54 protein-coding genes and 6 pseudogenes (1 of these 60 cut by a window edge) are annotated in these 53,041 nt (G+C 71.3%); 29 read left to right on the top strand and 31 right to left on the bottom strand.

Annotation, left to right across the window (positions count from 1 at the left end; translation table 11 throughout):
- From ACFV3E_RS39355 to ACFV3E_RS39325, 7 genes and pseudogenes are all read right to left on the bottom strand, one after another.
- Nucleotides 1-77: the start of a cysteine hydrolase family protein gene (locus tag ACFV3E_RS39355; RefSeq protein WP_500540221.1), read on the bottom strand. It extends 571 nt beyond the left edge of the window; the window shows 77 of its 648 coding nt (coding positions 1-77); its start codon is at nt 75-77; the stop codon falls past the left edge of the window.
- A 260-nt stretch (nt 78-337) separates the two neighbouring features.
- A complete protein-coding gene (gene fabG / locus ACFV3E_RS39350; RefSeq protein ID WP_500540219.1) occupies nt 338-1,078 on the bottom strand; it encodes a 3-oxoacyl-ACP reductase FabG in 741 nt (246 codons plus the stop codon).
- Entirely contained in the window at nt 1,066-1,761 is a 696-nt protein-coding gene (gene cofC / locus ACFV3E_RS39345; protein WP_500540217.1) for a 2-phospho-L-lactate guanylyltransferase, read from the bottom strand. The genes fabG and cofC overlap by 13 nt, the downstream gene beginning before the upstream one ends.
- Nucleotides 1,758-2,318 (bottom strand): annotated as a pseudogene (gene fbiC / locus ACFV3E_RS39340) (7,8-didemethyl-8-hydroxy-5-deazariboflavin synthase); the annotation flags it as partial. The gene cofC and the pseudogene fbiC, both read right to left, overlap by 4 nt.
- Before the next feature lie 371 nt (nt 2,319-2,689).
- On the bottom strand, nt 2,690-2,911 hold the full coding sequence (locus ACFV3E_RS39335) for a helix-turn-helix domain-containing protein (protein ID WP_499509914.1): 222 nt from the start codon (nt 2,909-2,911) through the stop codon (nt 2,690-2,692).
- A complete protein-coding gene (locus tag ACFV3E_RS39330; RefSeq protein WP_500540215.1) occupies nt 2,911-3,402 on the bottom strand; it encodes a DUF2975 domain-containing protein in 492 nt (163 codons plus the stop codon). Before ACFV3E_RS39330 ends, ACFV3E_RS39335 begins: the two co-directional genes overlap by 1 nt.
- Before the next feature lie 144 nt (nt 3,403-3,546).
- Complete coding sequence (locus ACFV3E_RS39325) at nt 3,547-3,993, bottom strand: GNAT family N-acetyltransferase (protein WP_500540213.1); 447 nt, start codon at nt 3,991-3,993, stop codon at nt 3,547-3,549.
- A gap of 163 nt (nt 3,994-4,156) precedes the next feature.
- Here ACFV3E_RS39325 and ACFV3E_RS39320 point away from each other — a divergent pair, with 163 nt between their 5' ends.
- On the top strand, nt 4,157-5,131 hold the full coding sequence (locus tag ACFV3E_RS39320) for a GNAT family N-acetyltransferase (RefSeq protein WP_500540211.1): 975 nt from the start codon (nt 4,157-4,159) through the stop codon (nt 5,129-5,131).
- A gap of 233 nt (nt 5,132-5,364) precedes the next feature.
- A complete protein-coding gene (locus ACFV3E_RS39315) occupies nt 5,365-5,832 on the top strand; it encodes a GNAT family N-acetyltransferase (protein WP_500540209.1) in 468 nt (155 codons plus the stop codon).
- Nucleotides 5,833-5,902: 70 nt separating this feature from the next.
- On the opposite strand, the gene ACFV3E_RS39310 is transcribed toward ACFV3E_RS39315, so the two are convergent.
- Nucleotides 5,903-6,334 carry a cytidine deaminase family protein gene (locus ACFV3E_RS39310; protein WP_500540207.1) on the bottom strand — a complete coding sequence of 144 codons (432 nt, stop codon included), beginning with the start codon at nt 6,332-6,334 and terminating at the stop codon, nt 5,903-5,905.
- A gap of 56 nt (nt 6,335-6,390) precedes the next feature.
- Nucleotides 6,391-6,918, bottom strand: coding sequence for a GNAT family N-acetyltransferase (locus ACFV3E_RS39305; protein WP_500540205.1), 528 nt, complete (start codon nt 6,916-6,918; stop codon nt 6,391-6,393).
- A gap of 201 nt (nt 6,919-7,119) precedes the next feature.
- On the opposite strand from ACFV3E_RS39305, the gene ACFV3E_RS39300 reads away from it, so the two are divergent.
- A complete protein-coding gene (locus tag ACFV3E_RS39300; RefSeq protein ID WP_500540203.1) occupies nt 7,120-7,992 on the top strand; it encodes an NAD-dependent epimerase/dehydratase family protein in 873 nt (290 codons plus the stop codon).
- Nucleotides 7,993-8,121: 129 nt separating this feature from the next.
- Nucleotides 8,122-8,676 carry an LOG family protein gene (locus ACFV3E_RS39295; protein ID WP_500540241.1) on the top strand — a complete coding sequence of 185 codons (555 nt, stop codon included), beginning with the start codon at nt 8,122-8,124 and terminating at the stop codon, nt 8,674-8,676.
- On the opposite strand, the gene pdxR is transcribed toward ACFV3E_RS39295, so the two are convergent.
- A complete protein-coding gene (pdxR, locus tag ACFV3E_RS39290) occupies nt 8,669-10,129 on the bottom strand; it encodes a MocR-like pyridoxine biosynthesis transcription factor PdxR (protein WP_500540201.1) in 1,461 nt (486 codons plus the stop codon). The two genes, ACFV3E_RS39295 and pdxR, sit on opposite strands and share 8 nt — an antisense overlap.
- Nucleotides 10,130-10,176: 47 nt before the next feature.
- Between pdxR and ACFV3E_RS39285 the strand changes: the two genes are divergently transcribed.
- The 5 genes and pseudogenes from ACFV3E_RS39285 to ACFV3E_RS39265 all read left to right on the top strand — a co-directional run bounded on the left by ACFV3E_RS39285 (nt 10,177) and on the right by ACFV3E_RS39265 (nt 14,987).
- Entirely contained in the window at nt 10,177-10,677 is a 501-nt protein-coding gene (locus ACFV3E_RS39285) for a carboxymuconolactone decarboxylase family protein (RefSeq protein ID WP_500540199.1), read from the top strand.
- A 175-nt stretch (nt 10,678-10,852) separates the two neighbouring features.
- Nucleotides 10,853-11,491, top strand: a pseudogene (locus ACFV3E_RS39280) (MIP/aquaporin family protein); the annotation flags it as partial.
- A 63-nt stretch (nt 11,492-11,554) separates the two neighbouring features.
- Nucleotides 11,555-12,895: a CynX/NimT family MFS transporter gene (locus tag ACFV3E_RS39275; RefSeq protein ID WP_500540239.1), complete on the top strand. Its 1,341-nt coding sequence runs from the start codon at nt 11,555-11,557 to the stop codon at nt 12,893-12,895.
- A gap of 72 nt (nt 12,896-12,967) precedes the next feature.
- Nucleotides 12,968-13,989, top strand: a pseudogene (locus ACFV3E_RS39270) (nucleoside hydrolase).
- Between the two features lie 11 nt (nt 13,990-14,000).
- A complete protein-coding gene (locus ACFV3E_RS39265; RefSeq protein ID WP_500540197.1) occupies nt 14,001-14,987 on the top strand; it encodes an SLAC1 family transporter in 987 nt (328 codons plus the stop codon).
- Nucleotides 14,988-15,039: 52 nt separating this feature from the next.
- On the opposite strand, the gene ACFV3E_RS39260 is transcribed toward ACFV3E_RS39265, so the two are convergent.
- The 4 genes from ACFV3E_RS39260 to ACFV3E_RS39245 all read right to left on the bottom strand — a co-directional run bounded on the left by ACFV3E_RS39260 (nt 15,040) and on the right by ACFV3E_RS39245 (nt 20,161).
- Nucleotides 15,040-16,068, bottom strand: coding sequence for an alpha/beta fold hydrolase (locus ACFV3E_RS39260; protein WP_500540195.1), 1,029 nt, complete (start codon nt 16,066-16,068; stop codon nt 15,040-15,042).
- 332 nt (nt 16,069-16,400) lie between these two features.
- Nucleotides 16,401-17,486, bottom strand: a complete 1,086-nt coding sequence (locus ACFV3E_RS39255; protein WP_500540193.1) for a metal-dependent hydrolase family protein — start codon at nt 17,484-17,486, stop codon at nt 16,401-16,403.
- A 210-nt stretch (nt 17,487-17,696) separates the two neighbouring features.
- Nucleotides 17,697-18,887 (bottom strand): MalY/PatB family protein, encoded by a 1,191-nt coding sequence (locus ACFV3E_RS39250; RefSeq protein WP_500540191.1) that lies wholly within the window; start codon nt 18,885-18,887, stop codon nt 17,697-17,699.
- A gap of 215 nt (nt 18,888-19,102) precedes the next feature.
- Nucleotides 19,103-20,161: a TDT family transporter gene (locus ACFV3E_RS39245; RefSeq protein ID WP_500540189.1), complete on the bottom strand. Its 1,059-nt coding sequence runs from the start codon at nt 20,159-20,161 to the stop codon at nt 19,103-19,105.
- A gap of 554 nt (nt 20,162-20,715) precedes the next feature.
- Here ACFV3E_RS39245 and ACFV3E_RS39240 point away from each other — a divergent pair.
- Nucleotides 20,716-23,454 (top strand): annotated as a pseudogene (locus tag ACFV3E_RS39240) (multifunctional oxoglutarate decarboxylase/oxoglutarate dehydrogenase thiamine pyrophosphate-binding subunit/dihydrolipoyllysine-residue succinyltransferase subunit); the annotation flags it as partial.
- 108 nt (nt 23,455-23,562) lie between these two features.
- Complete coding sequence (locus ACFV3E_RS39235) at nt 23,563-23,835, top strand: hypothetical protein (RefSeq protein ID WP_500540187.1); 273 nt, start codon at nt 23,563-23,565, stop codon at nt 23,833-23,835.
- Nucleotides 23,836-24,479: 644 nt separating this feature from the next.
- Here the strand turns inward: ACFV3E_RS39235 and ACFV3E_RS39230 are convergent.
- Nucleotides 24,480-24,722, bottom strand: a complete 243-nt coding sequence (locus tag ACFV3E_RS39230; RefSeq protein WP_500540185.1) for a GntR family transcriptional regulator — start codon at nt 24,720-24,722, stop codon at nt 24,480-24,482.
- Nucleotides 24,723-24,988: 266 nt separating this feature from the next.
- Here ACFV3E_RS39230 and ACFV3E_RS39225 point away from each other — a divergent pair, with 266 nt between their 5' ends.
- Both ACFV3E_RS39225 and ACFV3E_RS39220 read left to right on the top strand, forming a co-directional pair.
- Complete coding sequence (locus tag ACFV3E_RS39225) at nt 24,989-25,138, top strand: hypothetical protein (protein WP_500540183.1); 150 nt, start codon at nt 24,989-24,991, stop codon at nt 25,136-25,138.
- On the top strand, nt 25,135-25,440 hold the full coding sequence (locus ACFV3E_RS39220) for a hypothetical protein (RefSeq protein WP_500540181.1): 306 nt from the start codon (nt 25,135-25,137) through the stop codon (nt 25,438-25,440). The genes ACFV3E_RS39225 and ACFV3E_RS39220 overlap by 4 nt, the downstream gene beginning before the upstream one ends.
- Before the next feature lie 460 nt (nt 25,441-25,900).
- On the opposite strand, the gene ACFV3E_RS39215 is transcribed toward ACFV3E_RS39220, so the two are convergent.
- The 3 genes from ACFV3E_RS39215 to ACFV3E_RS39205 all read right to left on the bottom strand — a co-directional run bounded on the left by ACFV3E_RS39215 (nt 25,901) and on the right by ACFV3E_RS39205 (nt 28,489).
- A complete protein-coding gene (locus tag ACFV3E_RS39215; protein ID WP_500540179.1) occupies nt 25,901-26,431 on the bottom strand; it encodes an ATP-binding protein in 531 nt (176 codons plus the stop codon).
- A 168-nt stretch (nt 26,432-26,599) separates the two neighbouring features.
- Nucleotides 26,600-27,616 carry a GlxA family transcriptional regulator gene (locus ACFV3E_RS39210; RefSeq protein WP_500540177.1) on the bottom strand — a complete coding sequence of 339 codons (1,017 nt, stop codon included), beginning with the start codon at nt 27,614-27,616 and terminating at the stop codon, nt 26,600-26,602.
- A 258-nt stretch (nt 27,617-27,874) separates the two neighbouring features.
- A complete protein-coding gene (locus ACFV3E_RS39205; RefSeq protein WP_500540175.1) occupies nt 27,875-28,489 on the bottom strand; it encodes a TetR/AcrR family transcriptional regulator in 615 nt (204 codons plus the stop codon).
- Between the two features lie 199 nt (nt 28,490-28,688).
- On the opposite strand from ACFV3E_RS39205, the gene ACFV3E_RS39200 reads away from it, so the two are divergent.
- Complete coding sequence (locus ACFV3E_RS39200) at nt 28,689-29,201, top strand: DUF6884 domain-containing protein (protein WP_500540173.1); 513 nt, start codon at nt 28,689-28,691, stop codon at nt 29,199-29,201.
- A gap of 75 nt (nt 29,202-29,276) precedes the next feature.
- Here ACFV3E_RS39200 and ACFV3E_RS39195 read toward each other — a convergent pair whose 3' ends face one another.
- Both ACFV3E_RS39195 and ACFV3E_RS39190 read right to left on the bottom strand, forming a co-directional pair.
- Complete coding sequence (locus ACFV3E_RS39195) at nt 29,277-30,584, bottom strand: UDP-glucose dehydrogenase family protein (protein WP_500540171.1); 1,308 nt, start codon at nt 30,582-30,584, stop codon at nt 29,277-29,279.
- A 232-nt stretch (nt 30,585-30,816) separates the two neighbouring features.
- The gene (locus ACFV3E_RS39190) at nt 30,817-30,990 is read right to left on the bottom strand and encodes a CsbD family protein (protein ID WP_499509936.1); all 174 of its coding nucleotides are present in this window, start codon (nt 30,988-30,990) and stop codon (nt 30,817-30,819) included.
- Nucleotides 30,991-31,170: 180 nt separating this feature from the next.
- Between ACFV3E_RS39190 and ACFV3E_RS39185 the strand changes: the two genes are divergently transcribed.
- Nucleotides 31,171-32,022, top strand: a complete 852-nt coding sequence (locus ACFV3E_RS39185) for an RNA polymerase sigma factor SigF (RefSeq protein WP_500540169.1) — start codon at nt 31,171-31,173, stop codon at nt 32,020-32,022.
- Nucleotides 32,023-32,067: 45 nt separating this feature from the next.
- On the opposite strand, the gene ACFV3E_RS39180 is transcribed toward ACFV3E_RS39185, so the two are convergent.
- Nucleotides 32,068-32,451, bottom strand: a complete 384-nt coding sequence (locus tag ACFV3E_RS39180; protein ID WP_500540167.1) for a VOC family protein — start codon at nt 32,449-32,451, stop codon at nt 32,068-32,070.
- Nucleotides 32,452-32,576: 125 nt separating this feature from the next.
- On the opposite strand from ACFV3E_RS39180, the gene ACFV3E_RS39175 reads away from it, so the two are divergent.
- Nucleotides 32,577-33,053 (top strand): MarR family winged helix-turn-helix transcriptional regulator, encoded by a 477-nt coding sequence (locus ACFV3E_RS39175; protein WP_500540165.1) that lies wholly within the window; start codon nt 32,577-32,579, stop codon nt 33,051-33,053.
- Nucleotides 33,054-33,070: 17 nt separating this feature from the next.
- On the opposite strand, the gene ACFV3E_RS39170 is transcribed toward ACFV3E_RS39175, so the two are convergent.
- The gene (locus ACFV3E_RS39170; protein ID WP_500540163.1) at nt 33,071-33,766 is read right to left on the bottom strand and encodes a TetR/AcrR family transcriptional regulator; all 696 of its coding nucleotides are present in this window, start codon (nt 33,764-33,766) and stop codon (nt 33,071-33,073) included.
- A 304-nt stretch (nt 33,767-34,070) separates the two neighbouring features.
- Between ACFV3E_RS39170 and ACFV3E_RS39165 the strand changes: the two genes are divergently transcribed.
- Both ACFV3E_RS39165 and ACFV3E_RS39160 read left to right on the top strand, forming a co-directional pair.
- Nucleotides 34,071-34,688: an ester cyclase gene (locus ACFV3E_RS39165; protein ID WP_500540161.1), complete on the top strand. Its 618-nt coding sequence runs from the start codon at nt 34,071-34,073 to the stop codon at nt 34,686-34,688.
- Nucleotides 34,689-34,845: 157 nt separating this feature from the next.
- Nucleotides 34,846-35,613: an SDR family NAD(P)-dependent oxidoreductase gene (locus ACFV3E_RS39160; RefSeq protein ID WP_500540159.1), complete on the top strand. Its 768-nt coding sequence runs from the start codon at nt 34,846-34,848 to the stop codon at nt 35,611-35,613.
- Between the two features lie 103 nt (nt 35,614-35,716).
- On the opposite strand, the gene ACFV3E_RS39155 is transcribed toward ACFV3E_RS39160, so the two are convergent.
- Entirely contained in the window at nt 35,717-36,643 is a 927-nt protein-coding gene (locus tag ACFV3E_RS39155) for an oxidoreductase (protein WP_500540157.1), read from the bottom strand.
- A 174-nt stretch (nt 36,644-36,817) separates the two neighbouring features.
- Here ACFV3E_RS39155 and ACFV3E_RS39150 point away from each other — a divergent pair, with 174 nt between their 5' ends.
- Entirely contained in the window at nt 36,818-37,240 is a 423-nt protein-coding gene (locus ACFV3E_RS39150; RefSeq protein WP_500540155.1) for a MerR family transcriptional regulator, read from the top strand.
- Between the two features lie 213 nt (nt 37,241-37,453).
- Nucleotides 37,454-38,440 (top strand): hypothetical protein, encoded by a 987-nt coding sequence (locus tag ACFV3E_RS39145; protein WP_500540153.1) that lies wholly within the window; start codon nt 37,454-37,456, stop codon nt 38,438-38,440.
- 146 nt (nt 38,441-38,586) lie between these two features.
- Here ACFV3E_RS39145 and ACFV3E_RS39140 read toward each other — a convergent pair whose 3' ends face one another.
- The 3 genes from ACFV3E_RS39140 to ACFV3E_RS39130 form a co-directional block, all read right to left on the bottom strand.
- Entirely contained in the window at nt 38,587-39,231 is a 645-nt protein-coding gene (locus ACFV3E_RS39140; RefSeq protein WP_500540151.1) for a dihydrofolate reductase family protein, read from the bottom strand.
- A 225-nt stretch (nt 39,232-39,456) separates the two neighbouring features.
- Nucleotides 39,457-40,545: a hypothetical protein gene (locus ACFV3E_RS39135; RefSeq protein ID WP_500540149.1), complete on the bottom strand. Its 1,089-nt coding sequence runs from the start codon at nt 40,543-40,545 to the stop codon at nt 39,457-39,459.
- Between the two features lie 237 nt (nt 40,546-40,782).
- Nucleotides 40,783-41,370 (bottom strand): PadR family transcriptional regulator, encoded by a 588-nt coding sequence (locus ACFV3E_RS39130; RefSeq protein ID WP_500540147.1) that lies wholly within the window; start codon nt 41,368-41,370, stop codon nt 40,783-40,785.
- 216 nt (nt 41,371-41,586) lie between these two features.
- Here ACFV3E_RS39130 and ACFV3E_RS39125 point away from each other — a divergent pair, with 216 nt between their 5' ends.
- Both ACFV3E_RS39125 and ACFV3E_RS39120 read left to right on the top strand, forming a co-directional pair.
- Nucleotides 41,587-42,579, top strand: coding sequence for an oxidoreductase (locus ACFV3E_RS39125; RefSeq protein ID WP_500540237.1), 993 nt, complete (start codon nt 41,587-41,589; stop codon nt 42,577-42,579).
- A 149-nt stretch (nt 42,580-42,728) separates the two neighbouring features.
- Nucleotides 42,729-43,961, top strand: a complete 1,233-nt coding sequence (locus ACFV3E_RS39120; protein ID WP_500540145.1) for an alkene reductase — start codon at nt 42,729-42,731, stop codon at nt 43,959-43,961.
- A gap of 83 nt (nt 43,962-44,044) precedes the next feature.
- On the opposite strand, the gene ACFV3E_RS39115 is transcribed toward ACFV3E_RS39120, so the two are convergent.
- Complete coding sequence (locus ACFV3E_RS39115; protein ID WP_500540143.1) at nt 44,045-44,584, bottom strand: hypothetical protein; 540 nt, start codon at nt 44,582-44,584, stop codon at nt 44,045-44,047.
- A 347-nt stretch (nt 44,585-44,931) separates the two neighbouring features.
- On the opposite strand from ACFV3E_RS39115, the gene ACFV3E_RS39110 reads away from it, so the two are divergent.
- Nucleotides 44,932-45,519: a TetR/AcrR family transcriptional regulator gene (locus tag ACFV3E_RS39110; protein WP_500540141.1), complete on the top strand. Its 588-nt coding sequence runs from the start codon at nt 44,932-44,934 to the stop codon at nt 45,517-45,519.
- A gap of 70 nt (nt 45,520-45,589) precedes the next feature.
- Here the strand turns inward: ACFV3E_RS39110 and ACFV3E_RS39105 are convergent, their stop codons facing one another.
- The gene (locus ACFV3E_RS39105) at nt 45,590-46,462 is read right to left on the bottom strand and encodes an alpha/beta fold hydrolase (protein WP_500540139.1); all 873 of its coding nucleotides are present in this window, start codon (nt 46,460-46,462) and stop codon (nt 45,590-45,592) included.
- 251 nt (nt 46,463-46,713) lie between these two features.
- Here ACFV3E_RS39105 and ACFV3E_RS39100 point away from each other — a divergent pair, with 251 nt between their 5' ends.
- The 4 genes and pseudogenes from ACFV3E_RS39100 to ACFV3E_RS39085 form a co-directional block, all read left to right on the top strand.
- Nucleotides 46,714-47,730, top strand: a complete 1,017-nt coding sequence (locus tag ACFV3E_RS39100; protein ID WP_500540137.1) for an aldo/keto reductase — start codon at nt 46,714-46,716, stop codon at nt 47,728-47,730.
- Between the two features lie 18 nt (nt 47,731-47,748).
- A pseudogene (locus tag ACFV3E_RS39095) lies at nt 47,749-47,844 on the top strand (GMC oxidoreductase); the annotation flags it as partial.
- A gap of 63 nt (nt 47,845-47,907) precedes the next feature.
- A complete protein-coding gene (locus ACFV3E_RS39090; protein WP_500540135.1) occupies nt 47,908-48,696 on the top strand; it encodes a class I SAM-dependent methyltransferase in 789 nt (262 codons plus the stop codon).
- Between the two features lie 102 nt (nt 48,697-48,798).
- A pseudogene (locus ACFV3E_RS39085) lies at nt 48,799-49,344 on the top strand (leucine zipper domain-containing protein); the annotation flags it as partial.
- Here the strand turns inward: ACFV3E_RS39085 and ACFV3E_RS39080 are convergent.
- Both ACFV3E_RS39080 and ACFV3E_RS39075 read right to left on the bottom strand, forming a co-directional pair.
- Complete coding sequence (locus tag ACFV3E_RS39080; protein ID WP_500540133.1) at nt 49,345-49,842, bottom strand: DUF1877 family protein; 498 nt, start codon at nt 49,840-49,842, stop codon at nt 49,345-49,347.
- A 205-nt stretch (nt 49,843-50,047) separates the two neighbouring features.
- Nucleotides 50,048-50,443 (bottom strand): VOC family protein, encoded by a 396-nt coding sequence (locus ACFV3E_RS39075; protein WP_500540131.1) that lies wholly within the window; start codon nt 50,441-50,443, stop codon nt 50,048-50,050.
- Nucleotides 50,444-50,604: 161 nt separating this feature from the next.
- On the opposite strand from ACFV3E_RS39075, the gene ACFV3E_RS39070 reads away from it, so the two are divergent.
- Nucleotides 50,605-51,039 carry a VOC family protein gene (locus ACFV3E_RS39070; protein WP_500540129.1) on the top strand — a complete coding sequence of 145 codons (435 nt, stop codon included), beginning with the start codon at nt 50,605-50,607 and terminating at the stop codon, nt 51,037-51,039.
- Between the two features lie 51 nt (nt 51,040-51,090).
- Here ACFV3E_RS39070 and ACFV3E_RS39065 read toward each other — a convergent pair whose 3' ends face one another.
- The gene (locus tag ACFV3E_RS39065) at nt 51,091-51,678 is read right to left on the bottom strand and encodes a TetR/AcrR family transcriptional regulator (protein WP_500540127.1); all 588 of its coding nucleotides are present in this window, start codon (nt 51,676-51,678) and stop codon (nt 51,091-51,093) included.
- 454 nt (nt 51,679-52,132) lie between these two features.
- Between ACFV3E_RS39065 and ACFV3E_RS39060 the strand changes: the two genes are divergently transcribed.
- A complete protein-coding gene (locus ACFV3E_RS39060) occupies nt 52,133-52,717 on the top strand; it encodes a 2'-5' RNA ligase family protein (protein ID WP_500540125.1) in 585 nt (194 codons plus the stop codon).
- Nucleotides 52,718-53,041 lie beyond the last annotated feature (324 nt).

Below are 53,041 nucleotides of genomic sequence, written 5' to 3'. Positions count from 1 at the left end.
TTCGCCCCGCTCTCGCTCAGCACGTCGTTCTGTGGGTCAATGAACACGACCGCCGTGTCGGTATTCTTGATTTCCACCTGGTGCTCCTCACGCGACAACAAACCACTGGCGTGATAAGTATCGGTACAGCGGAAGGCCTTCCGAAGCACATTCCGGTCCGGAGACGCGAGGTCCCTTCCTTCGGAGGCGCTGTCCCGGTCATTCGGCCCTCCGTTCCACTTTGCCCCATCGCGGGGCGTTCTGCATCGGTGTATTGCTGCACCTCGGCCGTCGTGCCTGCCCTCCCCGGCGAAGCGCGGGCGGCCGTGAATCCCGACATCACTTGATCAGCGGCTGGTCACATATGGCGGCCGCCGGTCACCTCGATGACCGTCCCCGTGAGGTACGACGCGAGGTCCGAGGCGAGGAAGACCGCCACCGAGGCCACCTCCGACGCCTCGCCGGCGCGTCGCATCGGGATCTCGGCCAGTTTCGCGTCCCAGATGTGGGCCGGCATCGCCTCGGTCATCGGCGAGCGGATCAGACCCGGGGCGATGGCGTTCACCCGCACGCCGTGGTGGGCCATCTCCTTGGCCGCGGCCTTGGTGAGCCCGACGATGCCGGCCTTGGCCGCCGAGTAGTTGGTCTGGCCGACGAAACCGACCTTGCCCGAGATGGAGGAGAGGTTCACGATCGCGCCGGAGCGCTGTTCTCGCATGACGGCGGCGGCCAGACGGGTGCCGTTCCAGCAGCCCTTGAGGTGTACGGCGACGACCTGCTCGAACTGCTCCTCGGTCATCGTCCGCATGGTCGCGTCACGGGTGATGCCCGCGTTGTTGACCATCACATCGAGCCTGCCGAACGTCGAGACGCACAGGTCCACCGCGCTCTGGACGTCCGCCGCGGCGGTGACGTCGCACGCCGCCGTCACGACCCGGTCGCCCGCGTCGAGGCGTTCGGCGGCACTGCGGGCGGCGTCCGCGTCGCGGTCGGCGATGACGACCCGCGCGCCTTCGCGCAGGAACGTCTCGACCGTCGAGAGCCCGATGCCCTGGGCGCCTCCGGTGACGATGGCGGCGCGGTCCCTCAGCAGACCCATCGATGTCCTCCAGGAATGGTGTGTGCGGTCGGCGTGCGCCCGTACGTGTCCGGGTCGAGCCGGCCGAGCGCGTCGGAAAGGTGGGAGTCGGAGTGGTTCACGAGTGGTGCGACGAGCAGCAGATGGGCGAGGTGGTCGACGTCGAACCGCAGTGACGCGAGGTCGGGTTCGGTCAGTTCGTGGGCGCCGGAGCGGCGGTGGGCGGCTCGCGATTCGGCGCCGTACGACGGCTGCAGGGCCTGTCCCGGGCTGGCCGTGAGCAGGGTGGTGCCGCGGCACTCCGCGTCGGCGACGAACGCCCTGTCGCGGGTCCGGGCGTACGCCAGAGCGCGCCCGAGGACGGCCGGTTCGAGGAAAGGAAGGTCCGCCGGGAGGGAGGCCACGGCGCATCGGGGGTGGATCGCCCGGGCCGTCTGCTCGCCCTGCCGGAGGGCCTCGTTGAGGCCGGGGCCGTCGGTCAGGACGGGGCGCACGCCGAGGTCGTCGACGGTGTCGAAGTCCTGGAGGCGGTCGAGCACGACGATGACCTCGCCGACGCCGGGTGCCGCCCGTGCGGCCGTCACGGTGTCGCGGAGCAGGGCGCGGGCGACGCTCCGCCGGTCCCGCGGGCCCAGTTCGAGGCGGCTCTTGGCCAGTCGGAGGTCCTTCTGGGGGATGACGACCACCCAGTCCCAGCGCCTCATCGGAGGAACCCGACGCTCAGCGGCAGGGCACGGTGCACCTCGGTGTCGAATCCGAGCGCGGCCCGCGCGCGCTCGGCGGTGACGTCGTCGTACGTGGTGGTGCGCTGCCGGGTGGTCCTGCCCGCCGCGGCCGCCAGTTCCTTGATGCCGGCGATCGTCCGCATCGACCCGTTGGTCGATCCGGCCATCCGGCTGATGGTCTCCTCCATCAGCGTGCCGCCGAGGTCGTTGGCTCCGCCGCGCAGCATGTCGACGCAACTCTCCGGAGCGAGCTTCACCCAGGAGCAGGCGATGTTGTCGATGTGGCCGTGCATGAGGAGCCGTGCCAGTGCGTGGACGGCACGGTTGTCGCGGCGCGACGGGCCCGGACGGGCGATGCCCGCCAGGTAGATGGGCGAGCTCTGGTGGACGAAGGGCAGCGGCACGAACTCGGTGAATCCGCCGGTCTCCTGCTGCAGCTGGACCAGCGTCCGCATGTGGTCGACCCAGTGGCGCGGCTCGTCGACATGGCCGTACATCATGGTCGCGGTGGTCCTGATGCCGAGTTCGTGCGCGGTCCGGGGCCGCTCACCGGCGTTCGTGAGCTGCGCGCCTTGCGGGAGGGGAGGTGATGGTGGGGTGGTACCGGATGGATGGGCACATGAGGCAGGACATCCGGCGGATGGGATGAACCGGCCTCAATGGCCTGCACGTTCGGGCTCTGATCGGCGGCCGTCGCAAGCGCGCGAGCCCGATGGAGGGCGCCCTCCTGGTCCGAGCCGACGGGGACGTCGGTACGTCGTTCCCGCCCAACGACGAACCCCCGCCCTTCCGGCTGGGAAGGACGGGGGTTCGTCATCGGGAGGTCATGTACGCGGGTCGCGCGTGCTCCACGTGCCGTGTCACGGGCCGGCGGTGTCACGCGTTCTCACGCCCGACCCCGGGCACGTCATGCGCCCGCGGCGTCCTCGGCCTCCCAGCGCAGCAGGTCGCCCGGCTGGCACTCCAGCACCTCGCAGAGCGCGGCGAGCGTCGCGAAGCGCACCGCCTTGGCGCGGCCGTTCTTGAGCACGGCAAGGTTGGCGGGCGTGATCCCGACGCGGTCCGCGAGCTCGCCCACGGACATCTTCCGCCGGGCCAGCATCACGTCGATGTCGACGGAGATCGGCATCAGATCACCTCGTCCAACTCGGCCCGCATCCGCGTCGCCTCGACGTCGCGCGCGACGGCTTGGGCGAGCAGCATCCGCAGCACGAGCACCATCAAAGCGACCCCCAGGATGGCCACGCCGACCCCGCCCATGATGACGGTGACGCCCGGGTCCTCCCGCTGGCCCGGCGCATTGATGGCCGTGACCGCGAACCACACGAGGGCAGCCGCCACAATCGCGCCGATCATGACGTCCACGTACCGGAAGGCGGCGTGGGAGAACACGGTTCCGCGTTGCACCATCCCCACCAGCCGCCATACGCAGACCAGGGCGACCTGGGCCGACACCATCCCCAGGATCGTGATCAGGCGCAGCGGGGTCAGCGGGAGCGACCCGTCCTCCGGGTCGTTGCCCGACACCAATGCCCACACCATCCCCGCCTGTACGAACACGGTGCCGGCGAACACCACCACCAGCACGGCGCGCAGCGCACGCACGGTCAGCTTTCCCATGACCCACCCTTCCATCGAGTTACGATGGAAACCTATCGAATCTCGATAGGTGAAGCAAGACCGAGGATGGAGGGTGGGCGGCACGTTCACGCTGCGGCGGAAGGCTGTGGCGGTTCCGCGAAACCGGAAGAAACGGATGATCGCCTATGAATGCGCGTCACGCCGGTAGGTGTAGAGGATGAAGCCCTCGTGGAACTTGCCCACCTTGTCGTACAGCGCGCGAGCCGGGGCGTCTTCCAGGGTGTTCCAGTAGAGGCCCGGGGCGCCGTGTTCCTCCGCGTCGCGAGCGACCCATTCGATCATCGCGGTCGCGACACCCTGCCGCCTGACTTCCGCGTCCACGAACAGGTCCGCCAGGTAGCACTTCCCCGCGTACCAGACACTGGCGTGGAACAGGTAGTGCGCGATGCCGACCATCCTGCCGTCCAGCCGGGCGGCGATCCCGCGTATCCGCTCGTCGTCGAGCAGGCGTCGCCAGGTCCGTTCGTAGCTGTCGTCGTGCCGTTCGACGTCGAAGTACGTGTCCTTGCCGCGGGCCAGCACTTCCCAGCGGGCGCGGTCGGACTCGGTCAGGAAGCTGATCTCCACCATGGTGCCCATCCTGCCGTGCGGCCGGATCGACGGGTGCGTCCGGCCGTCACGGGGGCGGGACTTGCCCCGGGTGTGACGCCGGACCGGGTGCGGCGTCCCACCCCCCGCCCGCGTCGGGAAAACAACGCGACAGCCTGCGGCCGGAGTCCGTACCGTCGCCGCCATGGACGCAGAATCCACCACCCTGACGTGGCGACCGCTCACCACAGGCGACGCGAAGACGTCGGCCGACCTCCTCAACGCCATGGAGGCCGAAGACAAGATCGGCGAGAACTACGAGGAGGCGGACACCCTCCAGGAACTGGTGGATCCCTACGCGGACTTGGAGCGCGCGAGCCTCGCCGCCTTCGACGGCGACGTGATGGTCGGCTACATGAAGGCCACCTACAAACCGACCGCCGAGGACGTGCACCGGATCCTGGTCGACGGCGGCGTGCACCCGCACTACCGTCGCCAGGGCGTAGGCACCGTGCTGCTGAAGGCCGGGATAGCGGGCGCGAAGGCGTTGCACGCACTGCACCAGCCGACACTGAAGCTCGAGGTCCAGGTCCAGAACTGCGAGCGCATCGCCGGAGCGGCCGAGCTCTACCGCTCCCAGGGTTTCGCACCCGCCCGCTACTACCACTTCATGGAGCATCCGCTCGGTGACGCGATCCCGGACGCGGCGATCCCCGACGGGCTGCGGGTCGAGCCATGGTCGGAGCAGAACGACGAGGAGTTCCGGATGATCCGGAACGAGGCGTTCAAGGACCACTGGGGTACCGTGCCGGTGCCCGTGGACGCCTGGAAGAACAAGATCACCAATCACACCTTCCGGCCCGCGGTCAGTTTCCTGCTCCGGGACGTGGCGAACGGGGCCCCGGCGGGCATGCTGGTGACCATGTCGTGGGAGGCCGACACGGTGGCCACCGGCGTGCGCGAGGCGCACTTCATGCTCATCGGGACGCTCCGCGACTACCGCAAGCGCGGCGTCGCCGGCGGCCTGATCCGTCACGCGCTGCGCAGCGCCGCCGACCAGGGCTACGGGAAGGCCAGCCTGAGCGTGGACTCGACCAATCCCAGCGGGGCGTTCGGGATCTACGAGAAGGCCGGGTTCACACCCAAGGAGCGGTACGTACGCTGGGCGCTCGACGTCTGACGGTTTCGGTCCCCGGTGCTGTGGTCCCCGGTGCTGTGACCGGAAACGTTCACCGGGGGCTCGGCTCGAATGAGTGAAGTGAGCCGGTGGGGCATCGACCACTCAGAAAACCGCTGGACACGCTCCAGGGCGCTCCGCAATCATCCGGCGCTGTGACAGATGAACCCACCCGCCGTTCCCCGGCCCCAACCGGCCTCAGGTCGGTGAGACTCGTTGATCTCACGAGCACGGCCATGACCGCCTTGCTGGACGACGACCTCGCCCGGGCCAGTGCCGAAGCAGGAGTCGATCTCACGGACTACTTCCTCACTGATCAGGCGAAGTGGGTTTGGCGGTATCGGCTCAACCAGCTGGCCTCGGACCCGGGCAGCGCGGGGTGGCTCACCCGAGCCGTGGTGGCCGAGCCCGAAGGCGTCGTCGTGGGGTACGCCGGGTTCCACGGGCCGCCCGATGTGACGGGCATGGTGGAGATCGGCTATTCGGTGGCGCCCGGCCACCGTCGCCAGGGGTACGCCAGGACGACGTTGACCGAGTTGCTGCGTCGCGCCGCCGCCGAATCCGGAGTCAAGACCGCGCGGGTGACGATCAGCCCCGAGAACACCGCATCCCTGGCCACGATTTCCGGGTTCGGCTTCGTGGAGGTCGGAGAGCAGTGGGACGAGGAGGACGGCCTCGAGCTCATCTTTGAAGTCCCAGTCTGAAGGGGCTGCCGCCCGAAGGCGGCTCTCCGTCCCAAAGCGCCACAAGCGCCGACCCGGTTGGCGTTCCCGGTCACAACGCCTGTGTGCTCTCCTCAGCGTCGAGTTGGTGGTCCGCCCAGACGTAGCTTTCGGGAAGCAGGCCGGTGACGGGCACCGTTCGGAGGCCGTCGCCCGTCCCGACGATCACCTTGAGCGCTGGGAAGTAGTCAAGAAGGACCTGGCGGCAACGGCCGCACGGCGGCACGACGCCTCGGTCGCGGTCACCCACGGCGACGATGGTTTCCAGGTCATAAGCGCCCTGGGCGGCAGCAGCGCCGATGAGCACCAGCTCCGCACAGGGGCCTCCGGTGAAGTGATAGGCGTTCACCGCGGTGACGATCCGGCCGTCCCGGTCGCGGGCCGCAGCCGCCATGGTGTGGTTGTCGCCCCGGCAGCTTGTGGCCGCGACGTGCGCCGCCGCCCGGATCAGTTCGTGGTCGACACGGTCGGTCTGTGAGGTCATCTTCCATGCCTTCATGTGGTGTCAGCGCGACAGGGGAAACGTTGCCTCATACGTCGCTAGCTGCGGATGGGCTGAGATGCCGATGCCTGCTCGCGTTCCAGCAGTGTGACCGTGACGCCGGGCGCGACGTGGCGCTCACCGACAGGTGCGAATCCGCGCCGACGGTAGAGCGCGACCGCAGGCAGGTTGGCGGTCGCCGTGGAGACGACGGTCAGCTCCGCGGGCTCGAGCGAATCCAGTGCGTCGAGTAGTGCCGTTGCGACGCCGCGGCGATGCGCGTCCGGATGGACCACGAGGCGGCAGATGTCCAGAGCACCGTTCGGCAAGCGGGTCCAGGCGACCGCTCCGACGAGCCTCGACCCGTCGCGAACCCCGAGGAAGGACTCGTCGCATGCGCGCAGTTGCTCAAGGGACTCGTGCAGGGGCGGAATGCCGTCGAACCCGATGAGGCGGGCTTCGACCGCGTAGGAGATCCGCTGAAGGTCCCACAGATGACGCAGGGTGTCGGGATCGGCGAGGTCGAGCCGGACCGGTTCCGCGAACGGCCGGTGGAATTCGGTGGCGGGGTGGGTTTGGCCGGTCATGCTGTGATCCTCTCAGAACGACCGGCCGGGACACCGCTCTCGAACCTCGTGGAGGCCCGAAGGCGCACCACGGAATTGGTCCGCCGAAATATCCGTGAAATGGATCCGGCTCCGGTACCACTCGCCGCCTAGCGTTGCGGGTACGACAAGGGACCGTCCGCCCCGATGGGACGGTTCCGCCTGATCACAGGAGAGTGGACCATGCATGTCTTCGTTGCCGGCGCCACCGGCGCTGTCGGCCGTCAGCTCGTTCCGCTGCTGCTGGCCGAGGGGCACCGTGTCACGGGAATCTCGCGCAGCTCGGCGGGTGTCGAGCGCATTCGGCAGCAGGGTGCGGCAGCCGTCCAGGCGGACGTGTTCGACCGGGAGGCGCTGCACCGGGTCCTGGCGACGGCCGCGCCGGACGCCGTGATCCATCAGCTCACCGACCTGTCGGACGCCGACGGGGAGGCGACCAACCGGCTGCGGCGCGAGGGGACGGGCAATCTGGTGGACGCGGCGGTGTCCGCCGGCGTGACCAGGATCGTCGCCCAGTCGATCGCCTGGGCGTACGCGCCCGGGGAGGGGCCGGCCGACGAGGGCACACCGCTGGACGTCGGGGCGGCGCCGCCGCGCGGGGGGATGGTGGAGGGCGTCCGGGCGCTGGAGGGGAAGGCCGCCGAGGTGGAGACGGCGGTGCAGCTGCGGTACGGCATCCTGTACGGCCCGGGCACCTGGTACGCACCCGGAGGGCCCGTCGCCGCGGCGCTGGCCGGGGATCCGTCCGCCCGCTTCCTCGGGAGCACCGAGGCGGACCTTTCGGTGATGTCGTTCCTCCACGTCGCCGACGCCGCCAGGGCTGCCGTCGCCGCGCTCGGCTGGCCCTCGGGTCCCGTCAACATCGTCGACGACGAACCCGCGCAGGCCCGCGCGTGGCTGCCGGCGCTGGCCCGTGCCTTGGGCGTTCCGGCGCCCCAGCCCGTACCCGGTCGCCTGGACTGGGCGCGCGGCGCGTCCAACGGGCTGGCCCGGTCGCGCGGGTGGCGACCCGGGCATGCCTCGTGGCGCTCCGGCTTCGCGGCGCAGATGGCCTGACGCGGGCCGGCGGCCCGCCACGGTTCCCGGGCCGCCGAATTGGTCCGGTGCTCCGCGCGGGGAATGGACCGCGTGTGAGGCCGCACGCCCGCGTACGTTCGGGCCATGACCGCTGAAGCGCCCGCGCCCATGAAGATCTGTGTCTTCCTCTCCGCCGCCGACCTCGACGAGCGCTACACGCGGCCGGCCCGCGAGTTCGCGGAGCTCGTCGGCGCGGGGGGCCACACCCTGGTGTGGGGCGGGTCGGACACCGGGCTGATGAAGGTCGTCGCCGACGCCGTACGGGAGTCGGGCGGGCGGCTCGCCGGGGTCTCGGTCGGCTTCCTCCGGGAGTGGGCCAGGCAGGACGCCGACGAGATGGTCTTCGCCGAGGACCTCGCCTCGCGGAAGGCCCGGCTGCTCGCCGCGTCCGACGCGGTCGTGGTGATGGCCGGCGGCATGGGAACCCTGGACGAGGCGACCGAGGTCCTGGAGCTGCGGAAGCACGGTCTGCACGACAAGCCCGTCGTGCTGCTGAACACGGCGGGCTTCTACGACGGGTTGATCCTGCAGCTCCGGCGGATGGAAGAGGAGGGCTTCCTGCCGGTGCCGCTGGCGGAACTGGTCCTCGTCACCGACACCAGTGCCGCCGCGTTCGCCCACCTGGAGGCCTCCCTCGTCCTCGCGGCAGACACCCTCAACTGAGCGCCTGGGGCAACACGCTGCACAGGGTGTCCAGTGCGCCCTTCCACGCGCTGTCCGAGGGCGCCGCGTAGTTGACGACCAGGGCGTCCCGCTCGGGCAGCTGCCAGCCGGAATCCTGCGCCTCGTGGCCGAATTCCCTCAGCCCGCTCACCGCGAGACCCTCCCGGGCCGCCGCCTGGACGACCGAGTTCTCCGTTCCCGCGGGGAGTTCGAGGACGACCTGCAGCCCGGCCGCCATGCCGGCCGCCCGGACGCCGGGCGCCCGCTCCGCAAGGGCTGCGACCAGTTGGTCGCGGCGGCGCCGGTAGCGCTGTCGCATCGACCGCACATGCCGGTCGTAGGCGCCCGAGGTTATGAACTCCGCGAGCGTGAGCTGCTCCAGGGTGCTGGACATGTAGTCGCCGTACCCCTTGGCCTCCACGACCTCGGGGACCAGCTCGTCCGGGAGCACCATCCAGCCGAGCCGCACCCCCGGGGCCAGTGACTTGCTCGCCGAGCCGAAGTACACCACGCGCCGGGGGTCGAGGCCCTGCAGAGCGCCCACGGGCCGGCGGTCGTACCGGAACTCCCCGTCGTAGTCGTCCTCCAGGATCAGCCCGCCCGTGTCGCGCGCCCAGGCGACGGCCGCGGTGCGCCGCTCCGGGCACAGGGCGACTCCCGTCGGGTACTGGTGCGCCGGGGTCATCAGCACCGCGCCCACCCCCCGCAGGCGGGCCAGGTCGTCGGTGCGTGCGCCGTGCTCGTCGACGTACAGGGGCGGGGTCCGCAGGCCGGCGTCGGTCAGCAGGTCGCGGTAGAGGTCCAGGCCGTACGCCTCGACGGCGACCGCCCGCGCCTTGCGGACGCTGAGGACCCGTGCCATCAGTGCCAGTCCGTGGTGGAAGCCGGAGCAGACGACGATCCGCTCCGGCTCGGCGTACACCCCGCGGGTCCGTGCCAGGTAGTCCGCGAGCGCGGTGCGCAGTTCCGGACGGCCGCGGGGGTCGCCGTAGCCCAGGGCGTCGTTCGGCGCGGCGGTCAGGGCGCGGCGTGCGGCGGCGAGCCACTGGGCGCGGGGGAACCTCGCGAGGTCCGGCGAACCGGGCTGCATGGCGTACCTGGGGCGGGTCCGGGCGGGCCTGGTCCCGGTGCGGGGAGTGCCGGTCGGGGCGCTGTGCGGCTCGGCCCTGGGAGCCACCCGGGTTCCGGAGCCCTGCTGGGCGGTGAGCCAGCCCTCGGCGACCAGCTCCGCGTAGGCCTCGACGACGGTGTTGCGGGAGACGCCCAGGTCCGCGGCGAGCGAGCGGGACGGCGGCAGCCGGGTGCCGGGCCCCAGGCGCCCCGAGCGCACGGCTTCCCGCAGCGCGTCGGTGAGGCCGGTGCGCAGTTTGGTACCGCGCAGTTCCAGATGGAGGTCGGCGCCGATCGCGGACGGAGGCGGGTCGGCGGCGGAATTGGTCCGGGAATCCCTCATGTAATTGGACCATACTCCGGTACCACCCGATGCGTAGCGTTGCGGGCATGACGATGAACGAAGCACATGAGCACACCCCCCGCCTTCCGGAGCACACGGCGCGCATGGACTGGGCGAAGCTCGCCCCCGAGGCCTTCAAGGCGCTGGTCCGACTGGACTCGGCCGCGGGCCGCGGGGTCGACGCCGGCCTGCTGCACCTGGTGAAGGTCCGCGCGTCGCAGATCAACCACTGCGCCTTCTGCCTGGACATGCACAGCAAGGACGCCATGGCCGCCGGCGAGTCCGCGGAGCGCGTCATCCAGCTCGGCGCCTGGACGGAGGCGAAGCACTTCTACACGGCACGGGAGATCGCGGCGATCGAGCTCACCGAGGCGATCACCGTCGTGACGGACGGATTCGTCCCGGACGAGGTGTACGCCAGGGCCGCCGCGCAGTTCGACGAGACCGAACTGGCCCACCTCGTCGCCGCGATCGTGGCGATCAACGCCTTCAACCGCATCGGCGTCTCGACCCGCATGGTCCCCGGCCACTACACGCCGAGCGCCTGAGCCTGATACGCCCGTCCGGCCGGGCCTGGGACCCACCCCGCGCCCGCGCGGGGGGCCGGGTCCCCGCCCCGCCCGGTCTGCCCGGCGTCCGACCGCGTCCCCCGAACGTCGCTCCTCCCCCGGCAGCAGACGTCAGGGGTGCCCCGCCGGCGACCACCCCGACTAGGAGATCCAGGTGGGTACCGCTTCCCCTCCGCCACGCCGGCCGGCCCTGGCCCGTGCCGCCGACGAGTTCGTCCTCACGACCGTCCTGCTGTTCCTCGCGGTGACGGTCGTGCGATGGCTGCGTGACCCGCACTCGCCCCTCTACATCGCCGAGCTGCGCGTCGCCCTCGTCGTGATCGGCGCCGTCAGCGGGGCCATCCTCACCGGCCTGATCCTCAGCCCTCCAGGACGGCGCAGCGGCGGCCACACGAACCCCGCCGTCACCGTCGGCCTGTGGCTGATGAACGCCTTCCCCGGCCGGCACGTCCTGCCGTACGTGCTGGCCCAGCTCGCCGGTTCCGCCGCCGGTACGGGCCTGGCACGTCTTGCCTGGGGTCCGGCGGTGGCGCTCCCGTCGGTCTCGCACGCCGCGATCCGGCCCGCCCCGACCTGGCAGCCCGTGCCGGTCCTCCTCGCGGAGGTCGGGGGCATGCTCGCGCTGACCCTCGTCGTCGCGTTCTTCGTCGCCCGCCCCCGGTTCATCCGCGGCCTGGCGCCCGTCATCGGGCTGTCCGTGGGGGTGGTGATCGCCACCCTCGGCCCGCTCAGCGGGGGCTCGGTCAACCCGGCCCGTCAGCTCGGTCCGGCGGCCTTCTCCGGGCAGACCAACGACCTCGCGATCTACCTGGTCGGGCCCATCATCGGGGCGGTACTCGGGGCCGGGGCCTACCGGTTGCTCGTCCGGGCGCGCCGCACCCGCGTCACCGCGGCGGCAGCCGCCGCGCCCCCCGGCACGCCCGGCACGCGGCGTGTCCACCTGCTCGTCGGTGGCGCGTTGTTCGTTTCGGCGTTCAGCCTCCGGCCCGCGATCACCAGCCTCGGCCCCCTTCTGGAGGAGGTCCGTGCCTCCCTCGGCATGAGCGGCACGGTGGCGGGCCTGCTCACCTCCCTGCCGGCCCTGTCGTTCGCCGTGTTCGGCGCCGCGGCACCCCGGCTGTCCCGCCGGTACGGTCCGGCGGCCGTGATCTGCGCGGGCATGGCACTGGTCGCCACCGGCCTTTTCCTGCGCCCTTTCACCGGGCACACCGTGCCGTTCCTCGCCGCCAGCGCCCTGGCGCTGAGCGGCATAGCCGTCGGCAACGTCCTGATGCCCGTCGTCGTCAAACGCTGGTTCCCGCACCGCGTCGGCACCATGACCGGCCTGTACGCGATGGCCCTGTCCTGCGGTACGGCCCTGGCCGCCGCGCTCAGCGTCCCGGTGACCGGCGCCCTGGGCGGCGACTGGAGGCTCGGCCTGGCCGCCTGGGGCGTGGTCGGCGCCGTCGCCGTGCTGCCCTGGCTGCCCCTGGTACGGGACCGGTCCCGGCCCACCGCGGCCGCCGCCGGCGGGGATGCCGGCGTTCCGGCCGTGTCGGCGGGCCGCATCACGGGCAGTCCGACGGCCTGGGCGCTCACCGTCTACTTCGGGCTCCAGTCGGCCGCCGCCTTCGTCGCCATGGGCTGGCTGCCGCAGATCCTCCGCGACGCGGGCGTCCCGGCCTCCGCCGCCGGCCTGATGCTCGGGGTGTCGATGGCGGTGGGCGTGCCCATGTCCTTCGTCCTGCCCGCGATCGGCGGCCGGCTGTCCGGGCAGGGGCCTCTCGTCGTCGTCCTGGGCCTGTTCGGGGTCGTCGGCTACTCGGGGCTGTGGGCGGCGCCCGGTGCCGCGCCGTGGGTGTGGACCGTGCTCATCGGGGTCTCCAACTGTGCCTTCTCGCTGGCCCTCACCATGATCGGGATGCGCGCCCGTACCGGCCCCGGCGTCGTACGGCTCTCCGCCTTCGTGCAGTGCACCGGTTACCTGCTCTCCGTCCCCGCGCCGATCCTCATCGGAGCCCTGTACCAGCACACCGGTGGGTGGGACCTGCCCGTCGCCGTGATGCTCCTGCTGCTCGTGCCGCAGATAGCCGCGGGCGTGCTGGCCGGCCGGGACCGGACGGTGGAGGACGAACTCCGCCACGGCGCGGAGGCCCCCGCCCCTCCGCAACCGGTGCGCCGTCCCCAGCGCTCCCGGCTCAGGCCCCGCGACGAGTAGCCGCACCCCCGGACCGGCGAACCGCGCGGAAGTCCCGCACGCGACAGCCCGACACAACGAAGGAGACCTCCCGTGCTCAACGCCGACGGCCGGCCGATCCCGGTGATCATCGACTGCGACACCGGCATCGATGACGCCCTGGCGCTTCTGCTGGCGGTCCGTCACCCGGGCCTCGACCTGCGCGCGGTCACGTGCGTGGGCGGCAACACCGACGTGGACGCGGTGGTGCGCAACACCTTGACGGTGCTGGAACAGGCCGGCGCCCCCCACGTCCCCGTCGCCCGGGGCGCGGAGCGTCCGCTGATCGCACCCCCGCGCACGGCCCACCACGTGCACGGCCGGGACGGCATGGGCGACCTGGGGCTGCCCGCGCCCACCCGTACGCCCGCCGACGTGGACGCCGTAACCCTGCTGCGCCGGGAGATCCTCGCCTCCCCTCGCCCCGTCACGCTGATCCCCACGGCGCCGGCCACCAACATCGCGCTCCTGCTGCGCACCCACCCGGAGGTCGCCGCCGGCATCGAGCGGATCGTCTTCATGGGCGGCGCGGTGGGCAGGGGCAACGCCACCCCGGTCGCGGAGTTCAACGTCTGGCAGGACCCGGAGGCCGCCGCGATCCTGTTCTCCGCCCGGGTGCCGGTCACGATGTACGGACTGGACGTGTTCGAGCAGGTGGTCGTCCCGTCCGAGCACGTGCGCAGGCTGCTGGAGAGCGAGGAGCCCGGTACGCGCCTGGCCGGGCGCCTGCTCGCCCACCGCGTCCGAACCCGGACGAGACCGAGCCCGGCGGCGGCCTGGGGGACGCGGGCGCGGTCTGCGCGGTCGCCGACCCACGGGGGCTGACCACGCGCCGTCTGCCCGTCGAGGTCTCGCTCGGCCCGGGGCCCGGCAGGGGGCAGACCGTCGTCGACCGCCGCCTGCGCGTCGGCGAGTCCGAGATCCACGAGGGGGCCCGCGAGCGTCCGATGGTGGACGTGGCGCTCGGGGTCGACGTCGCCCGGTTCGTGGAGCTGTACCTGGAGGCCGTGGAGCGTGAGGGGCCGGGCCCGGCCGGCCATGCGCCGCGAGGACCGGTGAGGGAAAAAGTGGGATAGTTTCCCATACCATGAAAAATCGGCCGATTCCCCTGAACTTCTTCGGCATGCCTTTCGGCCTCGTCGGCCTGGCGGACGCCTGGCTGACCGCCGCCGAAGCCGGTCGCGTGCCACGGGGCGTCGGGGACGCGCTGCTGATCCTGGCGGCCGCCGTGTGGTTGCTGGTGACGGTCGCCTATCTCCACCACGCGGTACGGGCACGGTCCCTGGCACGGGACCTGACCGACGCCGCGGCCGGACCGTTCGCGTCGCTGTGTGTGATCGTCCCCATGGTGATCGCCGCGAACGGCCTCTACGTCCGGGCGCCCACGGCCGGGCGCGTGCTGGTGGACGTGTTCCTCGTCCTCACCGTGCTCCTCGGCGCCTGGTTCACCGGTCAGTGGATCTACGGACGGATCGACGTCGACCGCTTCCATCCCGGCTACTTCCTGCCTACGGTCGCCGGCGGCCTGCTGGCCGCGGCGTGTGCGGGGACGGTGGGGCAGCAGCGGCTGGGTCAGGTGATGTTCGGCCTGGGCGTGGTCTGCTGGATGATCCTCGGCTCGGTGATCATGGGACGGTTGTTCTTCCGCCCCCTGCCGCCTCCACCGCTTCTGCCGACCCTGGCGATCGAGATCGCCCCCGCGGCCGTGGCCAGCACCGCCTACTTCGCGCTGTTCACCGACTCCATCGACGGGGTCGCGGCCTTCCTCGGCGGATACGGACTGCTGATGGTGCTGGCCCAGCTCCGGTTGCTGCCCGCCTACCTGAAGCTGCCCTTCATGCCGAGCACATGGGCGTTCACCTTCAGCTGGGCCGCGGTCGCCGCCGTCGCGATCCACTGGGTGGAGCGCCAGCGTGCGCCCGGGGCCGGCGCGTACACCTACGTGTTCCTCGCCGCCATCACCGTGTTCATCGGCGGCATCGCCCTGCGGACCCTGGTCGCCCTGACGCGGCACGAACTGCTGCCTCCGGCGCCGGCTCCGCAGCCGGCCGAGCCGCAGGGCGGCGGCGCCTGAGGCGCCGAAGGCACCGCCACCGTTGCCGCGGGTCCGCCGTTCGCGGCGGAACTCACCTCTGCAGGAAGGACTGCAGCAGGTTCGTCACTTCCTGGGGCTTCTCCTCGGTCACCCAGTGACCCGACCCCTTGATGACCCGGCCCTCGACGTTCACGGCGTAGTCACGCCATTGGTCGGCGATCTTGCCGCCGAACGACGCCTGGCCGCCGATCGCCAGGACCGGCATCCGCAGCTTGCCTTCGGCCAGGAACTTCTTGTTCTGGTCCACGTCCCCGCGGAGCTCGCGGTACATCTTCATCCAGGCCACCGTGCGGCCCGGCTCCTTCAGGTAGTGGGCGTAGAAGTCGTAGTCGTCCTTCGTGAACGCCGATCTGTCGGCCAGGAGCTCCTCGATGAAGCCCTGGACGAAGACGCGCTCGTGACCGTCGATGAGCTGCTCGGCGAGCGGTAGCTGGAACAGGCCGAAGTGCCACATCGAGGGGGTCTTCGGGTTGGCCTCCAGCGCCGGGAAGCGGTACAGGCTGTCGTCCGGGATGGGAGCCTCCATCACGGCCAGGCGGCGCACCTCCTTCGGCCACTGGGCCGCGTAGGCGTAGCTGACCCACAGACCGACGTCGTGCCCGACGACCTGGACGCCGTTGTTCAGCTTCAGCTGCTTCAGCAGCTCATGTACGTCCTTGGCCATCTGCGCCTTCGCGTAACCTCCCCTGGTGACCTCGGAGTTGCCGGCGCCGCGAAGGTCGACCGCGATCACGGTGTGGTTCTTGGAGAGCGGGCCCATCTGGTCCCGCCACTCGGCCCACGACTGGGGGAAGCCGTGGATCAGCACGACCGGTGAACCTTTGCCGCCGCGCAGGTAGTGCATGCGGAAGCCGTTCACCTCCGCGTACTTGGACGTGAAACCGGGGGGAGGTTTCGCCTGCGGGAAGGCCGACGGGGACGGAGACTCCCCCACCGCCGTGTCCCGCCCGCGGCTGTCGCCCCATGCCCCGGCGCTCGCGCTCGGGCAGACCAGCAGGGCGGCCGCCAGCACTGCGATGAGCGCGATGAACCTGCCGGTTTTCCTGGTTGGTGTGTCCACGATTCACCCACCTGAAGTGATTCGTACGAGGGAAGTCAAGGTGTTGCCGCAGGCCACCGGTACGCGTGATCAAGGCGAGTCGACAGCGGTGGACGCTGTGCCACCGGCGACGCCGCGCACGGCCCGGCGGGCCGTGGGATTTCCCCCAGCGGCAGGGAGTACGGGCAGCGGGGAATGGCCTGCCCACCAGGCTGTACACGCCGGCGGAGGCCGAGCTGAACGTCGGCCCTACGCGACCATCATGAGCACAGCACGCGGGGATACGCCATTGGGGGGACGCAGGACGGCGGGCCGCCCGCCGACGCACGGGAGGCGCTGCCGTCCGGCGGAGGTCAGCGCACCCGGATGCCGGCGCGGAAGACGGCCCGCACGTCCAGGAGGGCGGCGGGGTCCTTGACGGGATCGCCGTCGACGGCCAGCAGGTCGGCGTCGGCACCGGCGGTGATCCTTCCCTTGCGGCCCTCCACACCGCACAACCGGGCGGCCAGGCTGGTCACGGAGATCAGGGCGTCGGCAGGGGCCACGCCCAGACGGACGAGGGCGCCGACGCCGTGCGGGAGGACGTCGTGGGGCTTGTCGGGCCCGATGCCCGCGTCGGAGCCGATGACCACGTTGGCGCCCGCGGCGTGCAGGTTGCCGAAGGTGTCCAGGATGGTCTGGACGTGTGCGGCCAGGGCCGGGGGCGGGTTGAACGCCGCACCGGGGACCATGCCCAGGGTGAGGCTGGCGAACGTGCCGCTGTCCACGATGGCCGCGGCGAGGGCGGGGTCGTACGTGGCGCCGTCGGCGCCGAGGAAGGTGACGTGCTCCAGGCTGTCGACGCCCGCGTCGAGGGCGTCCTTGATGGCCTGGACACCGTGCGCGTGGGCGGCCACCGGCAGCCCGAGACGGTGTGCCTCGTCCACGACCGCGCGCAGGTCCTGCGGGCCGTACTGGGAGGCGTGCGGGGGCACGGAACCGGGCGTCATGTTGCCGCCACTGGCCATGATCTTGATGACGGCGCAGCCGCGGGCGTGGCGCTCCCGCACCGCGGCGCGCAGTGCCTCGGTGCCCTCGGCCTCGCCGCCGAAGAAGTGGCAGTGCCCGCCGGGCGTGGTGAGCGGGGGCCCTGCGGCGAGGATCTCCGGCCCGTTCTCCGGGGCCCGGGCGAACTCCTCGACGAGGGTCAGCGAGAGGTAGTCGCGGTCACCGAGGTCGCGGACGGTGGTGATGCCGGCCCGGAGCGCCGCCCGGGCGGCGGCCCGCATCCGCGCCAGCAGGTCCGCGTCGCCGGTCGCGGCCAGGGAGGTCACGGGGTCGGGGCTCGCGTCGAAGGCGAGGTGTGTGTGGGTGTCGATGAGGCCGGGCAGCAGGCACGTCCGCGGGCCGAGGTCGACGACCGGGGTGCCGTCGGTCGGCAGCGCGCCGGTGCGGTCCACGCGGCTGATGCGGTCACCTCTGACATGGACCGTGGCGGGCCCTGAGCGGGTGAACCCGTCGAACATCGAACCGGCGTGTATGGCAGTGGTGTTGAGCAAGGTGCTTCCCATCGAAGAGCAGTGCCGGCCCGCTGGACGTGGGGCCCGCGGGAGGGCGTGCGTCGTCACGGAGACGGCGAGAATCGAGCGGCGGCCCGGGGCCGGCCGGGATCAGGCCGGCGTGCCCATCCGGCGGACGGCCTCGGTGAGGATCTCCGGCGACGTGGCGAAGTTGAGGCGTACGTGCCCCGCGCCCCCCGTGCCGAACTCCAGGCCCGAAGTGAGGGCGACCCGGCCGCGTTCCAGGAAGGCGGCCGCGGGATCGTCGCCGAGACCGAGGGCACGGCAGTCCAGCCACGCCAGGTACGTCCCCTCGGGCCGCTGGTACCGGACGCCGGGAAGGTGCCGCTCGAGCAGTTCGCCGAGGAGGCGGCGGTTGTCGTCGAGGCCGGTGAGCAGCGCGTCCAGCCAGCCGCCTCCGAGCCGCAGGGCGGCGGTCTGGGCGATGACGCCGATGCCGCTCAGCTCATGGGCGACGCTCAGGGGGATGCGCCGCAGGGCGTCGTCCGCCTCCTGCGCCCAGGCGAGCATCCCGGCGCGGAAGCCCGACAGGTGCCATCCCTTGGAGGCGGAGTAGACGGCGACGGCGTCCTCGGCGCCGGGGACCGAGAGGTACGGCACATGGCGCGCGCCGGCAGGGACGAGCGGCGCGTGGATCTCGTTGGAGACGACCCGCACCCCGAACTGCCGCGCCAGTCGCGCCACCGCGGCCAGTTCCTCCGCCGTGTGGACCGTCCCCGTCGGGTTGTGGGGGCTGCACAGCAGGAAGACCGTGGGGCGGCCGCCGTCGACCGTCCGTCCGAACGCGGCGCGCAGGGCGTCGAGGTCGATGCGGTGGTCGGGCCCCAGCGGGGCCTCCACGACGCGGCGGCCCAGTCCCTCCGCGATGTGCCGGTGGAGCCCGTATCCCGGGGAGTTGACGACGACCACGTCCCCGGGCGCCGTCGTCACCTTGAGCGTCTCGGCGATGCCCGTCAGGGCGGAGGGGACGACCATCGTCCGCTCCGTCGCCATGCGCCATCCCCAGCGCTTCGCGGCGAATTGGTCCCAGGCCTCCGCCATCGTCGCGTCGAAGGGCGGGTAGCCGGTGTCCCCGCGTTCGAAGGCCAAGGACACCGCGTCCACGACCGCGGGGGCCGGGGTCGCGTCCATGTCGGCTATCCACAGCGGCAGGACGTCCGCCGGATGGTGACGCCACTTGACGCCCTTGCGACGCCGCAGTTCGTCGATCGTGAGCCGGCGCAGCGGATTGTCCGCCCGCCGTGCCGTGTCGTCGAGTGTCTCGAATCCTGCGGGTGCCATGACCTTCCTCCGGTGGACGTGCGACGCGGTCACGCGCGGATCCGCCGGGACGGACCATCGCCGGAGACCGCGAGCGCGCCTTCCGGACTCCGCCCGCTCCCGCGCGGCGAACACGGCGCGTGACCGATTGCCGCGCCCACCCTAGCAGGGTGTTTGACGAGTCAAGGATGCTGCGGTCGCCGCGCCGCACCCGGCGCGGGCGAGCGCTCACCCGGTCACGTCCGGGCTTCCCTCCGGACGACGTGGCCGGCGGCGTGGTGCAGAGAGCGCCAGGTCACCACCGCCCAGGCCGCCACGAGCAGGACGTAGAGCACGACGGCGGCCCAGACGAAGGGCTGTGATCCGGTGCGGGTGGCGAGGGCACCCGTGCCGGTGACGCAGGCGCCCAGCGGGAAGATGAAGGACCACCAGCTGGGCGCGAAGGGGAGTCCCGCTCGCAGCTGCCGTACGGTCAGCGCCGCGGCGAGCACCAGCCACAGCATCGCGAAGCCCCACAGCCCGATTCCGCCCAGCAGCGCGAACGCCGCCGCGGCCCGGGCGTACGGCGCGGGCAGCGCGCTCGGCGCCGCCGTGGCCAGCGAGCCCATCGCCGTGACCGCCTGGTCGACGGCGCCCAGGCCGATCCACACCGTGGGCACCACCGCTCCCGTGGGTGCGTCGTGGTGGACCAGCCGGCTGAAGACCATCGCCAGGACCAGCAGGACCGCCACCAGGCCGAGCCCGAGCATCGCGTAGCAGCCGAGCAGCAGGGCCAGCCGCGGCTGCCCGGCCGGTGTGTGCGGGACCAGCAGGGCGCCCGTCGCAGCGGAGACCAGCGGCGGCACCACCGGCATCAGCCAGCCGCCGAACGCCGCGTCCGGAGCGAAGCGGTGCCGGGTGACCATCACGTACGGCACCGCGCAGGCCGCCGCCAGGCCGAGTACGGTGCCCAGTGACCACAGCACCCAGTCCACGTTCAGGGCCGTACGCGCTCCGAGCACCTGCCGGCCGAGCAGCTGCGCGCCGGCACCCACCGTGAGCAGTGCCATCGGCGGGGCCCCGAGGAACGGCGCCAGCATCGGATCGCCGGCGTGCACCCGCAGCGTCCGCTGCCTGAGGTAGCCCGCCGCGAGGACGACCAGCAGCAGCGCGGCGCCCGACCAGACCACCGTGGCCGCGTCGCGCAGCCAGGCGGAGCTCCGCGGCAACGTGACCGCCGCGTTGGCGACGATGCCGGTGCCCATGACCGCCGCGAACCAGCTGGGGCCCAGGTGCGGACGTCGCGTCCCGGTCAAGGCCGGCAGCCGGGGACGTGCATGGGTGGCGTGCCGGGGCCCCGAGTCGCTTCGGGGCGGGAGGGACCGGGTATCGCTGGGGTCGGATGTCACGGCGGAGAACGCTTCTTTCCTCACATCGGGAATCACCGTCGGCAATCGGCACACCGGCCCCCAGGCCCAACAGCTCACGGGCCGCGGCCGCAGCCGTCGGCTCGTTGGCCCTACGACGTTACGGTGACGTTGGGCTCCCTCCGCATCACTAGGCGTGCCAGGACACCCTCACATCAGGACGTCCGGCCCGCGGAACCCGGCGGGCGCCGTACGCACCGGCGCCGCACGACGCGGGGGGACGTCCTGATGTGACGCCTCCCCGGCACCTTCGGCCCTCGGCGTCGGCCCGGCACCGTCGTAGCGTCGGTGGTGCCACACGGTCAGCGATGCGCGCACCCCACCGGCACGGAACGGGGCCGCTCCCCCGCCGGGAGCGACGCGCGGATGACGGGGCCCTTGCGACGGCGCCCGCCATCGGCTGTCCCGAATGAGGAAAGAAGGCGATCCACCCAGTGGCGTCGACATCCAGCGCCAAAGAACCGGCACTCCAAGGACCGGAATTCGGCCTCAACGAATGGCTCGTGGACGAACTGTACGAGCGCTACCTGCACGATCCCGGATCGGTCGACGAGCAGTGGAGGGACTTCTTCGTCTCCCCCGCCGCCACCGCCGGCCGGCAGGAGCGGGCCGGCACGCCGTCCCCGCATGAGGACGCGCGAGAAGCGGCCGCCAAGGCCGTGCGCGTCGCCGCGCTCATCCACGCGTACCGCGTACGCGGACACCTGGTGGCCGACACCAACCCCCTCGCGGCCGGTCGGGTGAACACGCACCCGGAGCTCGACATCGCGGCCTTCGGGCTGCGCGACGGGGACCTGGAGGCGGAGTTCGTCGTCGACGGCTTCGCCGGGCGCGACACCATGACGTTGCGTGGCGTGCTGGACGTCCTGCGCCGGTCCTACTGCGGGACGGTGGGCGCCGAGTACATGCACATCCAGGCGTTCGAGGAGCGCCGCTGGGTGCAGGAGCGGATCGAGGCACCTTCGCCGCGACCGGACCGTGCCGACCAGTTGCAGGTCCTGTACCGGCTGGGCGCCGCGGAAGCCTTCGAGACCTTCCTGCAGACCAAGTACGTCGGCCAGAAGCGGTACTCGCTCGAAGGGGGCGAGTCGGCGATCGTGCTGCTCGATGCCCTGCTGCTCCGCGGCATCGGGCACGGGATGCGGGAAGCGGTCATCGGGATGGCCCACCGGGGCCGGCTCAACGTGCTGGCCAACATCATCGGCAAGTCGTACGGGAACATCTTCCACGAGTTCGAGGACGCGGTGGACATCCTGTCGGTCCAGGGGACCGGCGACGTGAAGTACCACCTCGGGGCGGAAGGGACCTACCACGCCCTGGACGGCGGCGCGATCGCCGTCTCCGTCGTGGCGAACCCCTCCCACCTGGAGATCGTCGGGCCGGTGGCCGAGGGGGTCGTGCGCGCCAAGCAGGACCTGGCCGACGGCGACGGCGCGGCGTTCCCCGTCCTGCCGGTCGTCGTCCACGGCGACGCCGCGTTCGCCGGGCAGGGCGTGGTCTCCGAGACGCTGAACATGTCGCAGCTGCCCGGCTACCGCACCGGCGGGACGGTGCACATCGTCATCAACAACCAGCTCGGTTTCACGACCTCGCCCGCCAGCGGCCGTTCCAGCACCTACGCCACCGCCGTCGCGCGGACGGTCGAGGCGCCGATCTTCCACGTCAACGCGGACGACCCCGAGGCCGTCGTGCGGATCGCACGCCTGGCCTTCGACTACCGCCAGGCGTTCCACAAGGACGTCGTCATCGACCTGATCTGCTACCGGCGCCACGGGCACAGCGAGGTCGACGACCCGTCGATCACCCAGCCGGCCATGTACGACCGGATCGACGCCACGCCTTCGGTGCGCAAGCTGTACGCCCGGTCCCTGATCGACCGGGGGGCCATCGACGAACGGCAGGCCGAAGGCGCCCTGCGGGACTACCGGGAGCGCCTGGAGCAGGCCTTCGCCGAGACGCGGGCCCTGACCGCGGCCCGCTCCCCGAAGCCCGCCACCCCCGCGGACCACCGGGACGACACCGCGCTGCCGGTGCCGACCGCGATCACGGAGGCGGCCGCCCGGCACGTCATCGCCTCCCAGACCGGGCAGCCCGCGGACTTCACCGTGCACCCGCGCGTCCTGCCGCAGCTCCACCGGCGCGCCACGATGCTGGACGCCGGCACGATCGACTGGGCCACCGCCGAGACGCTGGCGATCGGCTCCCTGCTGATGGAGGGGGTGCCGGTGCGGCTGTCCGGACAGGACTCCCGCCGCGGCACGTTCGGCCAGCGTCACGCGGTGCTCACCGACCGGCGCACCGGCGCGGAGCACACCCCGCTGAACGGCCTCGGCGCGGGCAGCGCGGACTTCTCCCCCTACGACTCGATGCTGTCCGAGATGGCTGCCCTGGCCTTCGAATACGGCTACTCGCTGGAGCGGCCGGACGCGCTGGTGCTGTGGGAAGCCCAGTTCGGCGACTTCGCCAACGGCGCGCAGAGCGTCGTCGACGAGTACATCGCGTCGTCGGAACAGAAGTGGGGCGAACGCTCCGGGGTGACGCTACTGCTGCCCCACGGACTGGAGGGCCAGGGTCCCGACCACTCCTCCGGCAGGATCGAGCGGTTCCTCCAGCTGTGCGCGCAGGGGAACATGACCGTCGCGGTCCCGACGCTGCCCGCGAACTACTTCCACCTGCTCAGGCAGCAGGCGCTCGGCGAGCGCAGGAGGCCCCTGGTGGTGTTCACCCCCAAGTCGATGCTGCGGCTGAAGGAGGCCACCTCCGGGCTGGCGGACTTCACCACGGGCTCCTTCCGACCGGTCGTGCCGGACCGGGACGTCGACAGCGCACAGGCCCGGCGCGTGCTGCTGTGCTCGGGGAAGGTCTTCTACGACCTGGACGCGTACCGGCGGAACGCCGGCCTGCGGGACACGGCGATCATCCGGCTGGAGCGTCCCTACCCCTTCCCGGACGAGGAACTCGGCGCGGAGCTCGCCCGCTTGCCCCGTGACGCCGAGGTGCGGTGGGTGCAGGAGGAGCCGGAGAACCAAGGGGCATGGTCCTTCGTCAGGCCGCACGTGGAGCGGCTGGCGGGCCGCCCCCTCGGATGCGTCAGCCGGCCGTCCGCCTCGGCCCCCGCGGTGGGCTCCGCCCGGCGGCATGCCGCCGAGCAGAAGGAGCTCGTGGAGTCGGCCTTCCGCTGACCACTCCCGCGACGGCGCACGACACCCCTGGGACCGTCCTCCCGGGGGTGTCCGCCGTAGGAGGGCCGCAGCGACCGCGTGTCGGCCGATGGCCGTACGATCCGGCGCATGATCCGGATCTCCTGGGCTCTGATGGCCCAGCACGTGGACGAGTGGTCGGGAACCGACCTGGACGAGGGCGCCGCGGTCCTCCAGGACAGGGTGCGCGCGGCGGTCGCCACGATCGGCCTGAATCCCGAGGCCGTGCAGCATTGGTGGGCGGACTTCCTCACGCCCGTGGTCGATTCACTGCGTACGGAGGGCGCTGCCGCTCTCGCCCGGGGCGAGTCGTGGAGCAAGGCGGCGGGACCGTTCCTCGCCTGCGCCTCCCCGGTCGGCTGACCGGGCGGAGCCGCGGCGCGGAGGCGGCACCGCACCACCCCGTTGGCGCACCCACCGTCCGCACCGCCCCGGCGGCCGCCGGAAACACAGGGCCGGGGCGGGCACCCGGGGGCCCCACCCACGAGCCCTGCACGACCACTCCACCACGCCCCACTGACATACAGGACAAAGAACAGCAGGAGTAAAGGGGTTGTTGAGGTGCCCACCCAGAGCCAATGCGGCGGCTGACCTGCGAAAACCCTGCGTATGTGGCGGGAGGTCACCGTAGGGCAGGGTGTAGGGAGGACTGTAGGGAAGGCTGTAGCGACCTCTGTACGCGCTGAAGGCAACCGTGGTCACTCACCAGGCGGACCTGCCGGGCCTTGCGCCAGGCTCCAGCCGCCCCGCCGCTCACCGCCCGCCTGTCCGGCAACACGTCCATGAGCCGGCCAGGCCGGAACAGTGCACCAACTTGAGGCGCGACATGAAGTGACCGGCTGGAATGCGAACTCACCGACCTCTACGACCGCGTTCACTGCGGGCCAAACCTCTTTACCGGTGAGTCGCGCCGGCCCGTGCAGTGCGGATCCTGCCGGTCCGCAGCCCGCGGTGACGAGCAGACCAGCGCTTCAGTTGGACTGGGTACCTGTGAGTCGCTGCGCCACTTAACGGCCCGGCCGAGAGCTGTCAGCAACGAACGACCCCTGCCCCAGCACAGTACGCAGCCGGCCCTCGGTTCGCAGCGCGGCCACCGCCTTCTGCACCGTGGACGGCGCCACGTCCAGTTCGGCGGCCAGCGCGTTCACAGCAGGGAAACGCTCCCCCACGGGGTATGTGCCGGCGTCGATACGACGGCGCAGTTCGTCCCGTACCTGAGTCCATACGGGAACGCTCCGGTCAAGATCCATGGCTTCAGCGTGCGCGAATACGCGAAAACAGGCGACCACGTATACGCGAATACGCGTATGCTCGGAAACGAAAACACCCCGACAGTCGTGCAAGGACTGCCGGGGCTGAGCCGATCGCTACTGAGGAGCGAACGACGATGCGAAGCCTAGTGGCCGCAGTCTTGAACGTCCTCCTGCCCGCCCACGGAAAGCGCCGAGCCAACCCCGAGGCGAAGCCCACCGTCCACCCCGTTCCGCCACCGAAACCCCGGGCCCCTCGTACTGCAATGGTGCTCGACGCCGAGACACTCCCGATCGTGCCCCGGTATCTCGAGGCGTTCGAGCAAGCACGCGAGCGACAGGTCCAGCGGGAACGGCGAAGGTCTCTCGCGCTGGCAGCCATGGGGCAGGACTACGTGCCGGAGCGCGCGGCATGACCGACGCCGTGGCTGGGCTGCGCCTGCTGCCGTGGGACGGTCCCGATGGGAAGCCCGCGTACACCCCCGACGACAATCCCGAGGGCATGATCGCGCGACTCGCCGACCGCATGGAACGCGAACAACTCACCGCAGCGTCAGACCTGCTTGAGCTCGCACGTCAGATGTTCGGCGTTGGTGAGCCGCTGGCCCCGGAGCAATCACGCTTCGTCGTGGCACGGCTCTGCGACGTGCTGTCGAACACGCTGCGGGTCGCCGAGTCGCGCGGCATGCGTCTGAAGACCAGAGACGCCGATGAATAGGCGCGAAGCTCCACTGATAACCCTGCGCGTATCGCGCGACGGCGGGCGGACGTGGGAGCGCCCCGTGCGATTTCACCGTAGCGACAACCTGCAGCCCCTCCAGTCTTCCGTATGGCCACCCTGCGAGTGCCGCCGATGCGTGCCGGGGCTGCGCCGCACATAGCGACCGGGACCGAATTCAGAGGTGCCCGTGGCGGCCTACGTACGCGCAGGTCGCCGCCGGGCCCTGCTCCATCGACGCATCAGCGGGGGATGACGACCTCCAGGACTGAGCGGAAGGTCGTGGTCGTATTCTCCTAGGCACCCGCGGTCCTGGTGCAGACCACGATCTGCGCCTCTCGTGAGCCGAGTGGATGAGCTCGTGGGCGCCGCCCGTCAGACTGCGGCCCTTCGGTGCTCGGCCAGGGCACACGACAAGCCGCGGCAGCTCGACCGGGTACACAGCGGAGGTCGCAGGTCGCTAGGCGGCGAGCAGGTCGGCCCAGTGGGTGAATCCGGCATGGTCGCAACGGACGCCATTCCGGGCCGACAAGGCCCTCACGATGCCGAGGCCCCGGCCGTGCTCGTCCGGATCGACGGCGCCCGCCGCCGCGCGGAGCTCTGCCGACGGACCCGAGTCGGTGACTTCGACGCGCAGGGCGCTGCGCCCTTCGACCTCGGTCCACGACAGGCGCAGGCCCGCGGGGCCGTCGGTGTGCACGATGGCGTTGGTGGCCAGCTCCGATATCACCAGCAGCACGTCCTCGGCGACCGGCGGGGCCATCTCCCACTCGGCCAGGATCCTCCGCACCCGTCGCCGCATGACGGACAGGGCGCTGGGGAAGTGGGGCAGCGTGCAGGCGTGTTCATCGTCGTTCAGGGGCGTCGGCTCCGGATGCGCCGCCTCGGTGTCCTCCACCGCGCTCCGTGCCCGCGGCACCTCTGCTTCGAGGCAGTCCGGCGCACGCCGCCCGCGCCGATCGGGTTCGGGAGTCGGACCGATGGAAGTCATGGTGATCGCCTTCTGCTCGCTCCGGGCCGCCGACGTCCGCCTGCGACTCCTACCCGAGTAGGAGGCTTCACAACGGCCGAGGGCCGCTGTTTCCCAAGCGTTCAACTCCCGGAAGCCCGTTGCCCGTGGCCTCACTCGCGGTCGGCCATGGCCCACATCGCCCGTGTGCTACGCGCCCGCCGTCGGGCTCAGGTCCCCCGCGCCCAGGCCGGTCGTCCGGAAACTGGCCCGGAATGCCGCCGGCGTCACGCCCAGGTGTCGTACGAACGCCCGGCGGAGGGACTCGGGCGAGCCGAATCCCGTGCGCCGCGCCACGACGGCCATGGGGTCGTCACCGGTCTCCAGCATCGCCTGGGCGGCCTCCAGCCTGACCTGCTCCACGTACCGCCCCGGACTGGTGCCCACCTCGTCGTAGAACAGCCGCGTGATGTGGCGGACGCTGACGCCGGCCCTGCGGGCCATGGCCGTCAGGGAGTGGTTGCCGCCGGGGTTCTCCGCGACCGAGTCCAGGACCTCGCGGAGCATCTCCTGACGCGGGTGCGGCAGCCGGGAGCGGGCGCTGAACTGGGACTGGCCACCCGGTCGCTGCATGAAGACGACCATGTCCTTGGCGACCGCCCGGGCGACCTCCGCCCCGTAGTGCTCCTCGACGAGAGCCAAGGACAGGTCGATGCCGGCACTGACGCCGGCCGAGGTCATCATCTTCCCGTCGCGGACGAAGATGGCGTCCGGCTCGACCTTCACGGACGGGTAGCGCAGGCCCAGTTCCCGGGTCTGCCTCCAGTGCGTCGCCGCCCGCCGGCCGTCCAGCAGCCCTGCCGCGGCCAGCAGGAAGGCTCCCGTGCACACCGATGCCGTGCAGCGGGCCTTCTCGCTCAGTCCCCGTACGGCGTCCAGCAGGGCGTCGTCCTTGATCACGGTTTCCCATTCCGGGCCGCCCGGGACCACCAGGACGTCGCACGGCTCGTGCACGTCGGCGACGGACAGGTCGGCGCTCAAACGCGTCCCGGCGGCGGTGACCACCTCCGCGCCGTCCTCGGACACGACCTTGACGCGGTACGGTCCGCCCCATTCGTTCGCCGAGGCGAAGACTTCGATGGGGCCCGTCACGTCGAGCAGCCGCACCCCCGGGAAGACGAACACCAACACCGTGGGCGGACCCGCTCCAGGCTGCTTGTGAAACATGGGACACCTCCCGGTCATGCGCCGCGCGGACCGCGGACGCCGCGGTTCCCACCTGAGTCCCCTGAGTCACCTACGCCCCAAGGGCCCCAGGACGACGACGGCGGAACCGCCGCTCCCCCGTTTTCCACCTGCCATCGTGCGCCCGCGACCCGCACCGGTGCCACGACCTGCTTGCTCCCTCCTGGGAGGCACAACCTCCCAGACCGCGCACCGGTACCACGACCCTCGACGGGTGGAGCCCGGCGCCGCCCCGCCGTCTCATGCGGCGGGCGCCTGAGGGCTGCGGGCACCCAGCAGCGCAAGGCAGTTGACCCACAGCGGGCCGAGCTGCGCCGTGTTGTTGTAGAGCTTGGCGAACAGGACCCGGCCCTCGAGCTGTGCCACCACGGAGCGGGCGGCCGCGTGAGTGTCCGAGACGGTCACCTCGCCCCGCCGCAGGGCCTCGACGACGACCGACTCCACCATGCCGACCTGCGTTTCGAAGATCTTGCGCAGGCGATCGCGGACGGCTTCGGTCAGCTCGCCCGCCTCCACCGCGAAGTTGGCGAACATGCAGCCCGCGATGGTGCCGCAGTCCCGCTGTCCCTCACGCTGCTGGACGCTGGTGGCCTCGAAGAGCCTCCGCAACCGCGACAGGGGTTCCGCGTCGGGATCGAGGAGGCGGAGCCAGGCGCGTCGTTGCGCGTTCCAGTGCTCGTCGATGACGCTGAGCGCGAGGGCCTCCTTGGTGGCGAAGAAGTAGTGGAAACTGCCCCTGGGCACTTCTGCCGCCCTGCAGATCTCCGCCAGCCCCAGCGCCGAGTAGCCACGTTGGTCGAACAGCGCGTGAGCGGCGCTCAGAATCTTCTCCCTGGCACCACTGGTGCTTCCCATACGGAGAACTATACGACCGGTCGCCTATGAAATCCCCGTCCCCACCGCGGGACGTCCGGATGTGAGGGCCCGATGGCATGTCCTTCCGCTACTGCCCTCTCCCCCCGCCGTGTTGCACCTCATGGCACGGGACGAGGACGGACCACGCGAGGGCTGCGTCCGTCGCGTCCGAGCGCAGACGGACCCGGAAGGAACCTGCATGACCCCCACGCAGTACACCGACGGCTTCCGACCGGAGCTGGTCGTCATCCCTTGCGGCTCCCGCAAGTTGGACCACCGGGCCAGGGCGGCCGACCTGTACATCGGCAGCTACCACCGCGCGTGCCGGAAGGCCGCCGAGGCTCTGCAACCGGACCGGCTCGTGATCCTCTCCGCCCGGTACGGCCTGCTGGACCTCGACGACGAGATCGACCCGTACGACACCCCGCACGGGCACGCCGACGCGGTGACCGACGCAGTGCTCCGCGCCCAGGCGGAAGACCTCCGTATCGCCGCCGTCGACCCCGTCGTCATCCTCGGCGGCGCCCGTCACGTCGCGCTCGCCAAGGCCGTGTGGCCGCACGGCCTCACCCCGCTGAGCGGAACCAGGGGTATGGGTGAGCAATTCGCGCGCCTCGCGGCGATGGCACGCGCAGAAGCCACCCGACCCCCCGCCACGGCGAAGACACGCGATGCGCGGCGGACCGTGGCACTGCGCCGCCTCAACAGCTGATCGGGCCGGCCACGCCGGCGCGGCCGGCCCGGGGTCCCGGCGCTCCGGCCCCCGTGGGCCGTCAGCCGTCAGCCGTCAGCCGGAGACCGTGCGGCGGCCCACGCTCATGTACGTGAAGCCCAGCCCTGCCATGCCGGCCGGGTCCAGCACGTTCCTGCCGTCGAACACCAGCGGCCGGCGCATGACGTCCCTGGCCTGCTCCCAGGGCACTTCGGTCAGTTGGGGCCACTCGGTGACGATCAGCGCCGCGTCGGCCCCGGTCATCGCCTCCAGTAGGGAGGCGTGGCGGGTCGTCGACGACCACGGTTCGACGTCGCCGGGCTGCGCGAGGGGGTCCCAGGTCCGGACCGTGGCGCCCTCGGCCAGCAGCCGGGACGCGATGACCGTGCTGGGGGCCTCGCGCATGTCGTCGGTGCCGGCCTTGAAGGCCATGCCGAGCAGGGCGACCGTTGTGCCGCCCAGGCCGTCCAGCTCCGCCTTCAGCCGCTGGATCGCCCGCCGCGGCTGCAGGTCGTTGACCTCGATGACGGCGGTCAGCAGCTGGAAGGCGTAGCCGGCGTTGCTGGCCATCGCCCTCAGCGCCCGGGAGTCCTTGGGGAAGCAACTGCCGCCGTAGCCGAGGCCCGCCTGCATGAAGTACGGGCCCAGCCGGTGGTCCAGGCCGATCGCGCGGGTCACGTGCTCGATGTCGGCTCCGGTCGCCTCGCACATCGTCGCGATCTCGTTCGTGAACGTGATCTTCGTGGCGAGCAGGGCGTTCGCGGCGAGCTTGACCATCTCGGCGGAAGCGGTGTCCATCACCTCCACGGGGCCGTCGATGCCGTCGTGCAGGCTCCTGACCAGGTCGGCCGTGGCCGGGTCGTCCACGCCGATGACGATCCGGTCCGGGTGCAGGAAGTCTCCGACCGCCTTGCCCTCGGCGGTGAACTCCGGGTTCGAGGCGTAGCCGACGTGCGTCAGGCCGGCCGCGTCCAGCGCCGCACGCACCCGCACCGCGGTGCCCACCGGCACCGTGCTCTTGACCACGACCGCCGCCAGGTGCGACGCGGTCTTCAGCGCGTCGATCACCGACCACACCCGGGACAGGTCCGCGTCCCCCGACGCCGTGGGCGGGGTGTCCACGCAGACGTAGGCGACCTCGGCATCCCTGACGGCTTCCTCCGCGTCCAGGGTGAACGTCAGCCGTTCCTTGTTGCGGGCGATCAGGTCTCCCAGGCCGGGCTCGTAGATCGGCACGTCACCCGCCTCAAGGAGACGGATCCTCTCCGGCTGGATGTCACGGACCACGACGTCGTGACCCAGTTCGGCGAAGCAGGCCCCGGTCACCAGGCCGATGTAGCCGGCGCCGAAGATGCCGATACGACGTTGGGACAGCTGAGGCATGCGCGGCGTTCCGTTCTTTCTCGAGGCGAGCCCCGCGCCCGGGTGGGGCACTCGCTCCCGCTGGGACCGTGGCCGGGGGCCTGGGCCGGCGCCCTGGATCCCGTCCGGCTCTCCGGCTGGTGCCGGGCAGCATAGCCCCTCGCGGACGCCTGCCTGACGGGCCGTGAGACCGGGTACGAGCGTGGGGCGACCCGCTCGGGCCGCCCCACGGACATGAGCTCGGTGCCGGTCGTCAGTGCCGGCCGATGTCCTTGATCTTCTCCTTGGCCTGGCGCGCGTCGCCCTTGGCCTGCTCCATGCGGCCCTCGGCGGTCAGCCGCTCGTTGCCCACGGCCTCTCCAGCGGCCTCCTTGGCCTTGCCGACGGCCTGCTCGGTCTTCGCCTTGGCCTTCTCATTGGCGGCCATGCTGCTCACCTTCCCAGGTCTCGAGGTCATGTTCTGTGGCTTCGCCTGACCGCTGGGCGACGTCGCAAACACCACTCACGTCGTGCGCGGGAACCCGTGGACTGCCGGGCTTGAGCGGGGGTAGGCGGGTGATGCGCCGAGGGTGCAGGCTGGAGCGTACCGATGAGGAGGGTTGCCGAGATGCAGATCGCAGTGGCCGGTGGCAGTGTCGCGGCGACGCAGGAGCACGGCGCTGTGGACGCGCTTCCCGAGGTGCCGGGCAGTATGACGCCGCCCGAGATCCGGCAGGTCTCCAAGGTGATGTTCGCCCGGCTGCACGCCTTGGAGGAGGGCACAGCCGAGTACCAGTACGTACGCAACACGCTCATCGAGATGAACACCTCTCTGGTGCACTTCGCGGCCCGCCGGTTCTCCCAGCGCGCGGATCAGATGGAGGACATCGTGCAAGTGGGCACGATCGGCCTGATCAAGGCGGTCGACCGGTTCGATCCCGCCTACGGCGTGGAGTTCGTGACCTTCGCGGTGCCGACCATCGTGGGCGAGATGAAGCGGTTCTTCCGCGACACCAGCTGGTCGGTCCACGTGCCCCGGCGCCTGCAGGAACTCCGCATCGACCTGGCCAGGGCCACCGACGCCCTGGAAGCCGAGCTGGACCGGGCCCCGACGACGGCCGAACTGGCGACCCGCCTGCGGATCACCGAGGAGCAGGTGCTGGAGGCCCTCACGGCTGCCAACGCCTACTCGGCCGCCTCCCTCGACGCGCCGGCGACCGAGGACGACGACGGCAGTACCGCCTGGGCGGAGCGCCTCGGCTACGTCGACGGCGCTTACGGCAAGGTCGACGACATCGAGGCGGTCAAGCCCCTCATCCGGCAGCTGTCCGAGCGGGAACGGCTGATCCTCTCCCTCCGCTTCGGGCACGACATGACCCAGGCCGAGATCGGCGCCCACCTGGGCGTCTCGCAGATGCAGGTCTCCCGGCTCCTGTCGCGGATCCTCACCCGCCTGCGCGCCCAGGCTGCGACTCGTTGAGTCGACGGCACCCGGCTTTCACCTGCCGCCCCGGACCCCGTGGTGTCAGAGAGGCTGGAGCCGGCGGCGCAGGAGGCAGAATTCGTTGCCTTCCGGGTCGGCCAGGACGTGCCAGTTCTCGGTGCCGGTCTGGCCGACGTCGGCGGGCCGTGCGCCCAGCGCGAGCAAGCGCTCCAGCTCGGCGTCCTGGTCGCGGTCGACCGGGTTGACGTCGATGTGCAGCGGGAGCCTCCCGGCCCTCGGTTCGCTGCTGGGGCTGAGGATGAGGGTGGGCTGCGGGCCGCCGAAGCCCACGTCGGGCGGCCCGATCTCGATGCTTCCGTCGTCCTCCCGGCCGAGTTCGACGTAACCGAGGACCTCGCTCCAGAACGCGGCGAGTTTTTCGGCGTCGGTGGCGTGGATGACCAGCTCACTGATGCGGCATGCCATGCCCGGGAGTGTAGGCAGCCAAGGCGCACCGCGCGATCGTCTTCCGCTCGGTGGCCGCCGTGGATGCGAGCCGCGTCACCGCGAAAAAGCGTTCGCTTACTTTGCGGAGCAAGTAATCTTGAGGCATGTCTGACGTCATGCCGCAGCAGGAAGCAGCCCCCGAGGGAATCGCGTCCCTCAGCCCGGATGAAGAGGCGGTCGTCCGGTCGCTGCACCGCGTCATCTACGCCCTGCCCCGCGCCATGGATGCCGATCTGGTCCGCGAGCAGCGGCTTCCGCTGACCGAGTACATGGCCCTGATGCACCTGTCCGAGGCACCGGAGCGGCAGATGCGGATGAGCGATCTCGCCGTCGCCTGCGAGCGGTCGCTCAGCGGGATGACGCGGGCCGTGTACCGGCTGCAGAGCGAAGGGCTCGTCCAGCGCGTCAAGGACACCCAGGACGCCCGTGGCTGGAACGCGGTCCTCACCGACGCGGGCCTCGCCCGGCTGCGGGAGGCGTGGCCGACCAATCTGGCCTCCGTACGGCGTCGCTTCCTCGACCACCTCGACGGCCTGGACCTCAAGGCGCTCGCCGCGGCCCTGGCAAGGATCGCCTCCTGACGTGACCGCTCCGGTCGTCAGGTCCGCCCGGGCGGGGCGGTGACGGGCGCATGGTCCGAGGGCGGGAGCAGGCCGTGCAGGACAAGGGCGGAGAGCGCGTCGGCCATGGTGTTCCTGTCGTGCTCCGCCGTCGGGAGGTCGTCGGGGTTGAGCCGGTCGGCGATCGGGTCTTGCGCCAGGGCCAGCGCGGGGCCCGTGACGGCGAAGTACAGGATGTGCGGCGGGACGCGCGGCATGCGGCCCGCTGTCATGAGTCCGTCGACCGTCGGCTCGATGCTGTCCCAGAACGGCTTGATGAACCGCTGGTGGAGATAGTCCAGGCGACCGGAGTCCCGGGTCGACTCGTCGGTGAGCAACCGGTTCATGGCGGAGTCGTTCGCGGCGAGGCGGTACAGGTGGACGATGACGGCCCGTAGGCGTTCGCCGTCGTCGTGGCACTCGGCCAGGAGCCGGTCGAGCGCGGGCTGGGCGTCCCGCAGCGCGAAGTCCACCACCGCGCGCCAGAAGTCGCCCTTCGACCCGTACCGTTCGTGGACGAAGTTGTGGCTCACGCCGAGCCGCCGGGCCAACTCCCGCATGGTGGTGGCCGCGTAGCCGAGCTCGGCGAAGGTGTCCAGGCCCCGCCGGAGGATCTCGCTCTCGCGCAGCCGGACGGGGGCGTACTTTCCGCGCGCCGTCGCTGCCGGCGTCTGATCCGGTGTTCCGTCGGTCACTCTGGCATCGCTCCGTTCGGCGTCGGCCGGCCTGACGTCGATCGCACCCCCTCTCGGCCACCGCGCCGGTCATGCCCCCGGTACTGGCGCATCGCGCCTGGTGGGCGGCGCGCACGTCCCGAATCCCCTGGCGGGATGGCGAGGCGATCGCCGGTGATCCAAGTCTTCCATGCCGGTCACCGGCCGGGTGACCCCGGGACGGCCCCACCGGAAATTGCTTGACGCTTGTCAAGCTCGGGAGGATGCTTGACGCGTCAATCACTTCGGTGCTCTCGGGCACCGATGATCAGCTGAGGAGTGCCCCGTGTTCTTCGACAAGACCCGTGAGGCCGCATCTACCCCCGCCACTCCCACGTCCCTGGGACGCAAGAAGGTGCTGGGCGCCATGACCGGCCTCGCCGTCGCCGCCGCCCTGACCGCCGTGGCCGTCCCGGCCGCGGCCCAGAGCCCGGCACCGAACGCCGCCTCGGCAGGCCACGCGGCCCACCACCACTACCTCTCACCGCTGCAGGTCGCCTCGGCGTACTACGCCGGCTACAACGGCGACCTGGCCGCCGGATTCGACCGCTACATCTCCAAGGACCTGGTGCTCCACGGCTTCAACGGCCCTGAGAACCGGGACGACTGGATCAAGGGCGACCTCAACATCAAGGCCGGGCTCACCGGCTTCAAGATGACCGTCCTGGACCAGATCGTGGAGGGCGACAAGGTCGTCACCCGCTGGAGCTTCGCGGGTCGCCACACCGGCACGGTCTTCGGCATCCCCGCCTCCGGCCGCGACGTCCAGCTCAGCGGCATCTCCATCGACCGCGTCATCCACGGCCAGTCCGTCGAGCACTGGTCGGAAGGCAACTTCGGGGTGTTCCTGGACGAACTCCGCGGTGGGACGCCTCCCGGCACCGCTCACCCCACCACCAAGTAGCGCTCGCACGGCCGGCCTCACCAGGCCGCGGCACGCACCCCCGGCACAACGCCGGGGGACGGACCCCCGGGCGCACCGCCCCCAGCGAGCGCCCGGGGCCACGGCATCGCACACACCCACCCGCACACCGCACACCGCACCGACCAGGAGCACTCCCATGACACCTCTTCTTGACGGCAAGATCGTGCTGATCACCGGCACCGGCGGAGGCATGGGCCGCGTCGCGGCCCAGGTGTTCGCCAGAGAAGGCGCCAAGGTCGTCGGAGCCGACATCAACCCGGGCGCCAACGAGGAGACAACCGAACTCGTCCGCCGCGCTGGCGGCGAGATGACCGGCATCGCTCCGGTCGACCTCACCGACCCGGAGCAGGTGCGGCACCTCGTCGAAGGTGCCACGGCCGCCTACGGCGGGCTCGACGTCGTCTACAACAACGCCGCCTCGTTGCGTTTCGGCCCGCTGCCCGACTTCTCCGTCGAGGACTGGCACGCCACCATCACCGGCGAACTCGACATCCCCTTCTTCGTCTCGGAATTCGCCTGGCCCCACCTGGTGCGCCGCGGGGGCGGCGTCATCATCAACGTCGCCTCCATGGCCGGCATGATCGCCGGGGAGAACCCCCCGATGGTCGGGCACACCGCGGCCAACGCCGGCGTCATCGGCATGACCCGGCAACTCGCGCTCGAAGGCGCCCCGCACGGGATCCGCGCGGTGGCCATCAGCCCCGGCCCGGTCCTGACCCCCGCCAGCGACCGCGACCTCGGCGACAACCGGGCCGCCCGCGACGCGATCACCGGCAAGACCCTCCTCAAGCGCTTCGCCCGACCCGAGGAGGTCGTCGAACTCGCCGCCTTCCTCGCCTCCGACCGAGCCTCCTACATCACCGGGGCGAACTACGCCGTCGACGGCGGCGCCAGCGCCTGGTGACGGAGCACACCCGGCCCCACCCTGAAGCTCCGGGGTGGGGCGGGACACGCACATGCCCGGTCCGCGGCCCGCAGCGGGCGGTCAGCGGATGGCCCGTACGGACTCAGGCGGTGTGCCAGCGGACGCCGGTCAGCTGCTGCGAGCGCTCCCACAGACGGCGTCCGAGTTCCGGGTCCTGCGCCGCCGCCGACAGCTGCACGGTGACGGGATGCCCGGATCGTCCGCCCTTGCCGTCAGGTCCGATGTAGGAGCCGGCGGCGAGATCGGGCTCGGTCGCCGCGTAGAGCTGGGGCAGAGCTCCCATCTCCGGACTCTGCGCGAAGAGCCTGCCGGACACGCGCATCGCGATCCCCATGGGCCCGGTGCCCTTGCTCTGCATCGGCGTGTTGCTGTAGCCGGGGTGCGCGAGAACGCTGGTGATCGACGGCGCCGACGACCGCTCGCGCCGGGCGAGCTCCACGCCGAAGACCGCGTTGGCCAGCTTCGATGCCGAGTAGGCGGCGAGGGGCGTGTACTTCCGCGACCACGCGACGTCGTCCAGGTCGAGTTCCCCCTTCTCGTGCATGTACGACGTCACGGTGACCACCCGCGGCGCCGGCGACCGGCGCAGCACCGGCTCCAGCAGCGCCGTGAGGGCGAAGTGGCCGAGGTGGTTCGCGGCGAGGTGGCGCTCTGCGCCCTGCGCGGTCACGGAGTGCTCGACCATGGAGATGCCCGCGTTGTTGACCAGTACGTCGACGGACTCCTCCTCGCCGATCTCCTCCGCCGCCCGGCGGATCGAGTCCACGTCCAGCAGATCGACCCGGCGCACCGCGACCTCGGCCCCGGGATACGCCCTGCGCAGCGAGGACGCCACCGCTTCTCCCCGTGCGGTGTCACGGACGGCGAGCAGTACCCGGCCGCCGTGCGCGGCGAGTTCGCGCGCCGTCACCAGACCGAGACCGCTGGTCGCGCCCGTCACGACGAAGGTGCGGCCTTCCTGTGGGGCGATGCGGTCAGCGGTCCATCCCTTGCTGGAGCCTGTCGGCATCTTTGATCTCGCATTCTTCTTGACACGGTCCCGGTCACCCCGCGCCGGCAGGTCCGGGGCCGTGCAAGAAGCTAAACCTTTCCATTAGTGTGAAGGTCAAGTGGCGACGGCGGTCGCCCGCGGTGCGACGGTGGGGTGCACCGTCCGTACGGATGCCCAGCCAAGGAGGGCGATGTGAAGATCGGGGACCTGGCCGCGAAGACGGGTGTCGCGCCGCGGCTGCTGCGCTACTACGAGGAGGTCGGCATCCTCCACCCCTTCCGGAGCGCCAATGGATACCGCAGCTACGGCGAGCCCGCCATCGACCGCGTCCTGCAGATCCGCGAACTCCTCGAAGCCGGCCTGACGACGGAGATGATCCGCGAGGTCCTGCCCTGCCTCGACGCCGCGAAGGAGGAGACGGACGTCCGGTCCTGCCCGGCGGCGAAGGACCTGGACGGACTGCGACGTCAGCTCGGCAGCATCGAGCGACGCATCGAGGTGCTGCAGCGCAACCGGCACGCGATCAAGGCGTACCTGCGCGCCTGGGAGGACGCCGGTGCGGGTGCCGCGACGCCCGCGGCCCCTGAGGAGGTTGCGGGCGCACTCGCGGAGTGACCGGCGGCGACATGCCGCGAACCGCCGCCGACGATGTCTCCAGGGCCTCCGTGTCAGTGGTCGCGCCTAGGGTGCCGGACATGATCACCGGCAGAGCGCCGGGCTGTTCGGATCCTCGTGGGGGCTGGGATGTTCTGGCGGAACAAGAAGCCGGAAGAGCGGGCTCAGTGGGAGCTTGATCCGCTGGTGGGGGTGGGTCCGCTGGGGTTCGGGATGAGTCCCGACCAGGTCGCGGCCGCGTTGGACGGGGCGGACGTCCACGTGTCGCGGAGCAGGGGAGGCATCCTGTCCTGGCAGCGGTACGGGGACCTGGGGGTGAACGCGATCTACGGGCCGGGGACGCGGCTGGTCGCCGTCGCGATCCAGGCGCACGACGGTCCGCGGGTGCGGCTGCGGGACGTGGAACTGATCGCCCGAGCCCCGTCCGAGGTGCGCGCGGGCATCCACGATCTCGCCCGTGGCGAGGGGGTGGAGGTCCGGGTGAACTGGAGCGGTGATCCCGAGGTCGCCGCGTGGGGCGTGTCCATGGGCACCGCGCCGGAGTGGGGGCAGGATCCGCAGGGGTACGCGGTGCGGAGGGACGCGGTGATCACCGACGCTCTGCTCGTCGGCCCGGAGCCGGCCGCGGACCCGTACGGGGCCGATCCGGTCATCCAGTGGTGGGACGTCCGCGAACGGGAGACGAACCCGGGTGCATGGCCGGTGAGGGCCGACCAGGACAGACCGCACTGGGACTTCACTCCGCTGGAGAGCGTCGGTCCGCTCCGGTTCGGGATGCTCCCGCAGCAGGTCGTGGCCGCCTTGGGCGGCGAGGTACCGGCCGGGCGGCAGGGCCACTATCCGTGGCCGGTCCACAAGAAGGCCGGGCATTGGTACCTGGGTGAGGACCGGTTTCACGACGCCGGGGTGACCGCACACTACTGGCACCAAGAGGGGTACCCCACCTTGGCGGCCGTGACCGTGCACGGACGCACCGGCCCCCAGGTCACCTTCGCCGGAATGGAGTTGATCGGCAGGACGCTGTCCGCGGTCGACACGGACCTGACCCGGTACATCGAGAAACAACGGATCGACCTGCTCATCGGCTGCGGCGGCGACCTGGGACCGGACGGGGCCCATATGTACGTGCGGGCCGCCAGAGCCGGGGACACCGTGGTCAGCGAGGCCCGGTTCTTCGTGGAGGACTGGGACGACCACTGATGCCCCACGAGGCGCCGTCCTGCCCGGCGGCGAAGGAGCTGGCCGGACATCCGCACCGCTTGCCCGCGAACACTTCGTCACGGCGTCGGCAGCTCGAACCGCCGACGCCGTGACGGAATGCCGACCCGGCGGATGCACCGGCGACGTCAGTCGTCGCGCCCGACGCCGCGATCGGGCGCGCTCATGTCCCCCGTGCCGGGCGTGCCGTCGGCGAGCCCGTAGCGCAGGTACACGGTGCCGGTCGGGCCGGCCGCCGGCGGCTGGAGGAGGGTGACGTTCGTGGGCACCGCGCCGCCGTCGAACACCTTCTTCCCGACGCCGAGCACGATCGGGTGCACCCACAGGTCGAGACGGTCGAAGAGCTTCTCGCGCAGGAGGGTCTGCACCAGGTTCAGGCTCCCGACGACCTTCACGTGCTCGTGCCGGTCACGGATCTCGCGCACCGCGCCGGCCAGCTCCGGACCGAGTTGCGTGGACCCGGCCCACGAGAGGTCGGGCCTGCCCCGGGAGGCCACGTACTTCGGGACGCTGTTGAAGAGCGTGGCGATCTCGCCGTCCTCGCCGTCCTTCTGGTGCGGCCAGTAGGCGGCGAAGATGTCGTACGTCCGCCGGCCGAGCAGCAGGGCGTCCGTGCCCTCGTACGCGGCACCGACCTGCGCCCCGGACACCTCGTCCAGCAGGGGCGCCTGCCAGCCGCCGAACGGGAACCCCTCCGGGTCCTCGTCGGGGCCACCGGGCGCCTGTCCGACGAGGTCGAGGGTCGCGAACATTTCGATGTGGATGAGGCCCATGTCTGACTTCCGATGCCTTGGTCGTCTCGGTCGGGAGGTAGACCGCTGGGCGCCTGGGAACTCATCGCTGCGACGGCATCCGGCTTCGTGCGCCTGCGGGCGGCAGCCGGGCGGAGTCCGGCCGGTCGTCGGCACGGGCACGACGAGGCCCCCGGTCGGGATTCATGACCTGCTGCCGGTCGAGTGCGTGGCCGGTCGCCTTGACATCGCCTCTTCCGGCCGCGGTCACGCCGTCTCGGCGTACCGCTCCCCCGCGTACGCGCGCAGCACCGGGACGACCGCCTCCGCGCCCCCGGGCAGGCGGTCCAGCCGGTCCAGGACGTAGGCCCGGTGGCCGTCGGACAGGTGGCTGGGGTGGTCGCCCGCGTGCGTGCCCGGCAACGGCCACACCGTGAGGCAGGGGCGGGGGTCGGGGCCGTACGGCCGCCGCCCGACCGTGACGGTGGCTATCTGCGACCACCGGAAGTACCTCTCCTCGCCGGACACTTCGCGCATGCCGATGCCGTCGGCCCCGATCCGCAGCCGCAGCGGCTTGCGCCAGCGGACGTAGGAGAAGCGCGTCTGGATCCAGAGGACGAGCGCCGCGAGCGCCGACAGCGTGACGGGGATGCCGGTTCCGGCTTCGTAGTCGGCCTGCTCGGGGTGGTGGAGGAAGTACACGTCGAGCGACACGAACACCGCGCTGCACAGCAGTGCCAGCCCGGCCCGGACGACCGTCCGCCGGCCGGCGCCCTCGTCGGCCGTGAAGGCCCGCTCCCCGCCGGGGACGGTCCGTTCGGGTCCGGCGACGGTCACCGGGATCGGCGGTCGCACGGCGCGCGGCGCGGTCTCGAAGCGGGCGCCGCCGTGCTCGGCGAGCGCGGCGGTGAGCTGCGGGACGCTCTGGTCGAGGTCGGCGCAGTCCACCAGGGTGTAGCGGTTCCGGACGTCCCTGGTGCGGTCCTGCTTGCGCGGCAGCGTCACACCCGGCGCCGTCCAGAGCAGCAGCCGCGGCTCGGGGGGCGTGGTGTCGCTGTCCGCCGCCGAATCGTGCCACAGGGCGACCGCGTCGATCTGTTCCCAGGACAGTTCGGCGTCGTGCAGCGTGATCCCGACTCCGTCGATCCGCAGCCGGAACGGCCGCCGCGCCCTGTGCAGTTCCCTCCACCCGTACCAGACCGCCGGCGCGGCCGGGATGCCCACGGACGCCGGGCCGGAGACGTTGCCGCCCTGGGTGCCGATCAGCCACACGAGCGCGCCCGTCAGGGCGACGAGCCCCCAGCCCGTCCATCGCCTGCCGCGTCTTCCCACCGTCTGCTCGACCGTGAACTCCACTGCTCCGTACCCCCCTTGTCGTTCACCGACGGCACCATGATGCGGCCCTTCACCGGCACCCCGGGCCCCGGGAATGGGCCGGTTGCCCTTCCGTGACGCCCCTGGGACACCGGCTCCTTCCCGCCCGCCCCTCGCCACCGCCCGTTCACCGTCCGGTCGCCCCGCGGTGGGCACGTCCGCCGGGTCCCCTCGCGCCGGCCGGCGCAGACGGATGCGACGCGCCACGGTCGCCGTCGTTCACGCCCCCTCGGCGCCCTCCCCGATGAGGTCTGCCGGCGAGGCGGCGACCTCGTTCCAGAAGCCGATCATCATGCGCTCGAACCGCAACCCCACCTCCACCGTGGCCCGCTGGGGCGAGCCCGCGGGCAGCAGTCCGGAGGTGACGAGCTGCCGGTACTCCGCGAGTTGGCCCTCGTGGGCCTGGATCTGCTCCGCGGCGAGTCGGCTGATCGCGTCCACCGTGTCCGCATCGCCGGGAGCGTCGGCGTCACAGGCCTGCGGCTGGAAGTACAGCCTCAGCAGCCCCTCGTCGTGGATCTCGGTGACCGCCCGCGTCGGGGCGGCGAGCCATCGGCACAGCTCCCGTCGCCCCTCGTCGGTGAGTGACAGCGTGCGGCGATGGCGGCCGCCCTCTTCCTGGTGCTCGACGACCAGTCCGCGCCGCACCAGGCGTCCGGCCTCCGCGTACAGCTGCGAGCGGGGGAAGACCCAGAAGTACCCGATGCTCTGGCGGATCCTCTGGTCGAGTTGATAGGGGGTCGCGCCGTCTTGCCTGCTCAGCAGGCCGAGCACGACGTAGGCACTGACCGGCAGCGCGGTCGGCATCGCTGTCTCCCGATTCGGACCATCTGGATCTCAACATTCCGGGCATAACCGTCCATACCGTACCGTGGAATGTGACGGTTGAGAGGGACCGACACGATCGGCGCAAGCCGCACCGATGGACGCCTCACGGGGCGCGATGACGGCCGGGTGTTCGCCCGGTACCCACTCCCCCATCCAGCAGGAGGCACTTTCGTGAGCACCACCCTGTTCGAGCCCATGACCCTCCGGTCACTGACCGTTCCGAACCGGATCTGGATGGCCGCCATGTGCCGGTCCGCCGCCCCACCGGACGGCGACCAGGCGGGCGTGCCGGACGACGGGCACTTCGCTCACCTGGCGGCGCGGGCCACCGGCGGCACCGGGCTCATCCTCACCGAACCCATCGCGGTCAGCCCCGAGGGCCGGACCGGCCCGTACGACCTCGGCATCTGGAACGACACCCAGGGCGCGGCCTTCCGGCGGATCACCGCCTTCCTGAAGTCCCAGGGCACCGTGCCCGGCATCCAGCTCGCCGCCGGGCACAGGGACGCCACCGAGGGGACCTGGGTCGACCGCAGGTTCCCCGGCGCCCCCGGCAGGCAGTACGGCTGGGCACCCGGCCGTCCCACCGCCGTCCCGTTCGGCACCGGCTCCACCACACCGGAACAGCTCACCACCGAGCAGATCGGCCGGATCGTGGCGGACTTCGCCGACGCCGCCCGACGCGCCCTGGACGCCGGCTTCCAGGTCGCCGAGATCCACGGCGTCCACGGATACCTCATCGACCGGTTCCTCTCCCCGCACACCAACCGCCGCACCGACGGCTACGGCGGAGACTTCGAGGGCCGCGCCCGCTTCGCCCTGGAGGCCGTCGACGCCGTACGCGCCGTCTGGCCCGCCGACCTGCCGGTCTTCTTCCGCATGTCCGACCCCGACTGGCCGGAGGAGATCACCGACGACACCCTCCGCCTGGCCAAGGAGTTGCGGGCCCGGGGCGTGGACCTGATGGACGTCTCCACCGGCGGCGACCGCGTCCGCAACCAGACCGGCATGCCCGTCGCCGCCGTCGGCCCTCTCATCGACCCGGCCCAGGCACAGGCCGTCGTCCGCTCCGGCAAGGCCGACGCCGTCCTCCTCGGCCAGGAGTTGCTGCGCGACCCGTACTGGGCGCTCCGCGCGGCCACCGTGCTGGGCGGGAAGGTCAACACCCGCCGGTACCAGGCCGCGTAGGTCACGAGTCGACGCCGGGACGCACATCCGACCGCATCACCGTCCGGCGAACCGCCACGTCCCCGGCGTCACACCTCCAGGCCCCGCAACCGCCTGGCCTGCACCTTCGCCACTCCTCATCCCCATCCCGATTTCCCGGAGAGGAAACCATGCACAACAGCCCCCTGTTCGATCCCGTCCAGCTCGGCGCCCTGCCCTTGTCCAACCGCTTCGTCATGCCCCCGATGACGCGCAGCCGCTCCTTGCCGGACGGCAGCCCCGGCCCCTCCGCGCCGCTGTACTACACCCAGCGCGCCTCGGCCGGACTGATCATCACGGAGGGCACCGTCGTCTCGGCCGAAGGTGTCGGCGGCCCCGGCATTCCGGGCCTGTGGAGCGACGCCCAGGTCCAGGGGTGGAAGCGCGTCACCGACGCGGTGCACGCCGCGGGGAGCACCATCGTCACGCAGCTGTGGCACACCGGCCGCGCCTCGCACCCCGTCTTCCAGCCCGACGGCAAGACCCCGGTCGGCCCCTCCCCCATCGCGATCGACGGCCTGGTCTTCACCGACGAGGGCCGCGTGCCGTTCGTGACGCCGCGACCGCTGGAGATCGACGAGATCCAGGCCGTCGTCGCCCAGTTCGCCCAGGCCGGCACGAACGCGCTGGCGGCCGGCTTCGACGGCGTGGAGGTCCACGCGGCCAACGGCTACCTGATCGACCAGTTCCTCCAGGACAGCGCCAACCGGCGCACGGACCGCTACGGCGGGAGCGTCGAGAACCGCGCGCGCCTGCTGCTGGAGGTGGTCGACGCCCTGATCGAGACGGTGGGGGCGGACCGGATCGGCGTCCGCATATCCCCGAGCAGCGTCTTCCAGGACATGGCCGACTCCGATCCCGAGGCCCTGTTCGGCTACGTCGTGGACGAGCTCGCCGCTCGCGACCTCGCGTACCTGCACCTGGTGGAGCCGGGCATCATCGGCAACGACGACTCCACGGCCGAGCGCCGGCCGGCCGACACCATCGACAGCGCCTGGGCCCGCAAGCGCTACCCGGGCCGCTTGATCGCGACCGGCGGCTACGCGCGCGAGGAGGCCCTGCGCGCCGTGGAGAACGGCACCGTCGACGCCGTCGGCTTCGGGCGCGACTTCATCGCCAACCCCGACCTGCCGGAGCGCCTGGCCCGCGACGCGGAGCTGCGCGAGGCGCTGCGGCCCACCTTCTTCGGCGGTGACGACCGCGGCTACCTCGACTACCCCTCCCTCGAGGCCGAGCGCCTCCTCGCCGAACTGCGCGAGGGACGCCTCGAGCCGGTGCCCGGCCTGGAGCTGAACTCCGCGACTCCCCTGGACACCTGGCACCTGGCCTGGGCCCAGCAGCAGCACAGCGCCGCCCTGGACTGACCCGGGCGGATCCCACCCGGACGGGGCACCCAGCGCGGCGCGCCCCGTCCGGGTCCCGGGTGCCGGCACCGGGTCCCCCAGCCTTACGACGCCTGGCTCAGCTTCTTGAGCTGGGCGTCGATGAGCTGCCGGGGAACCTCGGTGGGTGTGCCGTTGACGCCGAAGAGGTTCGAGGCGAACGTCGTTACGGTCGTTCCGCTCCGGACCACCACGTAGGAGAAGACGACGGAATGCGCGGGGCCCACGTCGTCCGCGGGCATGTCCAGCGTCATGCGGTACGAGAGCGCGTCGTCCTCCAGCGAAGGATCCGGCAGCTTGCGGATGTGCGAGTACGTCCAGCCGGTGGCCGAGGACTCGGGCGGCGCGAACTTCGTGCAGGTGTCCAGCGCACCGCGCAGTTCCGTCATCACCTTGACCGACTCCTGCTGCCGGTAGGAGTTGAGCGCCACCGTCGTGGACGACCTGTCGCCCTCATCGGACGTGCGACCGACGATCTTCGCGACCTGCCACACGGGCTGGTACCCGCCGACGAACGCGGTCATGTCGTTGAGGGGCTTGCACTGCGCGGGGGCGGGAGCAACCGGGCTCACCACCGGCTGACCGGCCCCCACGTCGCCCACCATGGGCCCGACGCTGAATCCGTCGACGTCCCCCGACTCCAGAGCGGTCCGCTCCAGTTCCCGATGACCCAGGACTTCCGCAGGTGCCGCAGCCTGCCTCTCGGGGCGCGAGTCCCCCGCACCGTCCCCGTCCCCGTGCCCGCAACCGACAACGGCCACGGTCAGCACGCACACCGCCGCGGCTGCCCGCGACACCTCTCTACCCACGTTCCCCACCCGGTTCCGAAGGCCCACCGGCACGGAGCGGCAGTCCCGCGGCACCGGCGATGAACGGCGCATCCTCCCATGCGGGTAGCGCCACAGCAACAAGATCCACACCGGAAGTAGAAAGACCGTTCTATGCTGTGGGCATGTCGAACGCTACGCACGCATCCGCGCCGGTCCGCCGGTCCGAGGCCCGTGAACGGCTGCTGAGCACGGCGAGCCGGCTCTTCTACGGTGAGGGCATCCGGGCCGTGGGGGTGGACCGCGTCATGGCGGAGGCCGACGTCGCCCGGGGCACCTTCTACCGGCATTTCGCAGGCAAGGACGACTTGGTGCGCGCCTACCTCGAGGCGACGGATCGGCAGATCCGGGACCGGATCACCGCGGCGGAGGCAGGCATCGGTTCTCCCTCCGGCTTCCTCGCCGCCGTGGCGCACGGCATCGGTGAGGAGGTGTGCGGCGCCGGGTTCCGGGGCTGTCCGTTCATCAATGCCACGGCCGAGTACCCGGACCCCGAAAGCCCCGTCCACCAGGCGGTGCTGCGACACCGCGCCTGGTTCCGTCAGGTGCTGCGGGACGCCTTCCAGCGGCTCGGGGCAGCCGATCCCGCACGGTCCGCCGACGCCATGGTGGCCATGCGGGACGGTGCGATGGTGGCCGGCTACCTCGGCGACGCCCGGACCGCGGGCGCCGTCCTGGAGCACGGGGTCGCCGTGCTCATGGCCGCGGCCTGAGTCCGGCTCCTGCGCGCGGCTACCGACCCCCTCCCATAGGCGCCGGGAGGAGGCCGGGGGCGGAGGTGGGTCAGCGCGCGGTCGCGGCCTTCTCGACGAGGCGCGTCACGGCCTTGGGATCGGTCAGGTGGACCGCGTGCGGGCCGTCGACCTCGATGGTGTGGGCGTGGGCGCGCGACGCCATGAAGCGCTCGGCGGCGGGGGGTATCGTCCGGTCGCCGCGGGCGACGAGGTACCAGGAGGGGATGGTCTTCCAGGCCGGAGTCCCGGCAGAGGGCTCGCTGACGGCCTGCGCGGTGACGGGGCGCTGCGTGGCGGCGAGCGCGGCGGCCCTGCTCTTGCCGACGCGGTTGCTGAGGAAGACGTCGCGGAACTTGTCGGGCTTGATGTAGAGGTCGACGCCGGTGGCGCCGTCGGCCTGGGTGAAGGGCACCGCGTTCAGGGCCGTGGGCAGGGGGGCGTCGGGGTCGTCGCTGAGGTGGCTTCCGGGGAACTTGCCCACCAGGTCCGTGATGCTCTCGCCCTTGTCGGGCGCGAAGGCGGCGACGTACACGAGGGCCTTGACGTTGGGGTTGCCGGTGGCGGCGTTGGTGATGACCGCGCCGCCGTAGGAGTGGCCCACCAGGACGACCGGGCCGTTGATCGTCTTGAGGTAGTCGGCCAGGTAGGCGGCGTCGCTGCCCAGACCGCGCAGCGGCGTGGCGGGGGCGGTGACCGCGTAGCCGTCGGCCTGCAGGCGCTTGGCCACGCCGCTCCAGCCGGCGGAGTCCGCCCAGGCACCGTGGACGAGGACGACGGTCGGCCTGGGCTTCGGCTCGCCTGCCGGCTTGGCGTGATGGTCCTGGGTGGCCGAGGCTGTCGTGGCCAGTCCGGCGGCCAGGGCGAGGCCGGCCGCGCTGACGACGGCGAGACGGACGGGGCGAACGGGACGACGGTGGGACATCGCTACTCCTTCAGTGATGCGGGCGACGGGCGCGAGTAGATAGAACGTTCTATCCACGCAACTTAATGCGCGACGTCCACCGGGGGCAATCAGGAGCCGGGAGTGGTGGGTCACATCACGGAGCGTGCGCGGCGCGGGCTCGGCTGCCGCAGGCTCCGCACTTGCTTGTCCTCAGGCGAGGACTTATCTTTGTCCACACCTGAGGACATCACGTCCTCACTGCTCACAGCGGCAGAAAGGCCGGCCTTGCCATGCCCATCCCGGTACGTCACCTCGGTCCCGCGAAACTCGCCGTCGGCGCAGTCGGCTACGGCGCCATGAGCTACGCCAACCCCTACGGACAGTCCGGCTACGACCCCGACCGGGCCGCTCGGGAGATCGTCGGCCGCGCGCTCGAGATCGGCGTCACGCTCTTCGACACCGCCGAGGGCTACGGCGACAGCGAGGAGATCCTCGGCCGGGCGATCGCCGGTCGCCGCGACGACCTCGTGCTCGCCACCAAGTTCGGCATCGTTTCGGGTCCGTTCGGCGGGGCGGAGGCACGGATGGACGGGAGCCGCGGCTACATCCGCGAGGCCGTCGAACGCTCCCTCAAGAAGCTGGGCACCGACCACATCGACCTCTACTACCAGCACCGTGTCGATCCCCGGACGCCGATCGAGGAAACCGTCGGCGCGATGGCCGAACTCGTCGCCGAGGGAAAGGTCCTGCATCTCGGCCTCTCCGAGGCCGCACCGGACACCCTGCGTCGCGCCGCGGCCGTACACCCGATCACGGCGCTGCAGACGGAATGGTCGCTGTGGGAGCGCGGAATCGAATCCGAGATCCTGCCGCTGTGCCGGGAACTGGGCATCAGCATCGTTCCCTACAGCCCGTTGGGCCGCGGCGCGCTGACCGGCACCATCACCTCACGGGACAGTCTGGCGGAGAACGACCACCGCCGCGGCCTGCCCTGGTATTCGGAAGCGAATTTCGACCGCAACATGCGGACGGTCCAGGCGGTTCGCGGCATCGCCGAGCAGCACGAGGCGACGCCGGGGCAGGTGGCCCTCGCCTGGCTGCTGGCCAAGGCCCCGGACGTCACCCCCATCCCGGGTACCCGCCGGGTCGCGTTCATGGCCGAGAACGCCTCGGCCGCCGAGCTGTCCCTGTCCTCGGAGCAGTTCGCCACCCTCGATGCCCTCACCGTCACGGGGGACCGGGAGGCGGCCTCCGCGATGACCGCGACCAACTGGTTCAACGGCGTCACGCCGCCGGCGCGGCACTGACCGGTCGCCGGCACCTGTCGCTCGGCGCAGGACGACGACCCGGTCGTCGATCCCGGTCTGCAGGTACACGGCATCACAGGGCTACGCGGCGTCGACGCCTCGGTCATGCCCGTCATACCTCGTGCCGTAGTGCCTCGGACCAGGAACCGAACTGTTGCGGCCGACGTCCCTCGCACCATGACTTCTGACGAGCAGCAAGGGCACGCGAGCCACGACGGGCGCACCTCGCAGTCCGCCGTGACGGTGGATCCGCCGAAGGTCAACGACTACACCAGCTTCGCCGAGGCGTACACGAGCGAGAACGAATCCAACCTCATCAATGCCTACTACGAGCGTCCCGCGATGCTGGCCCTCGCCGGGGACGTGGCCGGCCGGCGGATCCTCGACGCCGGCTGCGGCGCCGGGGCCCTGTCCACGGCGCTGCGTGACCGTGGCGCCCTCGTGAGCGGCTTCGACGCGAGTTCCGGGATGCTGGAGCTGGCCCGGCGTCGGCTCGGCGAGGGTGCGGACCTGCAGGTGACCGACCTGGGCAGTCCCCTTCCCTACGCCGACGACACGTTCGACGACGTCGTCGCGTCCCTGGTGCTGCACTACCTGGAGGACTGGGGGCCGGCGCTGGCCGAGCTGCGGCGCGTACTCAAGCCCGGCGGTCGGCTGATCGCGTCCGTCGACCATCCCTTCGCCATCGCCACCATGCACCGCGAGGCCGGCCGCTCGGCCGAGCACGGCTATTTCGACACCACCGCCTGGACCGACGAGTGGACCTTGGGCGGCCAGACCGCCCTGATGCGTCTTTGGCACAGACCGCTGCACGCGATGACCGATGCGTTCACCGCGGCAGGCTTCCGGATCACGGCCATCAGCGAGCCTGATCCCGACCCCGCCGCCCGTGAGCTGTTCCCCGAGGCCATCGCGGCCCAGCCCCGCTTCCTCTGCTTCCTGTTCTTCGTCCTGCAAGCGGACTAGACATACTGATTACGAGCGTTGTTGACACCGGTCCGGGCTTGATCAAAGCGAAGACCTCCGGTGTGGTGGAGCTGTCTAGGACTGCACCACACGGAGGTCTTCGTGTCCCACCGTAATACCCGGCTGACCGTTCACGGCAGGCGGCTGCTGGTCGAGCGTGTCTGCGCGGGTCGCCAGGTCGCGCATGTGGCCGCCGAAATGGGCATCTCCCGCGCCACGGCCCACAAATGCGTCCGCCGCCGGCGAGCCGAGGGCGAGGCAGGCCTTGACGACCGCTCCAGCCGGCTCCGCACCACACCGCATCGAACCCCGGCGGCCGTCGAAGCCCGGGTCTGCCGGCTCCGCCAGACCCGCAAACTCGGCCCCGCACGCCTCGGCCCGATCCTGGGCATGCCCGCCTCCACCGTGCACCGGATCCTCACCCGCCACGGCCTGAACCGGCTGGCCCACCTGGACCGGCCCACCGGCCAGGTCATCCGCCGCTACGAACACGACCGCCCAGGCGAACTCATCCACATCGACGTCAAGAAACTCGGCCGGATCCCCGACGGCGGCGGCCACAAGGTCCTCGGCCGCCAGGCCGCCCGCCCCCGACGCGGCAGCATGGGCTTCGACTACGTCCACTCCGCCCCGGCACGCGACCACGCCTCAAGCCCACACCGCCCTGACCACGGCATGGCCTGCTGCAGCCGCCCGCCCATAGAACCCTAGGAGGCCCCTGTGACAATCGAGGAACTCCTGCCTGACCTGTGCCTCGTCCCAGCCGGCCCAGACGAGCTTGGTACCGGCGACGTTCCACAGCTCGTCGAACGGGACACGTGCGAGGAAGCCTGCGGCCTGTGATACCCCAGGCGGCTCCAGAATCCCCAGGGGCGGGTTGGAGGGGTCGGCATCGGCGCTGTGCGCCACTGGCCGCCCGCCGTAAATCGGCAGTTCCCAAGAGTCGTCGGCATCCGCATCGAGAACATCGGCAGCGGCATAGAGGTCATTGACGGAGCCCCAGACCTTGTCGATCGACTCGGCGATGCCGGCTGCGTACTCGTCGGGGTGGTTCTCCCAAGCCTCCCACATGAACGCTGCAAGCCAGGTGTGGTCGTCCCGGATCTCGGATTCTGCGACGGCGCGCATGTGCATGTGGATGCTCACCGCGATGAGTCCTCCCAGTTCGGCGGCCCGCCTGTCGGGCCGAACGGAGAGAACCTACTTGTCGGCACTGACGGCGCGATGCCCGTCTCTTAACGCCGGGATGCCCGACTCTGCCAGGACGCCCTCCGACACCCGGGCGTCGTGTGTCGTCGAAATCGACCACTGCGGACCGGTGCACATCCGTACGGACGTCCGCAACAGGCCCCTAGTACTGCGGTGCCAAGGTGCGCAGGACGTCGAACTCGTTGCCCTCGGGGTCTGCCATGACCACCCAGTTCCGGCCTGGGCCCTGGCCCACGTCCACCTTGACGGCGCCGAGAGCGAGCAATCTGGTCACCTCGTCCTCGGTGCTGCCGTCGATCGGGCTGACGTCGAGGTGAAGCCGGTTCTTGACGGCCTTGTCCTCGGGCACACGGATGAACACCAGGGTGGGCGGCATCTGGCGGGCCCGGACGTCCTCGACGGTCGGCACCCAAGAGCCGATCTCGACCTTGCCCTCGCTCCGGTCGACAACCTTGAAGTCCAGGACCTCGCACCAGAAGGCCGCGAGCCTCTCCGGATCGTGGCAGTCAACGGTCAACTCGGTGAACCTGCTTGTCATGCTTCTCCCAGATAGTGCGGACGGGACCCAGCGTAGGTCGCCCGCCCGACGGATCCGAGATCTTTTTGCACAGGGACATCGGACGGGCTTGATCCGGCGGAAACCCCTGCCCGGTTGGAAGGAGCTGTGGAGCCCGATGTGGGCGCTGCTACGGTGGCCCGATGGCATCGATCAAGCACATCCAAGTCACCTTCGACTGCGCGGAACCTGAGCGCGTCGCCCGCTTTTGGTGCGAGGTGCTGGGATACGTCGCACCGACGCCACCGGAGGGGTTTGCCACTTGGGACGATTTCAACCGCACGCTGCCGCCCGAGGATCGGGGTGCGTGGTTCGCCTGCAGCGATCCCTCAGGTGTGGGCCCACGACTGTACTTTCAGCGCGTTCCCGAAGGGAAGGTCGTCAAGAACCGGGTGCATCTCGACGTGCGGGTCGGCACCGGACTCGTGGGCGAGGAGCGCCTGGCCACGCTTGAGGCCGAATGCGCACGCCTGGTCGCGCTCGGCGCGGTGTGCGTGAAGGTGCTGCATGCCGATGAGGACAACGAGTCCTGCATCGTGATGCAGGACGTCGAGGGCAACGAGTTCTGTCTCGACTGAGCCTCGACCCAGCGTCCTCCGGTGACGGCCCCGAGGTGGCCGCTGACGCGTTCAGCGGCCGGGCTCGGGTGCGACGGCGACGGCGTCGAGCGCCTTGTGGAGGAGGGGGATCAGGTCCTCGGTCTCCGGCTGGTTGAGCTGTGTGTTGCCGAGGATCAGGCGCGTGAGCAGGACGCCTGAGCAGATGGCGACCAGGAGGGCGGCGCGCCCGGCGGTCCGCTCGCCGGGCAGGGCGCCGGCCAGGACATGCTGGTAGTTCTGTTCGATGACGCCCCGCATGATCTCCGCCGCCCGCGGGTTCGCCGCGGAACGCAGGGTCAGCAGCAGCCCTTCCACGGCGGACTGATCGGAGTCGAGGAGCAGCGCGCGGGCCGCCTCGGCGTTCAGCTCGGGCGTCATCATCAGCGACTTCTGGTACGCCAGGTCGACGACTTCCGCGAAGAGCTTCTCCTTGGACCCGAAGTAGCGACCGATCAGCCGGGGATCCACTCCCACGGCGCCGGCGATCTCCCGCACACCCGCGCCGTCGTAGCCGTGCTCGACGAAGAGTCGCCGGGCGGCCTGGAGGATCGCCGCCCTGGTCGCGGCGGCGTCCCTGCGTCGGGTGGCGGCCGGCTGGCCACCGTCGTCGTCATGCATGCGGCCAGGATACGGAGTGCCCAGGCGTCCACCGCGTGCGGACATCCACGATCGTGGACATGGCTTTTCCGAGGATCCACGGTCGGGCGTCACGGGACGGCCGGCTGTCCGGTCTCACCGTATGCAGGCTGACCCGGGGCCGGAAGTCCGTGCCGGTGCCCGGGCCGCCTCCACCCCGGCACGGGGACCCGCGCTCCGGGCTCCGCGCGAGGCAGAGTTCGTGCGAGCCCGGCGGAGCGGCCGGACGCCCGCCCCACGGCGGTGGGGCGGGGGTCCGGTCCTGAGGTCCCGCGGGGCGGCCATCCGTCCACGTCGATCCGGCGAACCGGCGAACCGGCCGAGCATGCCTCCGTCAGCCGCTCACTTGGGCCGACGTCGGCCTGGTGCGGTTCCGCCGAAGGCGTGGAGGTCGTGATCTTGCCGGCGGGGGTCGACTGGCTGGCATCCTGTCGCCATGACGGCAGACGGCGTGGGTCAGTATCGGGCGGGCGAGACAGCGCTGATCGTCAAGGTGCCCGAGGCCGAGCCGGTCGTGGGCAGCTGGCGTGAGCGGTTCGACGCCTCGGTGGGGGCCGGGGTCCCGGCGCATGTATCGGTGCTCTATCCGTTTCTGAGCCAGGACCGCGTCGGTGATCAGGTCTTGGATGTCCTGGCTGAACTCTTCGGATCCCACAGTGCTTTTGACCTTCGTTTCCGGAGGTGCGGTCGCTTCCCTGGGGTGCTCTACCTCGCCCCGGAGTCGGACGATCAGTTCCGGGCGCTCACCCTGGCCGTCGCTGACCGGTGGCCGGAGGCGCCGCCGTATGGGGGCCGGTTTGCCGAGGTCGTTCCCCATCTGACGGTGGCGCATGGCCAGGAGCCGAGTGTGTTGGACGCCGTTGAGGCCGATCTGGCGAATCGGCTACCGCTCACGACACACGTCCGTTCGGTCCAGTTGCTGGTCTTCGATGGCAAGGTGTGGCGTGAACGGGCGGACTTCGCCCTGCGTGCGCCACGGGTCGATGCCGGTCGGGCGGCTTTGAGCAGGCTGCCGTCGTAGGTCCACCTGCCCACCGGACTGCCCTCCGGCTCACCCGAAGACGCCCTGGACTGCGCCTGCCTCCTCTGTCTCGGCGGCGACCTGACCCCGCGCTTGACCCCTCGGCGCTTCCTCACCGGTGCCGGGTCGTCGGTCTACCTGTGGCGCTGTCTGATGTTCAGTGGGCCAGGGCCGAGCCGTTGTGCTTCCGGACCACGCCCACAGGCGAGGTGGCCGCCGGCGCGGCCTCGGTGAGGTCGACTCGGGGCGCCCTGCTGGTGTTTCCACCAGTGGGTTTCCCCGAGCCGCCTCCCGAACCCGGCGTGCCCGTCTCCGGGCACCGGG

It is taken from the genome of Streptomyces sp. NPDC059718, assembly GCF_042733315.1.
In the GTDB taxonomy this organism is placed as follows: domain Bacteria; phylum Actinomycetota; class Actinomycetes; order Streptomycetales; family Streptomycetaceae; genus Actinacidiphila.
This window is presented reverse-complemented; position numbering and strand designations above follow the sequence as displayed.

Excerpts from the sequence above, each read along its gene's own strand:
- fabG (WP_500540219.1), bottom strand. The coding sequence starts at position 1,078 with ATGGGTCTGCTGAGGGACCGCGCCGCCATCGTCACCGGAGGCGCCCAG.
- cofC (WP_500540217.1), bottom strand. The coding sequence starts at position 1,761 with ATGAGGCGCTGGGACTGGGTGGTCGTCATCCCCCAGAAGGACCTCCGA.
- ACFV3E_RS39335 (WP_499509914.1), bottom strand. The coding sequence starts at position 2,911 with ATGCCGATCTCCGTCGACATCGACGTGATGCTGGCCCGGCGGAAGATG.
- ACFV3E_RS39330 (WP_500540215.1), bottom strand. The coding sequence starts at position 3,402 with ATGGGAAAGCTGACCGTGCGTGCGCTGCGCGCCGTGCTGGTGGTGGTG.
- ACFV3E_RS39325 (WP_500540213.1), bottom strand. The coding sequence starts at position 3,993 with ATGGTGGAGATCAGCTTCCTGACCGAGTCCGACCGCGCCCGCTGGGAA.
- ACFV3E_RS39320 (WP_500540211.1), top strand. The coding sequence starts at position 4,157 with ATGGACGCAGAATCCACCACCCTGACGTGGCGACCGCTCACCACAGGC.
- ACFV3E_RS39315 (WP_500540209.1), top strand. The coding sequence starts at position 5,365 with ATGACCGCCTTGCTGGACGACGACCTCGCCCGGGCCAGTGCCGAAGCA.
- ACFV3E_RS39310 (WP_500540207.1), bottom strand. The coding sequence starts at position 6,334 with ATGACCTCACAGACCGACCGTGTCGACCACGAACTGATCCGGGCGGCG.
- ACFV3E_RS39305 (WP_500540205.1), bottom strand. The coding sequence starts at position 6,918 with ATGACCGGCCAAACCCACCCCGCCACCGAATTCCACCGGCCGTTCGCG.
- ACFV3E_RS39300 (WP_500540203.1), top strand. The coding sequence starts at position 7,120 with ATGCATGTCTTCGTTGCCGGCGCCACCGGCGCTGTCGGCCGTCAGCTC.
- ACFV3E_RS39295 (WP_500540241.1), top strand. The coding sequence starts at position 8,122 with ATGAAGATCTGTGTCTTCCTCTCCGCCGCCGACCTCGACGAGCGCTAC.
- pdxR (WP_500540201.1), bottom strand. The coding sequence starts at position 10,129 with ATGAGGGATTCCCGGACCAATTCCGCCGCCGACCCGCCTCCGTCCGCG.
- ACFV3E_RS39285 (WP_500540199.1), top strand. The coding sequence starts at position 10,177 with ATGACGATGAACGAAGCACATGAGCACACCCCCCGCCTTCCGGAGCAC.
- ACFV3E_RS39265 (WP_500540197.1), top strand. The coding sequence starts at position 14,001 with ATGAAAAATCGGCCGATTCCCCTGAACTTCTTCGGCATGCCTTTCGGC.
- ACFV3E_RS39250 (WP_500540191.1), bottom strand. The coding sequence starts at position 18,887 with ATGGCACCCGCAGGATTCGAGACACTCGACGACACGGCACGGCGGGCG.
- ACFV3E_RS39235 (WP_500540187.1), top strand. The coding sequence starts at position 23,563 with ATGATCCGGATCTCCTGGGCTCTGATGGCCCAGCACGTGGACGAGTGG.
- ACFV3E_RS39230 (WP_500540185.1), bottom strand. The coding sequence starts at position 24,722 with ATGGATCTTGACCGGAGCGTTCCCGTATGGACTCAGGTACGGGACGAA.
- ACFV3E_RS39225 (WP_500540183.1), top strand. The coding sequence starts at position 24,989 with ATGGTGCTCGACGCCGAGACACTCCCGATCGTGCCCCGGTATCTCGAG.
- ACFV3E_RS39220 (WP_500540181.1), top strand. The coding sequence starts at position 25,135 with ATGACCGACGCCGTGGCTGGGCTGCGCCTGCTGCCGTGGGACGGTCCC.
- ACFV3E_RS39215 (WP_500540179.1), bottom strand. The coding sequence starts at position 26,431 with ATGACTTCCATCGGTCCGACTCCCGAACCCGATCGGCGCGGGCGGCGT.
- ACFV3E_RS39210 (WP_500540177.1), bottom strand. The coding sequence starts at position 27,616 with ATGTTTCACAAGCAGCCTGGAGCGGGTCCGCCCACGGTGTTGGTGTTC.
- ACFV3E_RS39205 (WP_500540175.1), bottom strand. The coding sequence starts at position 28,489 with ATGGGAAGCACCAGTGGTGCCAGGGAGAAGATTCTGAGCGCCGCTCAC.
- ACFV3E_RS39200 (WP_500540173.1), top strand. The coding sequence starts at position 28,689 with ATGACCCCCACGCAGTACACCGACGGCTTCCGACCGGAGCTGGTCGTC.
- ACFV3E_RS39195 (WP_500540171.1), bottom strand. The coding sequence starts at position 30,584 with ATGCCTCAGCTGTCCCAACGTCGTATCGGCATCTTCGGCGCCGGCTAC.
- ACFV3E_RS39190 (WP_499509936.1), bottom strand. The coding sequence starts at position 30,990 with ATGGCCGCCAATGAGAAGGCCAAGGCGAAGACCGAGCAGGCCGTCGGC.
- ACFV3E_RS39185 (WP_500540169.1), top strand. The coding sequence starts at position 31,171 with ATGCAGATCGCAGTGGCCGGTGGCAGTGTCGCGGCGACGCAGGAGCAC.
- ACFV3E_RS39180 (WP_500540167.1), bottom strand. The coding sequence starts at position 32,451 with ATGGCATGCCGCATCAGTGAGCTGGTCATCCACGCCACCGACGCCGAA.
- ACFV3E_RS39175 (WP_500540165.1), top strand. The coding sequence starts at position 32,577 with ATGTCTGACGTCATGCCGCAGCAGGAAGCAGCCCCCGAGGGAATCGCG.
- ACFV3E_RS39160 (WP_500540159.1), top strand. The coding sequence starts at position 34,846 with ATGACACCTCTTCTTGACGGCAAGATCGTGCTGATCACCGGCACCGGC.
- ACFV3E_RS39155 (WP_500540157.1), bottom strand. The coding sequence starts at position 36,643 with ATGCCGACAGGCTCCAGCAAGGGATGGACCGCTGACCGCATCGCCCCA.
- ACFV3E_RS39145 (WP_500540153.1), top strand. The coding sequence starts at position 37,454 with ATGAGTCCCGACCAGGTCGCGGCCGCGTTGGACGGGGCGGACGTCCAC.
- ACFV3E_RS39140 (WP_500540151.1), bottom strand. The coding sequence starts at position 39,231 with ATGGGCCTCATCCACATCGAAATGTTCGCGACCCTCGACCTCGTCGGA.
- ACFV3E_RS39130 (WP_500540147.1), bottom strand. The coding sequence starts at position 41,370 with ATGCCGACCGCGCTGCCGGTCAGTGCCTACGTCGTGCTCGGCCTGCTG.
- ACFV3E_RS39125 (WP_500540237.1), top strand. The coding sequence starts at position 41,587 with ATGACCCTCCGGTCACTGACCGTTCCGAACCGGATCTGGATGGCCGCC.
- ACFV3E_RS39120 (WP_500540145.1), top strand. The coding sequence starts at position 42,729 with ATGCACAACAGCCCCCTGTTCGATCCCGTCCAGCTCGGCGCCCTGCCC.
- ACFV3E_RS39115 (WP_500540143.1), bottom strand. The coding sequence starts at position 44,584 with ATGGTGGGCGACGTGGGGGCCGGTCAGCCGGTGGTGAGCCCGGTTGCT.
- ACFV3E_RS39110 (WP_500540141.1), top strand. The coding sequence starts at position 44,932 with ATGTCGAACGCTACGCACGCATCCGCGCCGGTCCGCCGGTCCGAGGCC.
- ACFV3E_RS39105 (WP_500540139.1), bottom strand. The coding sequence starts at position 46,462 with ATGTCCCACCGTCGTCCCGTTCGCCCCGTCCGTCTCGCCGTCGTCAGC.
- ACFV3E_RS39100 (WP_500540137.1), top strand. The coding sequence starts at position 46,714 with ATGCCCATCCCGGTACGTCACCTCGGTCCCGCGAAACTCGCCGTCGGC.
- ACFV3E_RS39090 (WP_500540135.1), top strand. The coding sequence starts at position 47,908 with ATGACTTCTGACGAGCAGCAAGGGCACGCGAGCCACGACGGGCGCACC.
- ACFV3E_RS39075 (WP_500540131.1), bottom strand. The coding sequence starts at position 50,443 with ATGACAAGCAGGTTCACCGAGTTGACCGTTGACTGCCACGATCCGGAG.
- ACFV3E_RS39070 (WP_500540129.1), top strand. The coding sequence starts at position 50,605 with ATGGCATCGATCAAGCACATCCAAGTCACCTTCGACTGCGCGGAACCT.
- ACFV3E_RS39065 (WP_500540127.1), bottom strand. The coding sequence starts at position 51,678 with ATGCATGACGACGACGGTGGCCAGCCGGCCGCCACCCGACGCAGGGAC.
- ACFV3E_RS39060 (WP_500540125.1), top strand. The coding sequence starts at position 52,133 with ATGACGGCAGACGGCGTGGGTCAGTATCGGGCGGGCGAGACAGCGCTG.